Source organism: Methylotenera sp. 1P/1, assembly GCF_000384355.1.
GTDB lineage: Bacteria > Pseudomonadota > Gammaproteobacteria > Burkholderiales > Methylophilaceae > Methylophilus.
Window position 1 is genome coordinate 2,644,029 of record NZ_ARWC01000001.1, and the last position, 55,866, is coordinate 2,699,894.

62 protein-coding genes (2 of these 62 running past the window's edge) are annotated in these 55,866 nt (G+C 46.9%); 22 read left to right on the forward strand and 40 right to left on the reverse strand.

Features of this window, described 5'->3' with window-relative positions:
- The 3 genes in view from A3Q3_RS0112840 to A3Q3_RS0112850 are tightly spaced (at most 36 nt apart) and all read right to left on the reverse strand, a layout consistent with a single transcriptional unit that may run on beyond the window.
- Positions 1-476, reverse strand: the 5' portion of a protein-coding gene (locus A3Q3_RS0112840) for a YggT family protein (RefSeq protein ID WP_020184001.1). Its footprint begins 100 nt before the window's first position; the window shows 476 of its 576 coding nt (coding positions 1-476); the start codon lies at positions 474-476; its stop codon lies beyond the left edge, outside the window.
- 2 nt (positions 477-478) lie between these two features.
- On the reverse strand, positions 479-1,306 hold the full coding sequence (gene proC, locus A3Q3_RS0112845) for a pyrroline-5-carboxylate reductase (RefSeq protein WP_020184002.1): 828 nt from the start codon (positions 1,304-1,306) through the stop codon (positions 479-481).
- Positions 1,307-1,342: 36 nt separating this feature from the next.
- Positions 1,343-2,065 (reverse strand): YggS family pyridoxal phosphate-dependent enzyme, encoded by a 723-nt coding sequence (locus A3Q3_RS0112850; protein ID WP_020184003.1) that lies wholly within the window; start codon positions 2,063-2,065, stop codon positions 1,343-1,345.
- Positions 2,066-2,144: 79 nt separating this feature from the next.
- Between A3Q3_RS0112850 and A3Q3_RS0112855 the strand changes: the two genes are divergently transcribed.
- The gene (locus tag A3Q3_RS0112855; RefSeq protein WP_025223890.1) at positions 2,145-3,188 is read left to right on the forward strand and encodes a type IV pilus twitching motility protein PilT; all 1,044 of its coding nucleotides are present in this window, start codon (positions 2,145-2,147) and stop codon (positions 3,186-3,188) included.
- 46 nt (positions 3,189-3,234) lie between these two features.
- Complete coding sequence (locus A3Q3_RS0112860; protein WP_020184005.1) at positions 3,235-4,371, forward strand: PilT/PilU family type 4a pilus ATPase; 1,137 nt, start codon at positions 3,235-3,237, stop codon at positions 4,369-4,371.
- Positions 4,372-4,500: 129 nt separating this feature from the next.
- Here the strand turns inward: A3Q3_RS0112860 and A3Q3_RS0112865 are convergent, their stop codons facing one another.
- The 9 genes from A3Q3_RS0112865 to A3Q3_RS0112905 all read right to left on the reverse strand — a co-directional run bounded on the left by A3Q3_RS0112865 (position 4,501) and on the right by A3Q3_RS0112905 (position 11,686).
- Positions 4,501-5,259, reverse strand: a complete 759-nt coding sequence (locus A3Q3_RS0112865) for an OmpA family protein (RefSeq protein WP_033424969.1) — start codon at positions 5,257-5,259, stop codon at positions 4,501-4,503.
- Between the two features lie 14 nt (positions 5,260-5,273).
- Positions 5,274-5,861, reverse strand: a complete 588-nt coding sequence (locus tag A3Q3_RS0112870) for a hypothetical protein (protein WP_020184006.1) — start codon at positions 5,859-5,861, stop codon at positions 5,274-5,276.
- A gap of 197 nt (positions 5,862-6,058) precedes the next feature.
- Positions 6,059-7,336, reverse strand: coding sequence for a dihydroorotase (locus tag A3Q3_RS0112875; RefSeq protein ID WP_020184007.1), 1,278 nt, complete (start codon positions 7,334-7,336; stop codon positions 6,059-6,061).
- Positions 7,333-8,289, reverse strand: coding sequence for an aspartate carbamoyltransferase catalytic subunit (locus A3Q3_RS0112880; RefSeq protein WP_020184008.1), 957 nt, complete (start codon positions 8,287-8,289; stop codon positions 7,333-7,335). Before A3Q3_RS0112880 ends, A3Q3_RS0112875 begins: the two co-directional genes overlap by 4 nt.
- The gene (gene pyrR / locus A3Q3_RS0112885; protein WP_020184009.1) at positions 8,282-8,839 is read right to left on the reverse strand and encodes a bifunctional pyr operon transcriptional regulator/uracil phosphoribosyltransferase PyrR; all 558 of its coding nucleotides are present in this window, start codon (positions 8,837-8,839) and stop codon (positions 8,282-8,284) included. Before pyrR ends, A3Q3_RS0112880 begins: the two co-directional genes overlap by 8 nt.
- Positions 8,836-9,330 carry a Holliday junction resolvase RuvX gene (gene ruvX, locus A3Q3_RS0112890; protein WP_020184010.1) on the reverse strand — a complete coding sequence of 165 codons (495 nt, stop codon included), beginning with the start codon at positions 9,328-9,330 and terminating at the stop codon, positions 8,836-8,838. The genes pyrR and ruvX overlap by 4 nt, the downstream gene beginning before the upstream one ends.
- Positions 9,323-9,907 (reverse strand): YqgE/AlgH family protein, encoded by a 585-nt coding sequence (locus tag A3Q3_RS0112895; RefSeq protein ID WP_020184011.1) that lies wholly within the window; start codon positions 9,905-9,907, stop codon positions 9,323-9,325. The genes ruvX and A3Q3_RS0112895 overlap by 8 nt, the downstream gene beginning before the upstream one ends.
- A 52-nt stretch (positions 9,908-9,959) precedes the next feature.
- Positions 9,960-11,078, reverse strand: coding sequence for a bifunctional 3,4-dihydroxy-2-butanone-4-phosphate synthase/GTP cyclohydrolase II (ribBA, locus tag A3Q3_RS0112900; RefSeq protein WP_020184012.1), 1,119 nt, complete (start codon positions 11,076-11,078; stop codon positions 9,960-9,962).
- Complete coding sequence (locus A3Q3_RS0112905) at positions 11,078-11,686, reverse strand: riboflavin synthase (protein WP_020184013.1); 609 nt, start codon at positions 11,684-11,686, stop codon at positions 11,078-11,080. Before A3Q3_RS0112905 ends, ribBA begins: the two co-directional genes overlap by 1 nt.
- A 132-nt stretch (positions 11,687-11,818) precedes the next feature.
- Between A3Q3_RS0112905 and A3Q3_RS0112910 the strand changes: the two genes are divergently transcribed.
- From A3Q3_RS0112910 to A3Q3_RS0112960, 11 genes are all read left to right on the forward strand, one after another.
- Entirely contained in the window at positions 11,819-13,474 is a 1,656-nt protein-coding gene (locus A3Q3_RS0112910; protein ID WP_020184014.1) for a hypothetical protein, read from the forward strand.
- A 55-nt stretch (positions 13,475-13,529) separates the two neighbouring features.
- The gene (locus A3Q3_RS0112915; protein WP_155930865.1) at positions 13,530-14,807 is read left to right on the forward strand and encodes a lipoprotein-releasing ABC transporter permease subunit; all 1,278 of its coding nucleotides are present in this window, start codon (positions 13,530-13,532) and stop codon (positions 14,805-14,807) included.
- Positions 14,800-15,492 (forward strand): lipoprotein-releasing ABC transporter ATP-binding protein LolD, encoded by a 693-nt coding sequence (gene lolD, locus A3Q3_RS0112920; RefSeq protein WP_020184016.1) that lies wholly within the window; start codon positions 14,800-14,802, stop codon positions 15,490-15,492. Before A3Q3_RS0112915 ends, lolD begins: the two co-directional genes overlap by 8 nt.
- 3 nt (positions 15,493-15,495) lie before the next feature.
- Positions 15,496-17,928: a DNA internalization-related competence protein ComEC/Rec2 gene (locus tag A3Q3_RS0112925; RefSeq protein WP_020184017.1), complete on the forward strand. Its 2,433-nt coding sequence runs from the start codon at positions 15,496-15,498 to the stop codon at positions 17,926-17,928.
- A gap of 85 nt (positions 17,929-18,013) precedes the next feature.
- Positions 18,014-18,619 (forward strand): MotA/TolQ/ExbB proton channel family protein, encoded by a 606-nt coding sequence (locus tag A3Q3_RS0112930; protein WP_020184018.1) that lies wholly within the window; start codon positions 18,014-18,016, stop codon positions 18,617-18,619.
- A gap of 128 nt (positions 18,620-18,747) precedes the next feature.
- Positions 18,748-19,170, forward strand: a complete 423-nt coding sequence (locus A3Q3_RS0112935) for a biopolymer transporter ExbD (protein ID WP_020184019.1) — start codon at positions 18,748-18,750, stop codon at positions 19,168-19,170.
- 57 nt (positions 19,171-19,227) lie between these two features.
- Positions 19,228-20,985 (forward strand): lipid A export permease/ATP-binding protein MsbA, encoded by a 1,758-nt coding sequence (msbA, locus tag A3Q3_RS0112940; protein WP_020184020.1) that lies wholly within the window; start codon positions 19,228-19,230, stop codon positions 20,983-20,985.
- 10 nt (positions 20,986-20,995) lie between these two features.
- Positions 20,996-22,012, forward strand: a complete 1,017-nt coding sequence (lpxK, locus tag A3Q3_RS0112945; RefSeq protein WP_051086486.1) for a tetraacyldisaccharide 4'-kinase — start codon at positions 20,996-20,998, stop codon at positions 22,010-22,012.
- Positions 22,012-22,197 carry a Trm112 family protein gene (locus tag A3Q3_RS0112950; RefSeq protein ID WP_020184022.1) on the forward strand — a complete coding sequence of 62 codons (186 nt, stop codon included), beginning with the start codon at positions 22,012-22,014 and terminating at the stop codon, positions 22,195-22,197. Before lpxK ends, A3Q3_RS0112950 begins: the two co-directional genes overlap by 1 nt.
- Before the next feature lie 9 nt (positions 22,198-22,206).
- The gene (gene kdsB / locus A3Q3_RS0112955) at positions 22,207-22,938 is read left to right on the forward strand and encodes a 3-deoxy-manno-octulosonate cytidylyltransferase (protein WP_020184023.1); all 732 of its coding nucleotides are present in this window, start codon (positions 22,207-22,209) and stop codon (positions 22,936-22,938) included.
- The gene (locus A3Q3_RS0112960; protein WP_020184024.1) at positions 22,919-23,554 is read left to right on the forward strand and encodes a uracil-DNA glycosylase; all 636 of its coding nucleotides are present in this window, start codon (positions 22,919-22,921) and stop codon (positions 23,552-23,554) included. Before kdsB ends, A3Q3_RS0112960 begins: the two co-directional genes overlap by 20 nt.
- A 1-nt stretch (position 23,555) precedes the next feature.
- Here the strand turns inward: A3Q3_RS0112960 and A3Q3_RS0112965 are convergent, their stop codons facing one another.
- From A3Q3_RS0112965 to A3Q3_RS0113000, 7 genes are all read right to left on the reverse strand, one after another.
- Positions 23,556-23,900 carry a DMT family protein gene (locus tag A3Q3_RS0112965; protein ID WP_020184025.1) on the reverse strand — a complete coding sequence of 115 codons (345 nt, stop codon included), beginning with the start codon at positions 23,898-23,900 and terminating at the stop codon, positions 23,556-23,558.
- Between the two features lie 132 nt (positions 23,901-24,032).
- Positions 24,033-24,371 (reverse strand): P-II family nitrogen regulator, encoded by a 339-nt coding sequence (locus A3Q3_RS0112970; RefSeq protein WP_020184026.1) that lies wholly within the window; start codon positions 24,369-24,371, stop codon positions 24,033-24,035.
- A gap of 68 nt (positions 24,372-24,439) precedes the next feature.
- Entirely contained in the window at positions 24,440-26,044 is a 1,605-nt protein-coding gene (locus A3Q3_RS0112975; RefSeq protein WP_020184027.1) for an NAD+ synthase, read from the reverse strand.
- Between the two features lie 9 nt (positions 26,045-26,053).
- Entirely contained in the window at positions 26,054-27,013 is a 960-nt protein-coding gene (locus tag A3Q3_RS0112980) for an ankyrin repeat domain-containing protein (protein ID WP_020184028.1), read from the reverse strand.
- Between the two features lie 11 nt (positions 27,014-27,024).
- On the reverse strand, positions 27,025-27,915 hold the full coding sequence (sucD, locus tag A3Q3_RS0112985; protein WP_020184029.1) for a succinate--CoA ligase subunit alpha: 891 nt from the start codon (positions 27,913-27,915) through the stop codon (positions 27,025-27,027).
- A complete protein-coding gene (gene sucC / locus A3Q3_RS0112990; protein ID WP_020184030.1) occupies positions 27,915-29,090 on the reverse strand; it encodes an ADP-forming succinate--CoA ligase subunit beta in 1,176 nt (391 codons plus the stop codon). The genes sucD and sucC overlap by 1 nt, the downstream gene beginning before the upstream one ends.
- A gap of 193 nt (positions 29,091-29,283) precedes the next feature.
- Positions 29,284-30,057, reverse strand: a complete 774-nt coding sequence (locus tag A3Q3_RS0113000) for a cytochrome c (protein WP_020184032.1) — start codon at positions 30,055-30,057, stop codon at positions 29,284-29,286.
- A gap of 185 nt (positions 30,058-30,242) precedes the next feature.
- Here A3Q3_RS0113000 and serB point away from each other — a divergent pair, with 185 nt between their 5' ends.
- On the forward strand, positions 30,243-31,082 hold the full coding sequence (gene serB / locus A3Q3_RS0113005) for a phosphoserine phosphatase SerB (protein WP_020184033.1): 840 nt from the start codon (positions 30,243-30,245) through the stop codon (positions 31,080-31,082).
- 2 nt (positions 31,083-31,084) lie between these two features.
- Here the strand turns inward: serB and A3Q3_RS0113010 are convergent, their stop codons facing one another.
- The 3 genes from A3Q3_RS0113010 to A3Q3_RS0113020 are packed head-to-tail and all read right to left on the reverse strand — an operon-like array spanning position 31,085 to position 33,975.
- Positions 31,085-31,897 carry a ferritin-like domain-containing protein gene (locus tag A3Q3_RS0113010; RefSeq protein WP_020184034.1) on the reverse strand — a complete coding sequence of 271 codons (813 nt, stop codon included), beginning with the start codon at positions 31,895-31,897 and terminating at the stop codon, positions 31,085-31,087.
- The gene (locus tag A3Q3_RS13980; protein WP_020184035.1) at positions 31,887-33,308 is read right to left on the reverse strand and encodes a HAMP domain-containing histidine kinase; all 1,422 of its coding nucleotides are present in this window, start codon (positions 33,306-33,308) and stop codon (positions 31,887-31,889) included. Before A3Q3_RS13980 ends, A3Q3_RS0113010 begins: the two co-directional genes overlap by 11 nt.
- Positions 33,301-33,975 (reverse strand): response regulator, encoded by a 675-nt coding sequence (locus tag A3Q3_RS0113020; RefSeq protein WP_020184036.1) that lies wholly within the window; start codon positions 33,973-33,975, stop codon positions 33,301-33,303. Before A3Q3_RS0113020 ends, A3Q3_RS13980 begins: the two co-directional genes overlap by 8 nt.
- A 143-nt stretch (positions 33,976-34,118) precedes the next feature.
- On the opposite strand from A3Q3_RS0113020, the gene A3Q3_RS0113025 reads away from it, so the two are divergent.
- Entirely contained in the window at positions 34,119-34,307 is a 189-nt protein-coding gene (locus tag A3Q3_RS0113025) for a hypothetical protein (RefSeq protein ID WP_026361931.1), read from the forward strand.
- A gap of 51 nt (positions 34,308-34,358) precedes the next feature.
- Complete coding sequence (locus tag A3Q3_RS14435; RefSeq protein WP_020184038.1) at positions 34,359-34,499, forward strand: hypothetical protein; 141 nt, start codon at positions 34,359-34,361, stop codon at positions 34,497-34,499.
- A 93-nt stretch (positions 34,500-34,592) separates the two neighbouring features.
- Here A3Q3_RS14435 and A3Q3_RS0113035 read toward each other — a convergent pair whose 3' ends face one another.
- From A3Q3_RS0113035 to A3Q3_RS0113095, 14 genes are all read right to left on the reverse strand, one after another.
- A complete protein-coding gene (locus tag A3Q3_RS0113035) occupies positions 34,593-35,465 on the reverse strand; it encodes an SMP-30/gluconolactonase/LRE family protein (protein ID WP_020184039.1) in 873 nt (290 codons plus the stop codon).
- Positions 35,466-35,496: 31 nt separating this feature from the next.
- A complete protein-coding gene (locus tag A3Q3_RS0113040; protein ID WP_020184040.1) occupies positions 35,497-36,081 on the reverse strand; it encodes a hypothetical protein in 585 nt (194 codons plus the stop codon).
- Between the two features lie 39 nt (positions 36,082-36,120).
- The gene (locus A3Q3_RS0113045; RefSeq protein ID WP_020184041.1) at positions 36,121-37,332 is read right to left on the reverse strand and encodes a sorbosone dehydrogenase family protein; all 1,212 of its coding nucleotides are present in this window, start codon (positions 37,330-37,332) and stop codon (positions 36,121-36,123) included.
- 52 nt (positions 37,333-37,384) lie between these two features.
- The gene (locus A3Q3_RS0113050; protein ID WP_020184042.1) at positions 37,385-38,683 is read right to left on the reverse strand and encodes an NAD(P)/FAD-dependent oxidoreductase; all 1,299 of its coding nucleotides are present in this window, start codon (positions 38,681-38,683) and stop codon (positions 37,385-37,387) included.
- Positions 38,673-39,050 (reverse strand): c-type cytochrome, encoded by a 378-nt coding sequence (locus A3Q3_RS0113055; protein WP_232418432.1) that lies wholly within the window; start codon positions 39,048-39,050, stop codon positions 38,673-38,675. Before A3Q3_RS0113055 ends, A3Q3_RS0113050 begins: the two co-directional genes overlap by 11 nt.
- 88 nt (positions 39,051-39,138) lie before the next feature.
- Complete coding sequence (locus A3Q3_RS0113060; RefSeq protein ID WP_025223915.1) at positions 39,139-39,627, reverse strand: ankyrin repeat domain-containing protein; 489 nt, start codon at positions 39,625-39,627, stop codon at positions 39,139-39,141.
- Positions 39,628-39,671: 44 nt separating this feature from the next.
- On the reverse strand, positions 39,672-43,607 hold the full coding sequence (gene purL, locus A3Q3_RS0113065; protein WP_020184045.1) for a phosphoribosylformylglycinamidine synthase: 3,936 nt from the start codon (positions 43,605-43,607) through the stop codon (positions 39,672-39,674).
- A gap of 127 nt (positions 43,608-43,734) precedes the next feature.
- Positions 43,735-44,697, reverse strand: a complete 963-nt coding sequence (locus A3Q3_RS0113070; RefSeq protein WP_020184046.1) for a glycosyltransferase — start codon at positions 44,695-44,697, stop codon at positions 43,735-43,737.
- 122 nt (positions 44,698-44,819) lie between these two features.
- Positions 44,820-46,613, reverse strand: coding sequence for a ferrous iron transport protein B (gene feoB, locus A3Q3_RS0113075; protein WP_020184047.1), 1,794 nt, complete (start codon positions 46,611-46,613; stop codon positions 44,820-44,822).
- Between the two features lie 9 nt (positions 46,614-46,622).
- Positions 46,623-46,850, reverse strand: a complete 228-nt coding sequence (locus A3Q3_RS0113080; RefSeq protein WP_020184048.1) for a FeoA family protein — start codon at positions 46,848-46,850, stop codon at positions 46,623-46,625.
- 121 nt (positions 46,851-46,971) lie between these two features.
- Positions 46,972-47,787, reverse strand: a complete 816-nt coding sequence (locus tag A3Q3_RS0113085; RefSeq protein WP_020184049.1) for a peptidylprolyl isomerase — start codon at positions 47,785-47,787, stop codon at positions 46,972-46,974.
- A gap of 32 nt (positions 47,788-47,819) precedes the next feature.
- Positions 47,820-48,098, reverse strand: coding sequence for a BolA family transcriptional regulator (locus A3Q3_RS14360; protein WP_081623283.1), 279 nt, complete (start codon positions 48,096-48,098; stop codon positions 47,820-47,822).
- A gap of 3 nt (positions 48,099-48,101) precedes the next feature.
- Entirely contained in the window at positions 48,102-48,401 is a 300-nt protein-coding gene (locus tag A3Q3_RS0113090) for a YciI family protein (RefSeq protein ID WP_020184050.1), read from the reverse strand.
- A 1-nt stretch (position 48,402) separates the two neighbouring features.
- The gene (locus A3Q3_RS0113095; protein ID WP_020184051.1) at positions 48,403-48,966 is read right to left on the reverse strand and encodes a septation protein A; all 564 of its coding nucleotides are present in this window, start codon (positions 48,964-48,966) and stop codon (positions 48,403-48,405) included.
- Positions 48,967-49,078: 112 nt separating this feature from the next.
- On the opposite strand from A3Q3_RS0113095, the gene A3Q3_RS0113100 reads away from it, so the two are divergent.
- The 6 genes from A3Q3_RS0113100 to scpB all read left to right on the forward strand — a co-directional run bounded on the left by A3Q3_RS0113100 (position 49,079) and on the right by scpB (position 53,949).
- On the forward strand, positions 49,079-49,933 hold the full coding sequence (locus tag A3Q3_RS0113100) for a 3',5'-nucleoside bisphosphate phosphatase (RefSeq protein ID WP_020184052.1): 855 nt from the start codon (positions 49,079-49,081) through the stop codon (positions 49,931-49,933).
- A gap of 38 nt (positions 49,934-49,971) precedes the next feature.
- Positions 49,972-50,595, forward strand: a complete 624-nt coding sequence (locus A3Q3_RS0113105) for an L-threonylcarbamoyladenylate synthase (RefSeq protein ID WP_020184053.1) — start codon at positions 49,972-49,974, stop codon at positions 50,593-50,595.
- A 38-nt stretch (positions 50,596-50,633) separates the two neighbouring features.
- Positions 50,634-51,272 carry a site-2 protease family protein gene (locus A3Q3_RS0113110; protein ID WP_020184054.1) on the forward strand — a complete coding sequence of 213 codons (639 nt, stop codon included), beginning with the start codon at positions 50,634-50,636 and terminating at the stop codon, positions 51,270-51,272.
- 114 nt (positions 51,273-51,386) lie between these two features.
- Positions 51,387-52,589 (forward strand): tryptophan--tRNA ligase, encoded by a 1,203-nt coding sequence (locus A3Q3_RS0113115; RefSeq protein ID WP_020184055.1) that lies wholly within the window; start codon positions 51,387-51,389, stop codon positions 52,587-52,589.
- Positions 52,590-52,598: 9 nt separating this feature from the next.
- Positions 52,599-53,387 (forward strand): ScpA family protein, encoded by a 789-nt coding sequence (locus tag A3Q3_RS0113120; RefSeq protein ID WP_020184056.1) that lies wholly within the window; start codon positions 52,599-52,601, stop codon positions 53,385-53,387.
- A gap of 10 nt (positions 53,388-53,397) precedes the next feature.
- A complete protein-coding gene (gene scpB, locus A3Q3_RS0113125) occupies positions 53,398-53,949 on the forward strand; it encodes an SMC-Scp complex subunit ScpB (protein WP_020184057.1) in 552 nt (183 codons plus the stop codon).
- 17 nt (positions 53,950-53,966) lie between these two features.
- On the opposite strand, the gene A3Q3_RS0113130 is transcribed toward scpB, so the two are convergent.
- From A3Q3_RS0113130 to nadB, 4 genes are all read right to left on the reverse strand, one after another.
- A complete protein-coding gene (locus A3Q3_RS0113130; RefSeq protein ID WP_152604034.1) occupies positions 53,967-54,416 on the reverse strand; it encodes a hypothetical protein in 450 nt (149 codons plus the stop codon).
- A gap of 112 nt (positions 54,417-54,528) precedes the next feature.
- Entirely contained in the window at positions 54,529-55,008 is a 480-nt protein-coding gene (locus A3Q3_RS0113135; RefSeq protein WP_020184059.1) for a peptidylprolyl isomerase, read from the reverse strand.
- Positions 55,009-55,079: 71 nt separating this feature from the next.
- Positions 55,080-55,559, reverse strand: coding sequence for a thermonuclease family protein (locus A3Q3_RS0113140; RefSeq protein WP_020184060.1), 480 nt, complete (start codon positions 55,557-55,559; stop codon positions 55,080-55,082).
- 5 nt (positions 55,560-55,564) lie between these two features.
- Positions 55,565-55,866, reverse strand: the final stretch of a protein-coding gene (nadB, locus tag A3Q3_RS0113145; protein WP_020184061.1) for an L-aspartate oxidase. 1,339 nt of this gene lie beyond the right edge of the window; only the last 302 of its 1,641 coding nucleotides appear in the window; its start codon lies beyond the right edge, outside the window; its stop codon occupies positions 55,565-55,567.

Below are 55,866 nucleotides of genomic sequence, written 5' to 3' on the forward strand. Positions count from 1 at the left end.
TTCACGGGTGGAATCCATCTACGCAGCGGGGTGAGTATGGGGCGGGTGAGTGCACTTAATACGCCAGAGATAGGGGTGTTTGGGTTCACCCAGCTTAACAACGCTTCAATCAGTATGGCGTAGAAAAATAAATCTAAACTCATGCGAATAATGGCCAACCCTGCGACTAGCAAGACATTTAGCCAGATGGCGCCCCCTGCCACGGCAAATGGAAAACCACGCAGGCTGAGTAAAATGAATTGCAGAATTATTTGCACAAGTAGTGCCAACACCAGCGTAGAGAGGTCTATTTTTTTGTAGCTGGGAATCCAGCGTCTTGCTGGCTTGACGATGAAATCGCTGAGTGCAATGGTCATTTGCGCTAAAGGGTTTTGAAACGGCGCTTTTAACCATTGCATAAAAAAGCGTAGCAATAGTACAAAGGTGAGGATATTCAGTATGGTGCTGATTAAAAAGCTAAATGCGGTATAGAGCATGTTTATGATTTTCCCAATTCATCGCCCATGATTTTAGCGCGTTTCTCTGCTTGTTGGGCGGCTAGAAAAATCGCGTCTTTGACTTTAGAGGTTTCCAAGCTCAGCAAGCCTTGCTCGGTAGTGCCGCCTTTGGAGGTGACTTGCGCGCGTAAGGTCTCTACCGGCGTTGTGCTGGTGGCCGCAAGCTGGCTGGCACCTTGAAAAGTGGCAATACTCAATAGTTTAGCTTGTGCTTCGCTTAGGCCGAGTTTGATGGCGGCATCTTGCAAGGCTTCAATCAGGTAAAACACGTAGGCTGGTCCGCTGCCAGAAATCGCCGTGACGGCATCTAGTTCGGCTTCTTGATTCAACCATACCGTGGCACCTACGGCATCTAAAATGCGTGTGGCCTGCTGTTGCTGTAATGCCGTCACTTGTGGTGTTGCATAAACGCCGGTCACTCCGGCTTGAATTTGCGCTGGTGTATTCGGCATCGCGCGGACAATCATCGTATAGTCACCAAGCCAGCGACTTAAATCAGCAATGCGAATACCCGCTGCAATCGAAATCACCAGTTGTTGTTTGAGCAGCGGCGCCAGTGATTGCGCCAGAGCTTTTAACTGTTGCGGCTTCACGGCCAAAATAATCACATCGTTTTGGGCAATCTCGCTTAATTGATCGGTAGTGTTGACTTGATACGATGTGGTCAGCTGTATGCGCTTGTCAGCATCTAGCTCGACGACTTGTATGTGTTGGCTATCAAACTGTTGATGTTTTAAACCAATAATCATGGCGGTGGCCATATTGCCGCCGCCGATAAATCCTAGTTTGAAATGTGTGTTTGCTTGCATGCGATTGCACTTTCTCTGTATTGTTAACGCTCTGTGTTATTGATGCTCTGTCAGTGAATTTGTTGTGTTTGTCTGATGATAAACCCTTGCGCCAAACAGAGCAGAGCCAATGCGTACTATGGTAGCACCTTCTGCAATGGCGGCTTCAAAGTCATCGGACATGCCTATGGATAACGTATCTAGCGCGAACCCTTGTTGTTGCAATGCAAGGTAGGCTTGATGCACTTGTTTAAATTGTGCACGTTGCTGCGTAATGTCTTTTGTCGGTGCGGGAATCGACATCAGGCCACGTAGCCGGAGTGCTGGCAGTCCGCGAATCACTTCGGCTAAGACAGCGATATCACTCAGCCCAGCGCCACTTTTGCTGGACTCTTCACTGCTATTGATTTGAATGCAAACGTTTAATGGCGGTAATTGTGAGCCGCGCGCATTGGCTAAGCGTTCTGCAATTTTAATACGGTCTACAGAATGCACCCATGCAAAGTGTTGGGCGATGGCTTGTGTTTTATTGCTTTGAATCGGACCAATAAAATGCCATTCAATAGCGCAGTCCTGCAGTTGCGCCTGTTTATCGATGGCTTCTTGTAGATAATTTTCACCAAAAATGGTTTGACCGGCTTCATACGCAATGCGTATTTTTTCTACGGATTGCGCCTTACTGACCGCACATAATTGTACTGTGTCATTACGTCCAACTTGTGCTTTGGCTTGGGCAATTCTTGCATGAATCGCTTGCAAACTGTCGTAAAAAGTGTTCATAATTCAAACATCTTAAAGATTAAACTTTGTGTAAAGTCTTAAGATAAAATTTAATTATAAAATAATGCTGGAGCTGATAGTGGATATTTCTGATTTACTCGCGTTTGCCGTCAAAAATAAAGCGTCCGATTTACATCTATCAGCAGGGTTGCCACCCATGATTCGTGTGCATGGTGATGTGCGCAAAATTAATGTGCCCGCCATGGACCACACCCAAGTGCATGACATGGTATACGACATCATGAACGACGGTCAGCGCAAAGTGTATGAAGAAACGCTGGAGTGCGACTTCTCATTTGAAATTCCCAATTTAGCGCGTTTCCGTGTCAATGCGTTTAATCAAAACCGTGGTTCTGGTGCGGTATTTCGTACCATTCCTTCCAAAATCCTCACCCTAGAGCAATTGAATGCGCCGGCGATTTTTAAAGAAATTGCCAATACACCACGTGGCATTGTGCTGGTAACGGGGCCAACTGGTTCTGGTAAGTCCACCACATTGGCGGCGATGGTCGATTATATTAACGAAAATGAAATGGGGCATATTCTCACGGTGGAAGACCCGATTGAGTTTGTGCATACCTCTAAAAAATGTTTGATTAACCAGCGTGAAGTAGGCCCGCATACTTTATCTTTCCAAAACGCCTTGCGTTCTGCATTGCGTGAAGACCCGGATGTGATTCTGGTGGGTGAGATGCGTGACTTGGAAACCATCCGTTTAGCCTTGAGCGCTGCGGAAACCGGCCACTTGGTATTCGGTACCTTGCATACCAGTTCAGCTGCCAAAACGGTGGATAGGATTGTGGACGTGTTCCCAGCAGCAGAAAAAGAAATGGTGCGCTCCATGTTATCTGAATCTTTACGTGCCGTGATTTCACAAACCTTGTGTAAAACCAAGGATGAGCAAGGGCGTGTGGCGGCACATGAAATTATGATTGGTACGCCAGCGATTCGTAATTTGATTCGTGAAAATAAAGTGGCACAAATGTATTCAGCCATTCAAACAGGCCAAAATATTGGGATGCAAACGTTAGATCAGAACTTACAGGACTTGGTGCGCAGAAACATCATTAGTGCAGCAGAAGCGCGTGGAAAAGCGTCCAATCGCGATTCGATTGTTGGCTAGTTTTGTACATCATATTTAACCATCAAGCATTTAATTAGGATAAGCAATGGAACAAGGTCAGGCAGAAAAATTTGTATTTGATTTACTGAGGCTGATGATGACCAAAAAAGCCTCAGACATGTTTATCACCAGTGGCTTTCCGCCTGCGATGAAGATTGATGGCAAGATGACACCAGTTAGTACGCAAGTGCTCTCACCACAACAAACGCGCGAGATCTCACGCTCTATCATGAACGATAAGCAAACCGCAGAGTTTGACGCATCTAACGAATGTAACTTTGCGATTGGTTTGCCTGGTGTAGCGCGCTTTCGGGTGAACGCGTTTATTCAACGCGGTACGGTGGGGTTAGTGTTCAGAACCATCACGACTAAAATTCCTAAATTTGAAGATTTGGGTTTGCCCGATGTGTTGAAAGACATTGCGATGACCAAACGTGGATTGGTTATTTTTGTTGGCGGCACTGGCTCTGGTAAATCCACCTCGCTTGCAGCCATGGTGGGTTACCGTAACGAAAACAGTTATGGGCATATTATTACGATTGAAGACCCGGTTGAGTTTGTGCATGAGCACAAGAACTGCATTATTACGCAGCGCGAAATTGGTGTAGATACGGATAATTGGCACATCGCTTTGAAAAACACGTTACGCCAAGCACCCGATGTGATTTTGATTGGTGAGATTCGCGACAGGGAAACCATGGATTATGCAATTGCGTTTGCTGAGACAGGTCACTTGTGTATGTCCACGCTGCATGCAAATAGCACCAACCAAGCCTTAGATAGGATTATCAACTTTTTCCCGGAAGAGCGCAGACAGCAATTGCTGATGGACTTGTCTCTTAATTTGAAATCTGTCATTTCTCAGCGTTTGATTCCCAAACGTGATGGCATAGGGCGTACTGCTGCAATTGAAATTTTATTGAACTCACCTTTAATTTCAGATTTGATATTCAAGGGTGATGTGCATGGTATTAAAGATATTGTGGGGCGCTCACGTGAGTTGGGCATGCAAACCTTTGACCAAGCCTTGTTTGATTTACATGAAGCTGGTTTGATTACTTATGATGATGCACTACGTAACGCCGACTCTGTGAATGATTTGCGTTTGAAATTTAAACTGCAAAGTAAAGATGCACATGCACGCGATAACTCTTCTGGCCTGGATCATCTGGGGATTATGTAACGGCATTATGTAACTAAGTCATGGTGACTGTTTCAGTAATAAAAAAGCCAGAGAAACTCTGGCTTTTTTATGGGTGCGATGATGCACGCAATTGAATTAGCTAATTATATTTTTTACAGATATAGCATGTTATTCAACAGCAATCTCCACCCGTCTTGCTTCCCCCTCGTTTCCTGTGCCTTCTGTTTCAATCGGTTTACGCATCTCAATTCTAGTCGATTCAACGCCTGCTGCAAGTAAAGCATCCATGCTCGCTTGTGCGCGTGCTTTAGCCAATTTTTGATTGCTTTCTCGACTGCCACGCGCATCGTGATAGCCAGAAATCACGGCTTTGGTATCTGGGTGTGAAATCAGCCATTCAATCGTTGGCTCCAGTATCGTGGCGCTTTCCGCCGGCAATGTAGACTTACCTGTTTCAAAAAATAATTTGGCAGCAGCAGGGGGCTCAGCACTCACAACTGCTTGCACGGCTGATGCTTGCAACTGATTATCAATAGTCACGCCAGGGCCAAAAAACGTTTGTAACTCTGCTGTTTTTTCTTGTTTGATTGCATCCGAAGCAACCGAACCCGTCAGCGTAACGACTTTGTCATCTCCGCTAAGTTGCCAGTCGCCCCCTGCCGCTAAAAATGTTTTTAAGCTGTCCGCCTCGGCAAACCAACTGACTTTTGAGCCATCGCCTTGATTGGAAAATGTGCTGGCGGTGACCTCAAAATGAAAAGGTTCGTCTATCGCCGTACTTGTTTCGGAAGTCGTGCTTGCACTGCCATCGGTGCAGCAAGCTAGGCTAGGGCCGCGACCCGTCAACAGCATCCAAGACAGCGTAAGCAATAGGATCAGTGTAATGATCCAAGTCCATCTATCATAGCCCGATTGATTGATATGCATGATTGTGCTCCCGTTTATTTTTTGATGCCGCCAGAAAGCTCATCCTGCAATGTTTTGAGTGCTGCCCACTTGTTATCTGCTGCTAATGCGCTCTGTTGCGCCCAAGTGGCTGGGTTGGCCATACGGTAGCGTGCGCCGCCTTTATCTAAGATTGCACGCATTTGTGGAACAGTTTGTTTGGCAAGTTGGGCAAACGTTTGCACGCCGTTTTCTTTGAATAGATCGTTGATTTTTGGACCAATGCCTTCAATCACGGTCAAGTCATCTGCTTTTTTGATGGCAAACCCTGCGGCTTTAGCAGCTGCTAGATCAAAGCTGACTTTAGGCGCAGCTGGTTTAGCTTTTGCGGGTGCTTTGGGTTTAGTCGGTTTTGGTGTTGCTTTTGCAGGAGGCTTAGCTGTAGTTACTGCTGCATTGGTTGCATTAGCCGCTGGTGGGCTATCTAACAATGCACTGGTTTGAGGAGGAGGGGCGCTTACTGATGGTGGAGTGGTGGGTTTGCAGCAACAGCGACATAGCCAACGGTTGAGTAACCAACCAATGAGGACGCCTGCAATTAACCAAAACCAGCAACAAGATAAAGTGCTTAACAAATGACTCATTATTACTCCTCAATAACTGATGAATGACGAATGGTGCTGTTATAAATACAATAATTTTGTTGCGATTAATTGACGAATGCTTCGCATTCTTTCTGCATGCTAACTACTTTGTTATGCGCACTATCGGCTCAAACATTTAAAACGTCAAGTGCTTCCGTTTTTAAGAGGCGCTTTTAGCGTCTAAATACTATCGAAATTTACAATGTTGAGTAGGTGATGAGCCCTTCGACTAGCGTGTAATGCACCTTGCCAGCCAGCTCCATGTTTAAGAAAGGTGTGTTTTTACCTTGGCTTTTCAAGTGCTGCGCTTCTACTTTTCTGTATTCATCGGGGTTAAATATCACCACGTCCGCGCACTGCCCAACCGTTAGGCTGCCGGCAGTGATACCCATGATGGTCGCAGGCATGATGGTGATGCGCGCAATGGCATCGCTGAGCGTTTGCTGCGTATTGCTTGCCCACTTCAGGGTAAGCGGCAGGAGCAATTCAACAGCAGAAGCACCAGTTTCTGCCTCGGCAAATGGTAATAGCTTGGCATCGTCATCCACAGGGCTGTGGTCTGAGCAGATCGCATCAATGGTGCCATCTTTTAGGCCTTCACATAGTGCATATTGGTCACGCTGGGTACGCAGTGGCGGGCGTAGATGTGTCTGTGTGTTAAAAAATCCAATATCAAGTTCGGTTAAATGCAAATGTTGTGTGCTGACATCTGCCGTGACCGCTTGCCCCTGTTGCTTGGCTTGACGTACCAGCGCCACGCCCTCTGCGGTTGATAGACGTTGGATATGAAGCCGTGTGCCGGTTTCACGTGCGATGCGCAGTAAGCTAGCCAGTGCTAAGCTTTCTGCGGCAGCGGGAATGCCTTTTAGTCCTAAACGGCTCGCGACTTCACCATCATGTGCCACGCCGTCTTTGGCTAAGTAGGGGTCTTCCGCCCGTAAAAATAGGGTATAGCCAAAGGTGGCTGCATACTCACATGCGCGCCACAGTACTTGCGTGTCGATAATCGGATGATCGGCTTGGGTAAAGCCTACACAGCCCGCTTCGGTGAGCTCGCACATTTCAGTCAGTGTTTTGCCTTCTAATTGGCGGGTGAGCGCGCCCAATGGATACACATGCGCAAGATTCAGTTTTTTAGCGCGATATTTCAGCATTTCAACCAAGCCGGGTTCGTCCAGCGTAGGTTCGGTATCAGGCGGGCATGCCAAGCTGGTGACACCGCCAGCCGCTGCTGCTTGTAATTCACTATTGAGCGTTGCTTTATATTCAAACCCGGGCTCGCGTAAGCGCACAGATAAATCCACCAAGCCCGGCGCTACAACTAATCCGCTGGCATCAATGGTTTGATTGGCCTTAAACCCAGAGGGGGCCTGATCAATGGCTACAATTTTCCCATCGGCTATATACAGGTCATGCTGGGCATCAATGTGGTTGGCTGGGTCAATCACGCGGCCATGTTGAATCAAGATATTCATGCTTGCCCTCCGCCTGCCAAAATCGCCATGACCGCCATACGCACCGCAATACCATAAGTCACTTGCGGCAGGATGACAGACTGCAATCCATCTGCCACTGCTGAATCAATTTCCACGCCTCGGTTCATCGGGCCGGGATGCATCACAATGGCATCCGGTCTGGCTAAACTGAGTTTTTCTTGGGTGAGGCCATACGTTTTAAAATATTCTTGAGTGCTGGGTAACATTGCCCCCGTCATGCGTTCATTTTGTAGCCTTAACATCATCACAACATCCACATCTTTCAATCCTGCGCGCATATCATGGAACACTTGCACGCCCAGTTTTTCTACATCGGTAGGCAGTAATGTTTTTGGGGCAATCACGCGCACTTCTGGCACGCCTAATGTCGTGAGCGCATGGATTTCACTACGCGCTACGCGTGAGTGCAGCACATCACCCACAATGGCAATTCGCAAGTTGTGCATGTCTGGCTTGTATTTGCGGATGGTAAATACATCTAACAAGCCTTGCGTTGGGTGTGCATGGCGACCATCGCCGGCATTGATGACGCTAATATGGCTAGGCACATGTTGCGCAATCAAATGGGCGGCGCCACTTTGGTTATGACGCACCACAAACATATCGGCATGCATGGCAATCAGATTGTTCACGGTATCTAAAATCGTTTCACCTTTAGATTGAGACGAGGTACTGACGTTGAGATTCAGCACATCGGCCGATAAACGTTTGGCGGCGATTTCAAAGGTAGTGCGTGTACGCGTACTGTTCTCGAAGAAGATATTGCACACGGTTTTACCACGCAATAACGGTACTTTTTTGACTTCGCGCTCGGCAACGCCTACAAAAGATTCTGCGCTGTCTAGAATCTCGTTCAGAATGCGTTTGGGCAAGCCTTCTATACTGAGCAAATGTTTGAGTTTGCCTTCTGAGTTCAGTTGCGGATTATGCATGTGGCGTATCCAATGGCGCAGATTGATTAGATTGCATGTCTTGTGTGTCTTTACTTATATGGTCTTCAAGACTTAAATGGAATTTACCCGAGGTATCCAGCGATAGCTGAAACGCTTGATGTGCTTCTAATGGGATCTGCGCGCCAGTGATTTGGGGGGCAATCGGCAATTGCGCACCGCCACGGTTGATCAGCACTGCCAGTGTAATGCTGGCAGGACGCCCATAGTCAAACAACTCATTCATGGCGGCACGTGTGGTGCGGCCAGTATAGAAAATATCATCGATTAAAATGATATGTTTATCGTTGACGTCGAATGGAATCCAAGAAGGTTGATTTTTAGACTTCAGGCCACGTTTAGCATAGTCGTCGCGGTACATCGCAGCATCTAGTTTGCCAAACGGAATTTCGGTGCCTACGCTTGTACGTATACGCTCTAGCATCCACACACCGCCACTATGAATGCCAACCAGCGCAGTATTGGCTTGAATTAAAGGCTGGATCTGCGCAGTGATGTCTTGGAGGAGTAACTCGGGATCAGGTAAGGTCATACGGCGTTTGTCGGTATTGAGTCAAAATAAGATTGTAATATAGTTTGCGCGGCCACTTGGTCTATCATTGCTTTTTGCTGTTGGCCGTAGATGCCGGAATCTCTGAGTGATTGCGCTGCTTCTGCCGAACTCAGGCGCTCATCTACCATCACCACTGGTAAATTAAAACGCCCCTCAAGGCGTTGTGCAAATTTCTTGGCTAACTGGGTCAGTAAATGCGCTTCGCCATCCAAGTGCATAGGCAAGCCGACAACGAGTAGCTGTGGCCGCCATTCCTGAATAAGAGATTCAATCTGCGCAAACTTAACTGCATTTTCTTCTGCACTGATGGTCGTCAGCGGATGCGCTAATTTGAGCATGGTTTCTCCCACAGCCACACCAATACGTTTTTCGCCAAAGTCAAAACCAATGATCGTACCTTCGATATTTGGGTAAGTGCGCTCTAGTATCGGTAGGTGACTTTGGTTGAGCGGTTTTTCCATATTATGCATGTCCTGCTACCTCGGATAAGGAGGCAAAATCCACACCAATCAGACGCATGGCCATGGGTAATTTTTCGTCGTACGGCAGGTTGAATATCAAATCGTTAAAAGCTTTGGGTTGTGACACGCTGACTGAAAGCCACGCGTTTTTGCTCATTTCTTCTTCCAGTTGACCGGCTGACCAACCGGCATAGCCTAATGCAATGAGTATTTTGTCCGGACCAGCAGATTGTGCGGTGGATTCAAGAATGTCTTTCGATGTGGTGAGTGCAACTGACTCATTAATCTGCATGGTGGAGTTGTATTCTATGCTGGGCGAGTGCAATACAAAGCCTCGCTCCGTTTGCACTGGACCACCAAAAAACACCGGAATATCTGAGATGGTGGGGTACTCGCAAGGAATGTCAATTTGATTAAATAGGTGGTCGAGCGTGATTTGCATGGGGCGATTCAATACTACGCCCATGGCACCGTCTTCGTTATGTGTGCAAATGAAGGTGACGGTTTTGGAAAAGAAAGGGTCTTGCATGGCTGGCATCGCAATCAGAAACTGCCCTGTAAGATTCATGTTTTCCAATGGCTTCATTGTATCACACTATCCCTGTCAAAATAGTCATTTATTCAACCCAATCAACGTGTTATTGCTTAGGTTGTGTGCTGGATGGATCTTCTAGATAGCCTGTAATTTCTAGTCCAAACCCCATCATGCTTGGCATTTTACGTGGCGTGGCCATCAGTTTCATTCTACGTACGCCTAAATCCAGCAAAATCTGTGAGCCTATGCCATAGGTACGTAGCTCTTGGTTGTAACGGATTTTCTGGTCAGCATGCTGAATGCGTTCAATCAGCTGCTGACCGCTTTCATCGTGATGAATGAGTACCATGACGCCGCATTTAGCCAGCGCAATGGTTTGCATAGCATTGAGAATATTCCAACTGTGCGAATGGTTGCTGCTATCGAATAAATCAATCAGAGAGAGCGGCTCATGCACGCGCACCAGCACTTCATCTGCGCTGGCTGGATCACCCTTTACCAGAGTTAAATGCGTCTCTTTGGCAATCTTGTCGCGGTAAGCAATCAATTTCATCGCGCCATAAGGGGTTTGCACCATGCGCTCGGCAGCACGCTCAATCAGTTTTTCATTTTCGGCACGATAGTGAATCAAGTCAGCAATGGTGCCAATTTTAATCTGATGTTGTTTAGCCACCGTCACTAAATCTGGCAAACGGGCCATTTCGCCATCGTCCTTGAGAATCTCGCAAATGACACTGGCAGGCTCACATCCAGCCAACATAGCTAAGTCACATCCTGCTTCGGTATGACCGGCACGCACCAGTACACCACCGTTCATGGCGGCTAATGGAAAAATATGGCCAGGGCTGACTACACTTTTTGCATTGGCGTGTTTGGCTACCGCCGCTTGGATCGTGGTTGCACGATCGGCTGCAGAAATACCGGTCGTGACGCCTTCCGCGGCTTCTATCGAGACCGTAAAGTTAGTACCCAGTTTTGCATCGTTCTTTTGCACCATGGGTGGCAGGTTAAGTTGCTGACATCTGGCTTCGGACAAGGTTAAACAAATTAAACCGCGGCCATGTTTGGCCATAAAGTTAATGTGCTCGGCAGTGACAAATTCAGCGGCAATCACAAAGTCGCCTTCGTTTTCGCGGTTCTCGTCATCCACAAGGATAACCATTTTGCCTTGCTTGATGTCTGCAATGATGTCTTGAATAGGGCTGATGTCGCGCTGTGGCATTACGTATTCTCTGCTGATTGGGTAGACCATTCCGCCATACGCTCTACATAGCGGGCAATTTGGTCGATTTCTAAATTGACGGGGTCGCCAATGGTTAAGTATTGCAAGGTGGTGTGTTCAACCGTATGGGGGATCAGGTTAACACTAAATGTGTCTTGCTCAATCGTATTCACTGTTAGGCTTACACCATTGATACAAATAGAGCCTTTTTGTGCAATATATTTTGAGATGGCATGTGGTGCCTGAACTGCTAGCAACCAGCAATCACCTATGGCTTCAAAGCGTTTCACTTGGCCAATCCCATCTACATGGCCACTGACCAGATGTCCGCCCAGTCGATCCGATAGGCGAAGTGCTTTTTCTAAATTGACGGATTGCGGCTGCGACAGACCTACTGTAACCGTGAGTGTGGCCTTTGAAACATGTGCAAAAAAATAAGGGGCTTGAATGTCCGTGGCCGTCAAACATACGCCGTTGACTGCAATACTGTCGCCAATGGCAACATCTTCTAAGCCTAATTGATTGGCATCAATCTTGAGTTTTACGTCATCCCCGGTTGGGGTGGCTTGCTCAATTTGACCGATGCTTTGAATGATTCCTGTAAACATGTGTGAATTTTAACAGTTGCGCGTGCGATTAAGTAGGCCTCTGTGTAAAAACAATCGCGATCATCTCACTCCTCTGGTTGGTACAAACTTTGCATTTAAACAAACATGAAGTGGTAATAAGTGGAAATGGATATGAACGTGATCGTACCAATTGCAAAAAAAATTCAGGCGATGTTATCGCATGAAAACACACAACTACATGAAACGATATTGCATCAGTTTCAAGGATTGTCTGCTTCTGAACGCATCAAGCTAGCACTGCAAGTGCTGACCGAGCTCAGCACTAATGGAAAAATTTCGGCCGAGACTTTCTTAAAATGCCTGCTTAAATTAGATGAAGGGATGCAAGATAGCTTAGAGCAATTAACGGCTAAGCGATTGAAAGTAAAGCTATATAATCGTGATGTGGGGTTGGCGATTGATGCTGTAGTCTACCCTTATTACCGCCGTTTATTTTTAGAGTATTCTCGGGTCATCAGCTTAAGTCAGTCTACGCGTTTATCTTTATTAGAGCAGGCTGCCATTAAAGCTTTACTCTACTGCCGTACTTACAACGCCGGATTTAGCATGATGATGTGGCGTTATTTTGATGATCAACCGCCACCTGCTGACGCTTGGATGGCCATCCACGACTTATTCAAATATGCCGAGAATTCGTCAATATTGTATGAACGCGTGATGTTATACCCTGATGTTAAAAAGCCGGTAGACATGGCCGTGTTGATGGTGAATGGGTTAATGCTGAGTACTTTACAAAAGGAAAATTATAGTGCTGTGGAGATACATATCGTCTCTAGGCTACTGAACGATTGGGTGCGTCAGGTGATGTTTGAAAAAGCCTATGCGCGAGAAAAGTATCAGTATTTTGTCAATTTGAATCACGATAAAGGCGCGGAACGTATTCGCGCGTTTGACCGTACCGCCGATTATCGCTATTGGCGAACGGAAGCGGTGGTCACCAAGATTGCCGATCACTTGGCAGCGATTGGCGCGAATGCGGTTGGGCAGGACAGTGATATTCGCGGTTATGCGTCGATGCGGACGATGACCAAACTGTTTAAAAAGCTAAGCCAGGATTGGTCCGTGCATGACTATAAACGTCAACGCAGAGCTGTTGCGCGCGAGAAAGCTAACAGCCGCTTACTGGTGACCAGCGGTTTGGAACAGATTTGTAAACAGCTCAGCAAATTTCAGCTGCAAGAGACGGTGCAAGATAAACAGCCGATTTTTGATATTAAAGCCACCACCCTAGATCAAATGCATTTGACACAAACCAAACACTTGCTGATGGGTTTGGACGAATGGGTGTTGATGGATGTGAGTGATACTGGATTTGGTGTAGATTTAGGTAGAGAGCCCAGCCCGTGGGTAGAGGCAGGCAAACTGGTTGGGTTTGCGCATCCACAACAAAAAGCATGTTATGTGGTGGCTGAAATTAAGCATATCAAACGGCAGAAAAATGGTGCCTATCGTGCTGGCTTACAAATCATTAGTCTGCATTCCTTATCGATGCAATTGATTAAGCTGGATCACACGCAAGTGGAGCTATCCAAAGGGTTTTATTTAGAGCACGATGAATCTGATATTGAGATTAACCGTGTGGCCTGTGTGTGGGTACCGCCGCATCATACGCAACCTAAATCATCCGTCATTATTCCCATCAATGAATACCAGCGTCATCGTCAATTTAAAATTGATATCAATGGCGAGGAAAAGACTTTAGTTCTAGGTGTTGCCATCGAAATGCAAACAGAATGGGTGCGTGCCTCGGTGGCGGCTATTCATTAATTAGCACGTTAGCATGGGTGGAAATTGGCAGCACAAAGCTGTTAAGATGCTACCCATGTTAAATTTCAAACAGTCATTGCCATTTGAGTTGTTGGTTGGTCTGCGCTATACCCGCGCAAAACGTAAAAACCATTTTATTTCTTTTATTTCATTTACCAGCATGATAGGCATTGCCCTAGGCGTGTGGGCATTGATTGTGGTGCTGTCGGTGATGAATGGATTTCAGGATGAGCTCAGAAATCGCATTCTGGGCGTTGCCTCGCATATCGAAATCACCGGCTTCAATAATCGCTTGTCTGATTGGCAAACTGTTGCCAAGGAAGTCACGCCAGCCACACCACATGGTGAGTCCCGCGTATTGGCCGCCGCGCCCTACGTAATGGCGCAAGGCATGCTCAGTTACGGGCAAGCGGTGCAGGGCAGTATTGTCAGGGGGATATTGCCAGCGGAAGAGGCGCAAGTCTCTTCATTGTCCACGCACATGAAATCGGGCCAACTGACGGACTTAAAAGCAGGTGAATTTAATATCGTACTTGGGTCAGATCTTGCCATGTTGTTAGGTGTGAGTGTAGGCGAGAAAGTCGTATTGCTGGCTCCGCAAGGCCAGTTTACGCCAACCGGGGTGGTGCCGCGTATTAAACAATTTAAGGTGGTGGGCATCTTTCAAATTGGCATGTATGAATATGATGCCGGCTTGGCACTGATACACATGGCGGATGCCGCAAAACTGTACCGTATGGATGACCAAGTATCAGGCGTACGTTTAAAGCTGAATGATTTATTTGATGCAACCGCGGAAACCGCGCGCCTCAATACGCAACTCAAAGGCGCGTATTACATTACCGATTGGACGCAGCAGCACGCCAATTTCTTTAAAGCGATTCAATTAGAAAAACGGGTGATGTTTATCATTTTGGCGCTGATTGTCGCCGTAGCTGCGTTCAATATTGTCTCTACCTTGGTGATGGCTGTGACAGACAAGCGCGCCGACATTGCGATTATGCGTACCTTTGGCGCCAGCCCTGCCTCTATTATGAAAATATTCATGATTCAAGGCGCGCTGATTGGCATGATTGGTACCGTGGCAGGGGCTTTCTTTGGTGTATTGACCGCGCTGAATATTGACACCATTGTGCCTTTCATCGAACGTACTTTTAAAGTGCAGTTTTTGGCAAAAGATGTCTATTACATCAGCGACTTACCTTCAAAACTATTGTGGACAGATGTCTGGACAATTTTGATTTTATCTTTTGTATTAAGTTTGTTTGCCACGCTGTACCCCAGCTATAAAGCATCCAGAATCAACCCAGCTGAGGCCTTGCGTTATGAGTAATACTAGTCCGCAAAATATTATTCAATGTGAAGCGCTGACCAAAACCTATACAGGGCTCGATGTGGCAGTACTCAATGGTATTGATTTGCAAGTAACGGCTGGTGAACAGATTGCAATCGTCGGTGCTTCCGGTTCTGGTAAAAGCACGCTGTTACACTTATTGGGTGGTTTGGATCAGCCTACTACGGGCAATATCAAACTGATGGGTCAAGCGCTCTCTAGCTTAAATGAAACACAAAAAGGTGTATTGCGTAATCAATCGCTAGGCTTTGTCTATCAGTTCCATCATCTTTTACCCGAGTTTACTGCGCTGGAAAACGTCGCATTACCGCTCCTCATCCGTCGAGAGTCACGTGCGCAGGCAATGGCGCAGGCGGCTGAGATGCTGACCAGTGTCGGTTTGCAACATCGCATGGAGCACATGCCGGGCGAGCTTTCCGGTGGGGAGCGTCAGCGCGCAGCATTGGCACGTGCATTGGTCAGTAAGCCACAGTGTATTTTGGCCGATGAGCCAACAGGCAATCTGGATCGTGTGACTGCGCATCAGGTGTTTGATTTGCTGTTAGAGATTAATCGAGCGCAGAACACAAGCTTGATTGTGGTGACACATGACTTACAATTGGCTGCCAAACTACACCGACAATACCAATTGGTCGATGGCAAGTTACAGGATTTAAACGCTTAGACTATGGTGGTGATTGTGCTGGGTGTCGTATTGGGCGCTTGGGCATTACAACAGCAGGCCAGTTTGCCCCACGCGTTGCCACTTACCTTGGCTTGGTGTGTGTTGTTGGCACTCAATGTTGGGGCTCGCTGGTATCTGCGTCGTCATGGGTTATGGATATCCAAGTATCCACGACTAATCACGGCAAGCAAACGTGGATACTGGTTTGTCATTGCGGCGCTATTTGGCTTTACTTGGGCCAGTGTACTGGCTACTTATCGACTCGCTGATGCGTTGCCCAGTGCTTGGGAGCAGAAAAATATCACGCTGATTGGCGTAGTAGCCTCGCTCCCCGAGTATACGGAACATGGCCAGCGTTTTGTATTTGATGTAGAGCAGGTGTTGACGCCGCAAGCCCAAGTCCCTAAGCGCATTTCTTTAAGTATTTATCCACCTTATCCTTCACGTACAGCCACTACCAAATCAGTAGAGTCTACTCCACAAGCAAGCGTTGGTGAGCGTTGGCAATGGACAGTGCGACTCAAGCGCCCGCATGGCGTCATCAATCCGCACGGGTTTGATTTTGAAGCATGGGCGCTATCCGAGCGTATCCGTGCCACGGGTGCGGTGCGGCTCAAAAGCGATATGCGCAAACTTAGCACTAGGGTAAATCATCCCCGTTATTGGGTGGATTATGCGCGTGCAAAGGTAGCCTCACGCATTACGGATGTGTTGGCAGACAAACCCTATGCTGGTGTCATACGCGCATTGGTGATTGGCGATGACAGTCAAATCTCACGTGCCGACTGGGATATATATATGCGTACCGGTACCAATCATTTGATGAGTATTTCCGGGCTGCATATCACCATGTTGTCCGGATTGGTATTTGCGCTGACCTATTGGCTATGGCGTCGATATACGCGTTTGCTACTGCGTTTGCCAGCCCGCAAAGCTGCTGCTGTGGCGGGGATGATAGCGGCACTGCTATACGCAGCACTCGCAGGTTTTTCGATTCCAACCCAGCGTACACTTTACATGTTGATGACGGTGACTGTGATGCTGTGGTTAGATCGACCGATTAACATGCCAAAAATGCTGGCAATTGCGTTGCTGGTAGTGGTTGTAATGGATCCTTGGGCCGTCAATGCCGCGGGGTTCTGGCTATCATTTGGTGCCGTGGCGGTTATTGCTTATGCCATGGGTGGCAGAATCGGGCGCCCACATTGGTTGATGGAAGCGGTGAAAGTGCAGTGGGTTGTCACCCTTGGTTTATTGCCATTATTGGTGGCGATGTTTGGGCAGTTCTCGCTCATTTCGCCGATTGCCAATGCATTTGCGATTCCCGTGATTAGTTTTCTTGTGGTGCCCGCAGCTATCTTGGGTAGCTTGCTGCCGATAGATTTAAGTTTGCAATTATCGCACGCAATATTAAGTGTGACGATGGCAGGACTCAACTGGTTATCTGCCATGCCATTGGCGACTTGGCAGCAGGCGGCACCAAGCATATGGACATTGTTGCTGGCAATGTTTGGCGTGATATGGTGGCTGCTCCCGCGTGGTGTACCCATGCGCTGGTTAGGCACAGTTTGTATGCTTCCCTTATTTTCTCCGCATGCCAATGGGTTACATGCAGGTGATTTGCGTGTCACCGTGCTCGATGTTGGGCAAGGGCTGAGTGTGTTTGTGCAAACTGCGCAGCACACCATGTTGTACGACGCAGGCACACGTTACGATGCACAGTCTGACGCGGGAATGCGCATTGTTATTCCATTCTTACGCGCAGAGGGGGTGGGTAAGTTGTCGGGGGTAGCGTTATCCCATGATGATTTGGATCACTCTGGGGGCATTGCCTCTGTAGTAGGTCAAGTGCCTACCGCTTGGCTACTGAGTTCTTTATCGCCGCAAGCAAGCTTGCTGCAACAGCCACCGTTTGATACTTGGCCCCAGCAGAAAAAAATCACATGTCATGCGGGCCAGCATTGGCAATGGGATCAGGTACGGTTTGAAGTCTTGTACCCCACTATTGAACAACTACAAAACATCACCCATAAAGATAACGATAAAAGTTGTGTGATTAAAATTACCAGCCGATATGGTGCGGTATTATTGACGGGCGATATTGAACGTGGCGCAGAGTCTGCACTCATAGAAAGTGCAGCAGAACGATTAAATAGTGATGTATTGATTGTGCCGCATCATGGTAGCAAAACATCTTCCACGCCAGCGTTTATTGAAGCCGTTGGCGCGCAGCATGTGGTGATGACCAATGGTTACTTGAATCGGTTTGGGCACCCTAAACCAGTGATTGAGCAACGCTATTTAAATCATGATGCACACATCTATCGATCCGACCATGATGGCGCGGTACAGTTTGCTTTTCAAGCCAATCAGCCCATGACGGTGACACCATGGCGCAAAGTGTTTCCGCGTTATTGGCACGATCGCTATCCGTAATGCGTAGGAAATGCTGACTTAAACTTGCTGAAAGCAACACTTAACGCTAAAGTAGCGTTAGTTTTTATATGAAGGAGTTTTTACTGTGTGGGAAATTATTGTTGCTGCCGGATGGCCAATTTGGCCGCTTATTATCGCTTCAGTCATTGCACTTGCCATTATTGGTGAGCGTGCCTGGGCACTGCGTAGCGAGGTGGTTGCGCCCAGTAATTTGTTGCCAGAGGTGCAAAAATGGTTGGGCCAAGGCGGGGTAACTAGAGAAACCTTAGCCAAATTAGAAGCCCATTCTTTATTGGGTGAGGTGTTTGCCAGTGCTTTGGCTAGTGCAAAAAGCTCACGCGAAATTACTAAAGAGGCGATTGAAGAAACCGGCCGTGCTGTGGCGCATAAGTTGGAGCGTTATTTAGGTACATTAGGCACTATTGCCACGGTAGCCCCGTTGCTAGGTCTATTGGGTACTGTGATCGGTATGGTGGAATTGTTCGGCTCTTTTACTAACAGTGGTCACGATGTGGCGCAGTTTGCACGCGGGATTTCCGTAGCGCTGTATAACACGGCTGCCGGGATTGTGGTGGCGGTGCCAGCCATGATTGCTTACCGCTACTATCGCGGTAAAGTAGACGGCTTGCTGGTGGGTATGGAGCAACAGGCGATTAAGCTAGTGGAAATCATCCACGGTGATCGCAAATAAATGTACCTGTTGTGTTCTAACGTTGTTACTTTCGCAGCCGTACCTAATTGTACTGTCTGCGCTCAAGTGCCTAGTTAACACACAACATCCTGCATTTATTCAATATATAAAGTATTAAGAGGAAAATCATGAATTTTCAACGAGGTAAACGCCACGAAGATTTAGAAATGAATCTGGTGCCACTCATTGATGTGTTGCTGGTGATTATTATTTTCTTGGTAGTGAGTGCAACATTCTCGCGCACCAGTGAGCTGCAAATCAATTTACCAACAGCAGAAGCCAACGCACCGCAAGAAAAACCATTGACGATTACAGTGGAAGTAGATGCCAGCGGGCACTATGTGGTGAATGGCGCCGCTGTAAATGGCGATAGCGTAGAAGTCATTTCTAGTGCGCTGGTCAAAGCAGTAGGCGATGGTAAAGAGCCCACCATTATTATTAATGCGGATGCAAAAGCAACGCATCAATCTGTGATTAATGTCATGGAAGCGTCACGTTTGGCTAACTTCACCCATATCACATTTGCAACACAGGTGAACTCTGGCTCTTAACCTTCCATCTTGTATGGATCGCTTCATTGCGATTGAATTGAAGTATCCCTAATCACCATGTCGCGTCAGAAACGTAAACAAGATTCAATTATTCCAGTCGCAAATGCAAAGCTCTTGTATTTGCGACTGTTTCGTTATGCTTGGCAGTATAAAGTCTATTTTTTAATCACAGTGGTGACTACCGTGATTCTCTCTGGTAGCAATACCGCATTTCTTGCACTGATTAAAAAAGTCACGGATGAAGGCTTTGTAAAGCAGTCGACCGAGCAAGTATGGATGTTGCCTCTCATGTTGTTTGTCCTGATGACTGTCAGAGCCTTGTCGGGTTTTGCATCTGTCTATAGTTTAAAAGTAGTCGCGCGCAATGTAGTCGCGCAGCTTAGAGTACAAGCCTTTGAAAAGCTGATGCAATTGCCCGTTAACTTCTTTGATGCGAGTTCAACTGGACTATTGGTTTCAAAACTGACCTATGATGTGGAGCGCCTATCCAGTGTGACCACACGTTCTGCTCTGAATGTAGTGCGTGATGTGTTGACCGTCATTGGTTTGGTCGGCTATATGCTCTACTTAGATTGGCGCTTAACCTTAGTCTTTGCCACCGTTACCCCGTTGATGGCGCTCTATTTACGCAAAATGACGCCTAAACTGCGTTCCAACGCTAAGAGAGTGCAGCAAGGCGTGGGCGAGATTACCAAAAGTGCAGAAGAGGCGATTGCAGGGCAGCGCATTGTCAAAATATTTGGTGCGGAGCCTTATGAAATCGAGCGGTTCAGCACAGTGGTCAATAAAAATGCACATTTTGAATTACGCTCCACGCGTATTGCCGGCCTCAGTAGCTTTGTCATTGAAATATTATCGGCATTGGCGCTCACGTTGGTGGTGTATTACGCCATGGGACAATTTACGGTAGGGGAGTTTGCCGCATTTGTGGGTGCATTATTGATGATGATTGCGCCGATTAAGCACATTGCAGCGGCCAATGAAGACCTGCAAATTGGCTTGGCTGCAGCGCAAAGTGTATTCGATTTGATTGATAGCCCGCATGAAATCAATGAAGGTGATAAGCAGATTGCGCGTGCACGTGGCGAAATTGAATTTAAACATGTATCGATTCGCTATGAAAACGCAAAACGGCTGGCCATTGATAATTTGAGTTTTAACATTCAACCGGGCGAGAAAGTCGCACTGGTGGGGCGCTCTGGCAGTGGCAAAACCACGCTAGTGAATTTATTGCCGCGCTTTTACGAGCTGCAGCAGGGCATGATATTGCTGGATGGTGTAGATATTCGTGCACTGGAGCTGAAAAACTTACGCACGCAATATTCATTGGTGAGCCAAGATATTGTCTTGTTTAATGACACTATATTTAACAATATTGCTTATGGCGTATTACGTAACGCCACGGAGGCTGATGTGATTGCTGCAGCCAAAGCTGCGCATGCATGGGATTTTATTCAGCAGTTGCCAGATGGCTTGCAAAATGAAGTAGGTGATCGCGGTGTACGTTTGTCTGGTGGTCAAAAACAGCGGATTGCCATTGCACGCGCTATTCTTAAAAACGCACCTATCTTATTGTTAGACGAAGCTACTTCCGCACTTGATGGAGAATCTGAGCAGCACGTACAAGCCGCTTTGGATACCTTGATGCAAGGCCGCACGACGCTGGTGATTGCACACCGTTTAAGTACCATTGAGAACGCAGACAGGATTTTGGTGATGGACCATGGGCGTATCGTAGAGTCTGGCTCGCATCAATCGCTGCTGGCACAGAATGGCTACTATAGTAAGCTCTATCACAAAGAGTTCGATACTTAACGATATGGCTATGCAAGCGTGGTTTCAACAGCAATGGCAAACCAAAAGTCTGGCGCATCTGTTGTTAGTGCCAATGTCTTGGCTGTTTCTAGCCATCACGACGGTTAGACGTTTTTTATACCGTGTACGTATACTTTCTTCTTGTCGCTTAGCGGTGCCAGTCATTGTGGTGGGCAATATCACGGTCGGCGGTACTGGTAAAACGCCGTTTGTTATCTATCTGGCAGAACAGTTGAAACTGGCTGGCTATACGCCGGGGATTATTAGTCGCGGTTATGGTGGCAGTCAAACCGGACAGGTATTTGCAGATAGCGCCCCACACATGACAGGCGATGAGCCGGTATTGATGGCGAAGCGTACTGCTTGTCCAGTCTGGGTAAATCCAGATCGTGTGGCGGCGGGACAGGCCTTGCTACAAGCCTATCCGCAGTGTGATGTCATTATCAGCGATGACGGCTTGCAGCATTTACGCTTGCAGCGAGATATCGAGATTGTGCTGGTAAATGCGCAGGCATTAGGTAATCAATACTTATTGCCGGCCGGCCCATTGCGTGAATGTGTCTCGCGATTAAGCTCAGTGAGCTATATAGTAAATAGTGGTGAGCAGGCGCTGCCAATTGCTGTGATGGACTTGCCTCCGCAATATCATATGCAGGTGTATGGTGATGTGTTTCAGTCGCTCACTGGTGGGCAAACACAGCACGCTACATTGTTTAAAGATAAGCCTATATCTGCGATTGCTGCCATTGGTCACCCTGAACGTTTTTTTAGCGCATTGACCGCGTTGGGACTTAAATTTGAGCGTAAAGTGTTTCCGGATCATCATCCATTTAAACTACAAGACTTTGTGGATGTCTTAACCCATACCATCATCATGACAGAGAAAGACGCGGTAAAATGCCAGTCATTGTCACTGACGGATGCTTGGTATTTACCAGTGACAGCAGAGGTGACTGCCACACATGCACAGTCATTGCCATCCGCAGTCATTGCAACATTAACGCATATGCAACAAAGGAAATCATAATGGATTCTAAACTACTTCAGATTTTGGTATGTCCAGTGACCAAAGGGCCACTGGTGTACGATAAGGCGAAAGGCGAACTGATCTCAAAAGCAGCACGCTTGGCGTATCCGGTGCGCGATGGTATTCCAGTGATGCTGGAAGATGAAGCCCGTAAGCTGGAAGAAAAAGAATATTTAGAAGATTGATGGATCGCAATGTTTAAAGTAGTCATTCCTGCACGTTATGCCAGTACCCGCTTACCAGGTAAACCATTGTTGGATATTGCCGGTAAGCCCATGGTGATTCGCGTGGCCGACCAGGCGAGTAAAAGTCAGGCCGACGAAGTCGTGATTGCCACAGATTTTGAGAAGATCCTTGCTGTAGCCGAGCAATATACTTATGCGGCAGTGATGACGCGTATTGATCATGCTTCTGGCACGGACCGCATTGCAGAGGTAGTCGAGAAAATGGGGTGGCATGATGATGCGATTGTGGTGAACGTGCAGGGCGATGAACCGCTGATTGATCCTAAGCTCATCAATGAGGTAGCGCTCACCTTAGCGCATAATCATGACGCGGTGATGGCGACTGCCTGTCACCCGATTCACGATGAAGCTACTTTTCTAAATCCTAATGTCGTCAAAGTAGTGATGGATGCCAACGGCAATGCGCTCTATTTTAGTCGTGCGCCCATTCCTTACCCACGGGACGATGTGTATAAACAGGCGATTCAAGCGTGCCGCCATATTGGTATTTACGCGTATCGCGTAGGGTTTTTAAAGCAATATGCCGAACTCACTGTGACGGCGCTTGAAAAGATTGAAAGCCTAGAACAGCTACGCGTGTTATACCATGGCTATAAAATTGCAGTCAGCGTGACCGATCATGCGCCAGCCAGTGGGGTAGATACGGAGCAAGATTTGGATTATGTGCGCACACTCTATTAGTTTAGTGGACTCACCAAAATCTTTAAAGTCAGACGAGCAACGCAAGTTGCGCCAGAACATGCTCAATGAGAGCCATGTAAAAAAACTAACAGAATTTGTAGATTTACTCAGAATTCAAAAGGGGAGTGGCTATCTCATCCCATACTTTGATCCATATGATGGAGGCAATCAAGCAGAGGTGCTTTTTTTGTTAGAAGCTGCTGGCCCAAAAGCTATCACGACTGGGTTTATATCAAGGTCAAACCCAGATGAAACTGCAAAGAACTTTTATTTGCTAAATCAAGAAGCTGGAGTCGAGAGAGCACTTAGCATTATTTGGAACATCGTACCTTGGTATATTGGAAGCGGCCAAAAAATCAGGCCTGCAAATAAGCGTGATGTTCTAGAAGGGTGTCAAAGTTTAGGGGCGCTTATTCAGATGCTAAGTAACCTTAAAGTGATTGTTTTGGTTGGGAGGAAAGCGCAATCAGCCCGAAAATTCATAGAAAATCTCAAACCAAATATACCCATTGTTGATATGCCACATACTAGCCCAATGTTCGTGAATCAGAAGCCTAATAATAGAAGCAAAATACTTATAGCCTTAAAAGACGTTAAGCTTTATTTGGATAATTAATTTAACTTCTAAAGATAAAGTACACCGCGCCCATCAGGCAGAGTGCGGCCCACAAAAAATCCAGCTTGATCGGTTGCTGCATGTAATAAATGGCAAACGGGACAAACACTGCCAGCGTGATGACTTCCTGCAGAATCTTTAATTGCGCAAGGTTAAACTGCGTGAAACCAATGCGATTGGCGGGCACTTGAAACAGATACTCAATTAAGGCGATACCCCAACTGATGAGCGCGGCAATAATCCAAGGTTTGCTACTGAGGTTTTTGAGGTGACCGTACCATGCAAATAGCATGAACAGGTTAGAAATGCTAAGCAGTACGATGGTTTTAAGTAGGGTAGCGCTCATGAGTAATGCTTAAGTTTTTTCACACGTAATCTTTCTCAAAAGTGACGTGGTCAAGGTGTCTGAGCGAAGGTAGTACACATGGGTACGACGAGCGAAAGACAACGCAGACCACGGCAACTTTTCAGAAAGTATTTAAACGGCAGCTTCGCCAGTCTCACCAGTCCTAATACGAATCACTTGCTCTACGTTAGTGACAAAAATCTTGCCGTCACCAATTTTGCCTGTATGGGCAGATTTAATGATGGACTCTACCGCTGCATCCACCATATTGTCGGCTACCACTAGCTCAATTTTAATCTTAGGTAAAAAATCTACGACATATTCTGCGCCACGATATAGCTCGGTATGGCCTTTTTGACGACCGAAGCCTTTGACTTCTGTGACGGTTAAACCATTGGCGCCAATTGCAGACAGTGATTCGCGCACTTCATCGAGTTTAAATGGCTTAATAATGGCTTCAATTTTTTTCATGCGGACTCCCTCGGTATTCGTTATTTTGCTTCTAGCAATGATTAATTATTCTACGCATTAACCTTTGACTATTCAAACGTTAACTTGCATGTAATCGGGTAGCGTCTATCTTTGCCAAAGCCTTTTTGTGTAATTCTGACACCTACTGGCGCTTGTCGGCGCTTGTATTCGTTTCTATCAATCAGTTGCGTCACACGCAGCACGTCTTTGGTTTGATAGCCCAATTGCATAATCGCGTGGCGGCTCATGTCTTCTTCAACATAAGCCTGCATAATCGCATCTAGTATTTCGTAAGGCGGTAGGCTATCTTGGTCAGTTTGATTGGCACGGAGCTCAGCACTTGGCGCGCGCGTGATAATACGTTCCGGGATAATTTTGCTACGCGTATTGCGATATTCAGCCAGTCGGTACACCAGCGTTTTGGGCACATCCTTAAGCAAGGAAAATCCACCTGCCATATCGCCATATAGCGTGCTATAACCCACGGCCATTTCAGACTTGTTGCCGGTAGTCAGCACAATGCTGCCAAACTTGTTAGAAAGCGCCATCAGCAACATGCCGCGAATGCGTGCCTGCAGATTTTCTTCAGTGGTATCAAACGGACGGTTGCCAAATTCTGGCGTCAAAGCGGTACGGAAGGTATCGAACAGTGTTTTAATGGGGATGAGGCTATGGTGCACGCCCACGCGATTGGCCATCTCAATTGCATCGTCCACGCTAATGTTCGATGTGAACTCTGATGACATTAGGACCACTTTCACGCGTTTGGCACCTAGCGCATCCACCGCGATCGCCAATGTCAATGCAGAATCAATGCCGCCAGATAACCCCAGTACCACACTAGGAAAACCATTTTTATTGACATAGTCTGCAAGGCCTAAGGTTAGCGCGTGATATACCGTGGCCTCCATGCTTAATAGTGGCACTAGTTCCACAGGTTGCGGTTGACCATTAAGCACCTCTACGTAGCTTAATGTTTCTACAAAAGCTGGCAGTTGCTGAGAGACTTTCCCTTGTTGATTGAGCACAAATGATGCGCCATCAAACACTAACTCATCTTGCCCGCCCACCATATTGGTATAAATGACAGCCAAGCTAGTTTCTTGCACCCGCTCCGCTAAAATCTCATAGCGCGTATTGAGCTTGTCCATATGATAAGGAGAGGCATTGAGTGAGATCAGTAATTCTGCGCCCGCATGCTTGGCACGCATAGCCGGCGCTTTCTCCCAGCCGTCTGCGCAAATGAGCACGCCAATTTGCAGACCATCCAGCGCAAACACAAAAGGGGTGTCTCCGCGCTCAAAATAGCGCTCTTCATCAAACACGCTATAGTTGGGCAATACTTGCTTATGGTAAGTGTTTTGTATTTTACCTTGCTGAATGAGCGACGCTGCGTTGAATAGCTCGCCATTCACTTGATGAGGATGGCCAATAAGCACACTTAACTCAGGTGGAATCGCATCACATAGGTAGGCCAGCGCACGCTGGTTTGCTTCTAAAAAATCATTGCGGTAGAGCAAGTCTTCCGGAGGATATCCGCACAATACCAGCTCTGGGGTGACCATGAGTGTTGCACCTGCCGCATAGGCCTGCTGGGCGTAGGCAATGATTTTTTTGGCATTGCCATGCATGTCACCCACCATGGCATTGATTTGAGCAATCGCAATTTTCATGTAGTTTAGTTAGTAGCGACCGCCAGCATTTTTAATCAATTCAACAATGGTTGGATTTTTAAGTTTCAGCGCGTAGACATAGGCGGTTAGGCCATATTGGTCACGCGCCTTTACATCAGCCTTGTTGTCCAACAACAATTTCACCATCTCTTCAGCGTTGCTATCCACCGCCAATTGCAGTAAGGGCGTACCTTCTGAATCGTGGTGATTCACATTAGCGCCTTTGGCAATTAGCGCCGTGGCCACTTCTACCTGTGATTTTTTGACGGCCCAAGTCAAGGCTGTCCATTTGGAGTGGTCTTGCTCATCCACATCCGCACCTTTTTCTAATAGATAGCTAACTGCTGGGGCATGGCCTTCACGTGCTGCGATCATCAATGCAGTGGTCCCCAGCTTGTCTTGAGTATCTAATTTTGCACCGTTGTTGATTAAGCTGGTAATGGTAGGGATATCACCGCTTTTGGCGGCGTACATGAGTACGGGTTTCCCATCATCACTTTTAGTGTTGGCATCAATACCACTTTTAATAATTAAATCAACGGTTTGGCTGTATCCCGAGGTGGCAGCTAACCCTAGTGCGCTCCAGCCAGCGGGGTCGCGTACTTTGGCGTCAGCGCCTTTATCGAGCAGTACTTTGACTGTTTCGATATTGTTTTTCTTGGCGGCAAACATCAATGCCGTCCAGCCGCCTTTATCTTTGGCGTTCACATCCGCGCCTTTTGCAAGCAGCGCGCTAGCTACATCTGCGCGGTTTTTGCGTGCTGCGTACATCAGGGCGGTAATGCCTTCGTTATCTCGCGTGTTTGGATTTACGCCGCTACTCAGCATGGCATTGACGGTTGCAATATCACCCTTGGATGCAGCTGTGAACAAATAGGCAACGTCAGCGTTGGCAGCGTTCGCCGTCATATTGGCACTGAAGGTCAAATAGCCTACCAGTAAGCATTGCACCAGCACATAAAAACGCATAAATAATAGCCTTAAGAATGAACCACTTGTTTGAGTTGCATAGCTTTGACAACAGCTTCGCCCAATTGTGCCGGTGAGTTAGCCACAACACATCCTGCAGACTCTAGCGCTAGGATTTTATCTTCCGCGCGTCCGCTGCCGCCAGAGATAATCGCACCAGCATGTCCCATGCGCTTGCCTTTGGGGGCGGTTAAGCCTGCAATATAAGCAGCTACAGGCTTGGTCACGTGGTGTTTAATAAAGTCGGCTGTGGCCTCTTCATCGCTACCGCCAATTTCACCTACCATGATAATCGCTTCGGTTTCTGGGTCTGCCTCAAACATGGTCAAGCACTCAATAAAGTTGAGGCCTTTGATGGGGTCGCCACCAATGCCTACACATGTGGTTTGACCTAAGCCTAGCGCAGTTGTTTGGTGTACTGCTTCGTAAGTGAGTGTGCCGGAGCGTGATACCACGCCGACTTTGCCGCGTAAGTGAATGCTACCCGGCATAATGCCAATCTTACATTCATCCGGCGTAATCACACCCGGGCAGTTAGGGCCAATCAGTTTGGTGCCATTGGCTTTGAGTGCCGCTTTCACATTGAGCATATCCAATACAGGGATGCCTTCTGTAATGCAAACCACCAACTCAATACCTGCATCAGATGCTTCTAAAATAGAGTCTGCGGCGTAAGGAGGCGGTACGTAAATCACGCTGGCATTGGCTTGTGTTTCACGTACGGCTTCACGCATGGTATTAAATACCGGTAGGTTCAGGTGCAGCTGTCCGCCTTTGCCTGGCGTCACGCCACCCACCATCTTGGTGCCATAGGCCAATGCTTGCTCAGAGTGAAATGTGCCTTGTTTGCCGGTAAAGCCCTGGCATAGCACGCGTGTATTTTTATTGACTAAAATGGCCATTATTTCACCGCCAGACTGTTTACTGATTTCACGGCTTGTTGTGCGGCATCGGTTAAGTTTTCTGCAGAGATAATATTTAAACCACTTTCACGTAACATTTGTTTACCTAATTCAACGTTGGTGCCTTCCAAACGGACGACAACAGGGATGGTCATGCCGACTTCTTTGACAGCAGTGATAATGCCTGAGGCAATAATGTCGCAGCGCATAATGCCGCCAAAAATATTGACCAAAATGGCTTTGACTTGCTTGTCTGCCAAAATGATTTTAAATGCCTTGGCTACTGTTTCAGCGGTTGCACCGCCACCTACATCCAAAAAGTTGGCTGGCATGCCACCGTGTAATTTAATTAAATCCATGGTGGCCATGGCTAGACCAGCGCCATTCACCATACAGCCGATATTGCCATTGAGCGCAATATAGTTCAGCCCGGCATGATGCGCTTCGGCTTCTTTTGCATCGTCTTGCGACCAATCACGCATTTCCGCCAATGGTTTTTGGCGATACAGTGCATTGTCATCCACTGTCATTTTGCAATCTAAGGCCACCAACTTGCCATCGGTGGTGACGATCAGCGGGTTAATCTCTAACAGCGCTAAGTCATTCTCTTTAAATAACTTGTATAGCCCTTTGGTCAGTTTGGTAAACGCGGTAATTTGGTCGCCGACTAAGTCCAACGCAAACGCCAAATTACGTGCCTGATAATCGACCAAGCCATTCAGCGGATCACAGATTTCCTGTAGGATTTTTTCAGGCTGTGTAGTTGCGATTTCTTCAATGTCCATGCCGCCCGCGCTTGAAGCAACGATCACGACACGCTCCAATGTTCTATCGACTAACATCGAAAGATAGAGTTCACGTGCGATAGGTAAGGTTTGCTCTACCAATACTTGATGTACTGGCTGGCCATCTGGTGCATTTTGATAGGTGACTAAATGTTTACCTAGCAGCGCATTGGCAACGGTTTGGGCTTCTTGCCCGGATTTCACCAGCTTAACGCCACCTGCTTTACCACGACCACCGGCATGCACTTGCGCTTTGACTACCCAAGCACTTCCAGCAATTTCTTTGGTGGCTGCTGCGGCTGCCTCCTCTGATTGCACGACTTGTCCGATGGGGGTAGTGAGACCGTAACGTTGTAGGAGTTGCTTCGCTTGATATTCGTGTAAATTCATTTTAAAAGTGGATTTTTGATTAATTTATTTTCAATCGCTATTTTCGCGCAAAAGCTGGATGGACGCTAGTAAAAAAGCCATTGCCGCTGCGTTGTTACGCATTGCTTACAGTAGTGGATGGCGAAGATGGTATGTGCATAAAAAAAGCCACGCAAACTGCATGGCTTTTTTGTGGGCAAACATTTAAAACATTCTATAAATCTTGTTCCCAAGCATTGCCGTACACTTTGCCATTGCGGGACAAAATATACATCTGATACATGCTGATAAACCACATATAGCTAGACGCCAAACTATAGCCGATACCACCAATAATGGTAAGCCAAGCAAAATTAGGTGAAAGCTTAGTGAGCCACCAGGACAAGATGTCGATAATTAAGAAGGCAAACGGGAACGCAATGGCCGTGACTTTGAGTGCTTTAGGCACATTCACTGCAAAGCTAAAAATAAAGCCAATAAAAAAGAAAATAAAGCTAATACCAAATAAGTGAATATGTGAAACGCGCGTTAAGCTTTGAATGGTCGCCCCTTCGCTGGTGGCCGCTACTTTTTGTACTTCTTCAAAGTTTTTAAAGTTAGGAATGCCCGGCAACGCGCTGTGGCAGACCACACAGTTTTGTGCAAATACATCTTTGTAATGTGCATCCCAAGCTTCTTTAGGGGCACCTTTTCTCACCCATTGAATAATGTCTGCACGTACAGCATCCGGGGCATTGGCTTTCATGGAGCCGTTTAATTTACTCTCTAACTTGCTGTGGGTGCGGTCACCGTAGTAGCTATACACAATGTCATTTTTAGATAAGCCGACTTTGCCATCGGCCATACCATGGGTGAGCATGATTTGTAGCCCCGCCATACACAAGCCAACACCAATCACTAACAAATAACCGGTGAATAGCGCTTTTAAAGGCCATGGTAAATTGGGTAAGTTGAGCCATGCGAGATTGGCGGGGGGGGTTGTTTTCATTTTAATTCCCATAAAAGGTCAAACACAATAACGTATTTACAGCATAAACGTATTCACAGCATATCATTCAAGGCTTAAAAAATAAATTCGTAAACACCATTAAAAAGTAGGGTTAATTCTGTGCATTAAAACGAATCCCAATACGAACTGCTATAATTTTGTTTTTAAAATCATTCGAGTTGCTCATGCGTTTAGTTGTTCAAGGGCGTGCGATTTCCTTGTCGCACCTCACCCATATTCATCGCATCATCGGCGGTCATACACAGTTTATTCAAGTGGGTGAGTTTGCCTATTACTTACCTATCCAGCAACAAGATACCGCTGAGGTAGCACGCTTTTGTGCAGAGCAATTGTTAGATTGCGCAGTGGTGCCAGACCAGCAGCGCTTAAATCAGTTTGGCTTATGTGTGATGGACATGGATTCCACGCTGATCAGCATTGAGTGTATTGATGAGATTGCTGACATGATGGGCATTAAGCCGCAGATTGCGGAGATTACTGAAGCCGCAATGCGCGGTGAACTAGATTTTGCGGCAAGCCTTAAAAAGCGTGTTGCATTGCTCAAAGGCTTACCAGAAAGCGCGCTGCATCGTGTGATTGAAGAACGATTACAGCTGAATCCAGGTGCACAAGCGTGGATTACAGCTTGCAAAGCGCATCGCATTAGCACCATGGTGGTGTCGGGTGGATTCACTTTTTTTGCTAACCACGTTAAACAGCTACTTGGCTTGGATTACGCTGTGTCGAATACATTGGAAATTGTAGACGGTAAGCTCACTGGCAATATTCTGGGCGATATTGTTGATGCACAACGTAAGGCGGATGAGCTGGTGAAGTTACGTGACCAGTTAGGCTTGAAACCCGAGCAAACCATTGCGATAGGCGATGGGGCGAACGACCTGAAAATGATGGCTGCGGCAGCCATTGGCATTGCTTATCACGCCAAACCGGTGGTACAGCAACAAGCAACATATGCCTTAAATCATACTGGGCTAGATGGCGTGATTAATTTATTGAGCGCTTAACCTCAAAGCAGCGCTAATTCATCTTCACTAAAACCAGCAAGGCGTCTGGCTTCTATATTGAAGGGTGGGCGTAATTTGGGGGCTTGGTATTGTTGGCATAGCCTCTCAAATGTTTCGATTGGTGCTAAGTCACGTTGCACACATAGCCAGTTGTACCAATGATTGCCAATGGCCACATGGCCAATCTCATCGCGTAGGATAATATCCAATATTTCTGCAGCCGCCATATCACCGGCCTGCGCCAATTTATTGCGTAATGCCGGGCTGGCATCTAAGCCGCGTGCTTCCATGGTTCTGGGCACGAGTGCCATGCGTGCCAGCACATCGTCTTGTGTGCGTTCTACCATCTCCCACAGGCTGTTATGGCCGAGAAAATCGCCATATTGATAGCCCATACTCTGCAAGTGCTGATTGAGCAGGCTAAAATGATAAGCCTCTTCTGCTGCGACTTTAAGCCAGTCCGTGTAGTATTGTTCTGGCATCTGTGCAAATCGCCAAATCGCATCCAGTGCAAGGTTAATGGCGTTGAACTCAATGTGGGCAAGTGCGTGAATCAATGCGGCACGGCCTTCTACTGTGCGCATGGAGCGCTTTTGTACCGATAGCGGTGATACCAGTTCCGGTTTGTCAGGACGACCTGGAATCGGCTCGCGATTGATGATCGATTGATCGATATCTAAGCTCAGCCCATCTGCAATAAACGTTTTTTGTAAAAGCAGTACGCCGTTTGCTTTGCGGGATGCATCGCGTGCAGTTAGCCAATTCAATGCAGTTTGGCGTAACTCGATTGGGTCTAATGTGCAATTATTCTTCATAGGCTAAAAAAGTGACGGTGACACAAGTGCCTGTTTGTGACGACTGCGTGCGCGTAAGTCCGTCTTTAATTTCAATGGTGGCATGATGCGCTTGTACAATTTCATTAACGATGGCCAAGCCCAGCCCGCAGCCTTGGCCCTGATTATCGTGCAAACGGTGAAATCGTTCAAATACCCGTTCACGCTCATGCTCCGGAATGCCAATGCCGTCATCCATTACGCTTAGTTGTATCGAGTGTGCATCCCCCTGAATCACTACGGTAATCACGCCCGGGGCAGGGGTATAGCATATTGCGTTATCAATCAGGTTTGACAGCATCTCCCGTAGCATCAAATCATCGCCCCATAGTGTGGCATGTGCTAGCTGGATATCCAGCCCCAAATCTAAACCTTGATGTCGTGCCGTATTCACAAACTGGCTGGTGACTTCGGTCGCGAGTGTAGCCAAGTGCACAACACGCATTTTGGGCTCGCGTCCAGAAGCAGAATCGACCGAGGCCATGGATAGCATGCGGTGGAGCAGGTGGGATAAACGTGCTGAGCTACTCAGAATCATCGTTAGCGTTTCATGCACCTTACCGGAAGTTTTTTCGCGTAAGGCCAGTTCTGCTTGTGTTTGCAAGCCCGCAATAGGGGTGCGTAGCTGATGTGAGGCATCGGCAATAAATTGCTGCTGCAATTCCACCACGGCACGTACGCGCAGAATCAAATTATTCATGGCTTGTAGCAAAGGCTGAATCTCGGTAGGGGCATCTGCGGTATTGAGCTCACTGAGATCGGTATGCGAGCGCTGGTTGATGGCCGCCTGAATGCGCTGCAATGGCAATAGCCCGCGTTTGATACCAATAAAGATCAACCCTGCGGCCAGTAGCAGAATCAAGAGCTGTGGAATAATCATTTCTTCCACAATTTCTGTCACCATGATTTCTCTTTTGGTACGCGTTTCCGCCACTTGTACCATGATATTGCCTTGAATCTGCGCATCCACAATGGGTAGCGCAAAGGCAACGACGCGTACCGATTGGTCGTTAAATTGGTCATCGTAATACGCATGTGCGGAGGCCGGTGGTAGTATTTTTGGTAAGGGCAGTGCGTCCTCGCCCAGTACTAAGGTGCCATTGGGGGCAGAAACACGATAATAAATCACATCATCTTTATCGTAATTTAATAAATCCTTTGCCACTTGCGGCAAGTTAATCAATATCTGTGACTCATGCACCTCAACCTGATCGGCCAGTGCCAATGCGGCACGGAACAACGAGCGGTCATAGGCTAAGTTGGCATAATGCAGGGCACGGTAATACGAAAAGATAGCGCTGACAATCAGTAGTACAAATAAAGGGATCAGCACCCATACCAGTAGCTGTTGCTTGAGCGATCTTGCTGTGTGCGAGTGAATGGGTTCAGTCACTGGATTCTGCCTCTAACAAATAGCCCAGACCGCGAATGGTACGAACACGCGCACCTGCGGGCTCGATTTTTTTACGTAGACGATGAATGTAAACCTCAATGGCATTGTCACCAATCTCTGTATCCCAATTACATAAAGCTTCTAATAGCTGCTCTTTGTTGACCACTTTGTTCATGCGTAACATTAACGCCTCGAGCAGTGCAAACTCTCTGGCCGAGAGCCCAAGTGGGTGCTCCAGATACATCGCTAACTTTCCGGCGACATCCAATGTCAGATTGGCGCATTTCAACGGCAAGTTACTGCCAAGCTGTCCACGCCGGATAAGCGCACGTACACGCGCCTCAAACTCATCTAGGTGAAACGGTTTGGTCATATAGTCGTCCGCCCCCAAGTCCAAACCCTTTACGCGGCTTTCAATGGCATCACGTGCAGTCAGTATCAACACAGACACTTTGTTGCCGGCTTGTCTTAACTTGCCAAGCACCTCCAGGCCATCCATTTTGGGTAGGCCCAAATCCAAAATCACCAAGTCATATACGGATTCTTGCAGCATTAAATGGGCTTGTGCACCATTGCTCACATGGTCTATCGCATGGTTTGCCTGCTCCAGTATGCGCACGATTCCGTTGGCCAATACGGCATCATCCTCGGCAATTAATATTCTCATAATTTAAATTTAGCTTTGTAAGTTTGGTGTAAGTATGTCTGCGTATATTGGCTATTGTGGGTTCGGCGAACAAGTTAATTGAGCAGAACGTGTCCGTGATGAGACCACATTAACATCATTTAATTTTATAGAGGATTATGACGATGAACAAAATTTTATTAGCCATGTTAGCAGGTTTATTTGCGGTGGGCGCTTATGCGGCAGATGCGCCTAAAGCTGAGAGCGTTAGCAATAAAGCGGAATCCGTGAAACACACAGCTGCGCCTGCCAAGAAAGCAAAACTTTTGAAGCAAGAAGCCAAAAAGGAAGCCGCAAGCGTAACCACCAAATAAACCATTAAAACAATATTGAATGATTAGTATTGAATTACATAGGAGATAGCCATGAAAAAGATTTCTTTAGTCATATTAACGGTGATGGTGGCGTTGTCAGCCAATGCATTTGCCGCTGGCAAGCACCACACTAAACACCCTCATGCAACTAAGAGCACTGTGGCACCAGCCCCTGCTCCTGCAGCCAAGTAACTTTACTTTTTTATTTCCCCTCAAAAAAGTAGAGCCAAAGAAAAAAGCCATGCAATCTGCATGGCTTTTTTTGTGTGAGAAACTTGTAAATACTTATTTGGTTTCTGCCGGTTTAGTCTCTTCTAGTTTAGGTTCACCTAATGGAATAAACACTAGCTCGCCCACTTTCATCAACGGCACTAGTAAATATTCCCCATTAGCACTTAACACCATATCGGCAGAGCTGGTGAGGCCGTTCTTGAATAGTCTGGCTTTGCCACCACTCAGTTGATTAATCACACCATTTTTCCAATCGCTGATGAATATCTTGCCTGATTTGGTTTTAATCAAGCCATCTCCACCGCCAAAACCATCGGCCACTTTGGAAATCGCACCGTTCCCTAAGTTGATGCGGTACAAAATGCCGGATTCAAAATCGACAGAAAGTAACTGATTGCGACCTTCGAATAGCAAGCCATTTGGGGCGAGTATTTCGGGACTTTTGCTATCGGCGATCACAGTCACCACGCCCCCTTTAGCAATTTTAAATATCTGACCGCCATCTTTGAGTGTACCGCTATCGCTCACATACAGGTTGCCTAGTTTGTCAGCTTCGATATCGTTGAGGAACACCGGCGTACTAGGGAATGCGGCTTTGGCTGCATATACCTGCCATGTGCCATCCATATTTACTTCTAACACTCTTGTGTTGTCAGCCACATAAAGCGTTTTGCCTACCAGCACGATCCCTTTGGGGTCATCCATGCCTTTGGCAAACACCGTGATATTGCCTTTTTTATCAACCTTGGTGATTTGTCCGTCACCGTCTTTACCAAACTCGCCGATTTCTGAGATGTAAATGGTGCCATCTTTATCTTGTACGACAGATTCTGGTGTTTTGAGTCCAGTGATTTTGGTAGGGATAGGCTCTTTTGCTTGAACATTGAATGCAGCCAATAGTGCAACAATGAGTGTTATATTTTTCATAGATTTCCTGCCAGTGTGTTGAAAAAGAGTGTTAGTAGTATAGTTTGCTGATTGGGAGCTCATCTAGCGCAGGGCAAATGGTTTCCACATTCTTGGCCATTTTTACATTTAGTGCATTGATAAACAGCTGATTTTTTTTCAGTTCTGCAATCACTTTTTCCATGGCTTTGACGTAAGCTTTTTCCATGTAAAAATCAGGTTTCACAGTCAGGCTGCCATTTTGTTCTGCCTGTTTTTTGATGCGCACAATTGCCGGCTCTATATTGCCGATACCACCAGTTTGCGTGAATACTTTGGCAATGATTTCGCCATGAAACACTTGCATCTGCGGGTTGTAGAACATATGTGGCTCTAACAACAATACGACAGACGCATCATGGGCTTTGTCACACCACTGTGCGTTAGAAAAATATTTGTTGAGCGTACTGGTGGCCGCTTTTTGTGCCAACGGGCCTTTCATATGCCATACATCCAAATAAGGGTGCAGGATACGTACAGGATGCTCGTAATGCACTTGGGCGATATGCACTGCAATATTCCCCGGAATCAGGGTGGTATCTGCCAACGCCCAAGAGGATGCGAGCAGGGTAGAGAACAACGTCAATAATAGTTTCATGTTAAAGCTTTCTGAGTAAATGCCCCTAGTAAGAGCCTGTTATTTTTTCTTATCTGCTTGATAGCTGATTTTATAAATATATCCCGTACGATCATCAGACACATACAGTGCGCCATCCGTTCCCACAGCCACATCTACCGGCCTGCCCCAAGCATTCTGCCCATTTAGCCAGCCAGATACAAAGTCCTCTACGCCTATGGGTTGATTGTCTTTAAATTTTACACGTACCAGCGCATAACCACTGGGCTGTTTACGATTCCATGAACCATGTAATGCAACAATCGCATCGGATTGGTATTCAACTGGAAATTGGCTTTTGTTTAAAAAGGTAATGCCAATCGGTGTTGAGTGAGAAACAAAAGTTGCTACGGGCGGGGTCGCTTCTGTGCAAAATTGACTAGGCGCAGTAAAGTTAGGGTCTTCTACCATCTGCGTTAAATTGCCAGGATTGCCCCAGCAATGTGGCCATCCATAATGTTTTCCGCCCACAATGATGTTTAAGTGTTCAGGGGGTATCTCATCATTCACGCGTCCACGTGCGGTATCGGAGCGGTTATCGGCACCTTCATTGGTGGCATAAAATGCACCCGTCACCGGGTGCCACGCAAAACCTTGGCTGTTTCTTAATCCGCTTGCCCAAATGGCGCTGGGTGCATGTTTACCAACTGTGATGAGGTGACCCGCCGGTTTTCCCTCTGTGGTATAGCGCAGAATCGTTGCGCGTGTAGCCTCTTGTTCATTACAGACATTACAAGTGGAGCCTACGTTGAGATATAAAAAGCCATCAGGACCGAGTCGTACCGTTTTGAGTGTATGCCCGCCATCTGCTAGCCCAGAGATAAAAGGCTGTGGCGCAGACCAGCCGTTACTGGTTTTTGTGAGTTTCACAATCCCGTCTTGATTAGAAACCAACATGGCATCTTGTACAAATGTCAGGCTGTTTGGTGCGTTAAGCTGACGGGCAATAATGATGGGTGGTTCGGCGAGGCCATCACCATTGCTATCATGCAGCATCAAAATTTGACCGCTAGTAGGCGAAGCTACATAAAGATTGCCTTGGGCATCAAAGGTCATCATGCGTGGTTGGCCATACTGACCGCCAAGTTTGCTGTAAATCTGGATAGAGAAACCAGCGGGCAATTTAAGCGCACTCATATCTGGTTTAGGCGCAGTATCGCGCGCATAGCAAGCCCAATACATGCCGATAAACAGCCCGAATAACACAAAACTGGTCCATTTAATGGCTTTCATTGCTCACCTTTATTTAGTGAAATGATTTAGTGGCATACATGCGACAACCCAATCAAGTCAGCACGTCGGACCAAATATTATTGGCCCAAGCAAACGCATACTGGCCTTCTTGATCAGATGGGGCCGTAGACACGCCACCACCTTCTGCCGGTACCATGATTTTTTTCGCAGCATCGTATCGATACACATGCGCAACGTGGACTGCCTGACGGTCATCAATAAAGCTATAGCACGTGTTGGCAAACACTGGCGTTGGGTCCGGCTGATCTCCGCTCATCAGCGCAACAACGGCTGCAGCGCATACCCGTGCCTGAGAGGTAGCCATATGTGCGGATTTGGGTAATCCGGCAGACACGCTATCGCCAATGACATGGATATCTGAATGTAGTGTAGATGCATAACTTAAAAAGTCCACTTCGCACCAACGCTGATCTACATTATTCAGCCCGATACTTTGTGCTACTTTGCCCGCGCGCTGCGGCGGAATCACATTCAGTACATCGGCTTTGACTTGCTCAAACTCGGTGGTCACTGTTTTATGCGCTACATCCACAGATACAATGTCATTGTTAGGTCTGTAATCGACTATGCCCGCATAAGTTTGCATAAATGCTTGATTAAACAACCCTTTTTTAGAGGTGATTTCAGGATTGGCATCCAGCACAATCACTTTGCTTTTGGGTTTATGGGCTTTAAAGTAACTGGCGACTTGGCATGCGCGTTCATAAGGACCAGGTGGGCAGCGGTAGGGTGCTTTTGGGATGGTCATCACAAATACACCGCCATCCGGCATGGCTTCTAACTGCGCGCGTAAGTTGACTGTTTGCCAGCCTGCTTTCCAAGCATGCGGGATAAGCGCTTGCGCTTCCGCACTGGCTAAATTGGGGATTTTTTCATAATTGACATCAACACCGGGAGCAATCACCAGTCTGTCATAGCTCAGTTCATCTCGCGCCATGCGTACACGTTTTTTGTCAGCATCAATACTGGTGACTGTGTCATTGACCCACTGAATGCCGTGATTTTTTTTGACCAAATCATAACCAAAAGTTAAATCATGAATGGATTTGCTGCCACCTAGTACCAAGTTGCTGAGCGGGCAAGACACAAATTGACTAGATTGTTCGATCACGACAGTTTCAATATTGCCCATGCTCCACATACGAATGTATTTTGCCGCAGTCGTCCCTGCATAGCCACCACCAATAATCACGACTCGACCCAACGGTGGCTTGCTGGCACGCGCGAAACTGGTATTGGAAACAATTAGTGCACTGGTGTAAGCAGCTGCTTTTATTAAGCGGCGACGTGGGCGATTGATGGTTGTATTTTCCATTGAATTATCGTCCATGCGTATCTTTCAGTTGCTGCGGGATTGGAGAGATGCTGGTATGACGTTTTTGCTCGGAAAAGTAAGTGGCGAGTGCATTAATTTCATCTACATTGAGGCCTTTTGCGTGATGGTGCATCACAGTAGAGCTACGTTCACCTTGTTTAAATGCCAGCATTTGCGCAACAAAGTAACCAGCATCCAGCCCGGCTAGACTGGGGGTGATGCCTACGCTGTTACCTTGTGTGCCGTGGCAGGCTGCACAGGATGCTGCTAGTACCCGAATATGCGATTGTTGGACTGTATTGGGTGTTGGTTGCACAGTCTCTGCAGACATTGCCCCTGTGGGGATTAATAAACAAAGGGCAATAAAAAAGGCTTTAATCATGGCAACATCAATTATTGAAAATACCATCATAAAGCCTTTTACAGATTTGTATAGTGACCAATGTCACTATAGTCATCACAAGATTAGACTAGAAACATTTGTCTTGGCAGCCTTCTTCGCTCACGCCTAATGAGGTGAGTAACTTCACCATGTTTTCAGCGCGTGGACCTTCATCTTTCATTACGCGAATGAGTGATACGTCACCCTTCATTTTAATGTTCACGTCGGCACCTTTTGCAGCCAAGTATTTCACCACATCTTCGTAACCATCAAATGCAGCTAAGTGAAAAGCTGTCATTTTGCTGGCTGGATGTGCATAATTTAAGTCCGCGCCTTTTTCAACTAGGTATTTCACAGTTTCTAATTTGCCCTTAGTTGCTGCCATTTGTAATGGCTCCCAAGCAAAGAACTTTTCGTTCACCAGTTTTGGATCCGCTTCCACATATTTTTTAACGACCTTGGTATTGCCATCGCCCAGTGCTTGCGTAAATTCCATGTACTCTTCATCGGTCAGTGCAAAGCTATTGAGAGAAAAAGCAATAGCTACCACTGCAAATAACGCTTTAATCATGTTCATACTTATTATCTCCAAACCTTCTTTTTTTATGGCGCTTGATTGCATCAAGCAATAAATTTTCTTGCATTCCGGAACATACGCATCCAAGGACCGTCTTCTTGCCAATCATCTGGTCGCCATGAATGCTGCACCGCCCTAAACACCCTTTCAGGATGAGGCATCATAATACTAAAACGCCCATCTGTGGTGGTAAACCCTGTTAAACCCTGAGGCGATCCATTTGGGTTAAACGGATACACTTCAGTTGGCGTTGACGCATGGTCGATAAACCGCATCGTCGCTAACTTTTCATTAAGCACTGTTGTGACAGCGCTTTTGTCAGAAAATTCCGTAAAGCCTTCGCCATGTGCTACTGCAATTGGCATGCGGCTGCCGGCCATGCCATTAAAAAACATAGATGGTGATTCCAGCACTTCCACCATGGCAAAGCGTGCTTCAAATTGTTCGGATTTGTTGCGCACAAAATGCGGCCAGTGCGCGCTACCCGGAATAATGCTGTGCAAATTACTCATCATTTGGCAGCCGTTACATACGCCCAGTGCAAATGAATCTTGGCGGCTAAAAAACGCGCTGAACTCATCGCGTGCACGTGCATTGAATAGAATGGATTTTGCCCAGCCTTCGCCAGCCCCTAATACATCACCATAACTAAACCCGCCACAAGCGACTAGGCCCGCAAAGTCTTTGAGTGAGACACGCCCTGCAATCACGTCACTCATGTGGACATCAATGCTGTTAAAGCCAGCACGATCAAACGCAGCAGCCATTTCGGTCTGGCCATTAACGCCTTGCTCACGTAATACTGCCATGTTAGGGCGAGCACCCGTATTGATATAAGGCGCGGCAATATCTTCTTGCATATTAAAGGTCAGGTGTGCGTGCATGCCAGCATCCGCTTCATTCAGAATGCGGTCATACTCTTGCTGAGCACAAGCAGGATTATCACGCAGGCTTTGCATGTGGTACGTGGTTTCTGACCATGCGCGATGCAGGTTTACACGGCTATCTGCAAACTGTACTTGGTCTTTACTGATGTGAATTTGATGTCCATTGTTCACAGTGCCAATCAGGTGCGCGCAATGGCCAAGTGCATTGTTCAATTGCGCCAGAATCGCAGATGCATCACTGGCACGCACTTGCAACACAGCACCCAACTCCTCGTTAAACAATGCGCTGATGGCATCGCCTTGTAGCGTATTTAAATCCACATCAATACCACAGTGACCAGCAAAGGCCATTTCAGTGAGTGTAGCAAACAAGCCGCCATCACTACGGTCATGATAAGCCAGCAGTTTGTTGTCCGTATTGAGTGCTTGGATTTGTGTAAAGAACTGTTTGAGTTGCGCTGGGTTGTCTACATCAGGTGCTTGGTCGCCCAATTGGCTGTATACCTGCGCAAGTGAAGAGCCACCCATGCGGTTTTTACCATTGCCTAAATCAATTAAGATCAGTGATGTGTCACCTAGCTGTTTATTATCAACGCTTGTACGCAATTGCGGCGTCAATGTCTTGCGCACATCTTGCGTATTGGCAAAGGCAGAAATCACAAGCGAGATAGGCGAGGTGACTGCTTTCTTAGCGCCATCTTCTTCCCAAACCGTTTTCATACTCATCGAGTCTTTGCCAACTGGGATGCTGATGCCCAAGGCTGGACACAATTCCATGCCCACTGCTTTCACTGTGTTAAACAAGGCTGCATCTTCGCCGGCATGACCTGCAGGCGCCATCCAATTGGCAGACAGTTTTAAATTGCCGATATCGCTGATCCAGCTGGCAGCAATATTGGTGATGGCCTCACCAATCGCCATGCGGCCAGAGGCTGGTGCGTCGATCAGTGCAATCGGTGCTTTTTCACCAATGGCAAACGCTTCACCCACATTGGTTTGATAGCCAGCCAAGGTGACTGCCACATCGGCTACTGGCACTTGCCAAGGTCCGACCATTTGGTCACGTGCAATCAGACCTGTCACAGAGCGGTCACCGATGGTAATCAGGAATGTTTTATCTGCCACGCCGGGTAAGCGTAGCACGCGTGCGGCTGCCTCTTTCAAATCAATCTTGCTAGTATCGAATGCTGTTAATTGTTTGGGGGCGCTCTTGACATCACGTGTCATTTTAGGTGGCTTGCCCAGCAGTACAGAGAGTTCCATGTCCACCGGCTTATTGGCAAAGTGGCTGTCTTCCACCGTCAAGTGACGTGCTTCGGTCGCAATGCCGACAATCGCAAATGGGCAACGCTCACGGGCGCAAATGTCTTCAAACAACGCCAAGTTTTCTTTGGCTACGGCCATGACATAACGCTCTTGCGCTTCATTGCTCCACAGTTCGCGTGGGCTCATACCGGGTTCTTCGTTATTGACATTGCGTAGTTGGAATACAGCACCCACTTTGGCGTCGTTGACTAACTCCGGAAATGCATTTGAGATACCGCCTGCCCCCACGTCATGAATACTCACAATAGGGTTTTGATTGCCCAGTTGCCAGCAACGGTCGATGACTTCTTGCGCACGGCGTTGTAATTCCGGATTACCACGCTGTACCGAATCGAAATCCAGATTTTCAGTATTTGCACCGGTATCCATGCTAGATGCTGCGCCGCCGCCTAAGCCAATCAGCATGGCCGGGCCGCCCAGTTGAATCAGTGCCGCACCAGGTGGAATAGCATCTTTGAATGCGTGCTGGTCAGAAATATTGCCTACACCACCTGCTAACATAATGGGCTTGTGATAACCACGCACTTCGGCATTACCTTGTGCATCTTGTGCTTCAAGCTCAAAGGTGCGGAAATAGCCGGCAATATTGGGGCGGCCAAATTCATTGTTGTAAGCGGCGCCACCCAATGGGCCGTCTATCATGATTTGTAGCGGGGTAGCAATGCGGCTGGGTTTGCCGTAAGGTTTTTCCCAAGGCTGTTTGAGATCAGGCAAGTTGAGGTTAGACACAGAGAATCCGGTCAGTCCGGCTTTTGGTTTGGAGCCGATGCCTGTCGCACCTTCATCTCGAATCTCGCCACCTGCACCAGTGGCAGCGCCAGCAAATGGAGAAATGGCAGTAGGGTGGTTATGCGTTTCTACTTTCATCAAGTAGTGCATATCATCTTCTACAAAACGGTATTCGCCAGATTGGCTTGGGTAGAAACGTTGAGTTTTTTGGCCAGCCACAATAGATGAGTTGTCTGAGTAGGCAACCACCGTACTGCCCGGATTGAGCTTGTGCGTGTTGCGGATCATGCCAAACAGTGAGATTTCTTGCTGTACACCGTCAATCACCCAGTCTGCATTGAATATTTTGTGACGGCAGTGCTCAGAGTTCGCCTGTGCAAACATCATCAGCTCGACATCTGTCGGGTTGCGCCCCATTTTTTGATAATTTTCTAAGAGATAATCTACCTCATCTGGCGATAGCGCTAAACCCATCTCGTTATTGGCTGCCTCTAGCGCAGGTTTGCCGCCATGTAAAATATCAATCGTATTTAATGGTTTTGGTGCTGCGTGGTGATATAGCTTTTCTGCGTCTTGTAACTGGCTTACCACAGTTTCTGTCATGCGGTCATGAATCGCTGCTTTGAATGCGGCTTTTTCAGCATCGCTTAATGGTTGACCGTTTTGGGTGGTCACATAATACGCAATGCCGCGTTCAAGCCGTAAAATATTGTCCAGTCCACAATTGTTAGCAATGTCTGTAGCACGTGATGCCCAAGGCGAAATAGTGCCGATACGCGGGATGACCAAAAATAATTCACCGGCAGGTGTTTCGGTGGTGGTCGCCGGGCCGTAGGTTAAAATTTCTTTCAGTGTACTTTGGTCGCTGGCCGATAATGCATTGTCACTAAAGGCAAAGTGCACAAATTCGGTATAGAGATGTTGAATGCTTGGGACAGATTGCTTAAGGGTTGCGTAAAGTTTTTCGAGGCGAAATTGTGATAGCGCAGCGCTGCCACGCAGACTTAAACAGGAGGTGCTTGATTGGGTGCTGGACATGAATGTAAGTATTTAACTGGATTGATGATTTACAACCATTATTTTAGCAGAAAGCAGCACCACACACACTGCTGAAAATCATCGATAAGCATGCCAGCGCAACAACCGTTGGCTGAAGCGCCGCTAGCTAGTTGTTACCGACAAAGCCAAGTAGATTTTTGTGCTTGAGTATCAATACAATCAAACTGAGTAAGTCTTTACGCCGATAAAATGCGTATCTATTTTTGAACAGAATATATAGTTTTTTGAGCTTGCTGTTACCTTCAAACAGGTAAAGATATTCCGCGACCTGTTTCTTTGCAATACTTGTCCAATCAAGCGCACTAAAGTCTTTTTTAACATGGCGATAGTTGTTTAAACTCACCTGTAAAGTTGGGCTGATATCAGAAGATTCACTATCCTGTAATTTGGCGTCGTTACGTGCAATTGAGCTGGAGTTATGTTGACGGTAATACAGTAGATTGTCAGAGATAAATCCGCGTGCGCCGGTCAGTTCCGCAATCATCCCCAAATGGTAGTCGTAAGGTAGTTTTGCGCTAATTTTTCTGGATTCGTTATTCAATGCGCGATTGAATAGCGTGGAGCCACCTTGCACACTGTTGGCGATGATGATGCCGTTTAGCCCGGTTTTGAGGCCGCGTCTTCCAATGAATTGATCGCGTATGCTATTAAGTTGGCTATCCACAAAAGCAGAATCGGTGTGGACGAGTGCTGGTATTTTTTTTACGGTTTCGATGGATTGCAATAAGCGTAAGCTGCGTTCCAATTTCTTTGGAAACCATACGTCATCTTGATCGCACGCAGCAATATAGGGCTCATCGACTTTGTTGAATAAGTGAAAATAGGCTTGCACCACGCCCAAATTACCTAGCTGATCTTCCAGAAAAATAAAACGAGGATCTTGGGCAACATAGCGTTTGACGATGGTGGTGGATTCATCTTTTGAGCCGTCATCCCGAATATAACAGCGCCAGTTTTGATACGTCTGCGCAATCAGCGAATCCAGCTGTGCGGCAATATAGGCTTCACCGTTATAGGTCGATAATACAATGGCAATACGTTGAGATGCGTCATCTGAAGCAGCGGACATGAGCAGTCATTTCTAATTGTTAATTTTGAATTTACATACTAGCAAAAAATCGATGTCCTGCTAAGCGCTTTTGGTCTATGGCAGTAGCCCCATATGGGTAGTGCTAACCTTGCTGTTGCTTGCTATAGCCCGAGTGCGCGGGCGCCTTGGTAAAAGATAAAGCTGATGAGCCATGCGAGTGCCAGCGACCACACAATGGATAACCACATGAATCCACTACTTTTTGATTCACTTTTCATGGTGGCGATAGTCGATAAACAAGGGGTGTAGATCAGGGTGAACAGCATAAAGCTCATGCCTTGCACCCAGTCAATGTTCATCGCAATTTGCTGGCTGAGCGCGTCGCCTTGCAAGCCATAAATCACGGCAAGCGAGCCCACCACAATCTCTTTGGCTACGAAGCCAAAAATAAGCGCAATCGCTAGCTGTGTATCAATGCCAATCGGATTAAGCACAGGGGCGAATAGTTGTCCGATTTGGCCTGCCCAAGTAGCACTGCTGGCAGGAGCGACATTGGTTGGATAGTGCGTGAGCAACCAAACCAATACCACGCCAATAATAATAAATTTGGTGGCGCGACTTAAAAAGTGCTTCACTTCTTGCCAGCCACGTAGCCAGATTTGGCGCGGGGTTGGAAAGCGATAAGGCGGCAGCTCTAAGATAAATGGCTCGGTACTTTTGTATTGGTGTTTAAACAAGATGGCGGTTAAGAATATGGTAAAGAAGCTCACCATATACAGTGCAAACATGATGTAAGCGGCTTGGCTTGCGGCAAATAATGTCGCAATCATAAACAAGAATACTTGTAAGCGTGCAGAACACAATGAGAGCGGGATCACCAACATGGTGAGTAGGCGCATCGGGCGGCTACGCATCACGCGCGTGCCCATTAGTGCAGGAACGTTACAACCAAAACCCATCAGCACCATGACAAAACCGCGGCCATCCAAACCCATTTTGGCCATTAAAGTGTCCATTAAAAATGCGGCGCGAGATAAGTAGCCGCTATCTTCCACCATGCTCATTACTAAAAAGAACAGCACAATGATGGGCACAAATGCGGCTACGGTGCCGATGCCGTTATAAATGCCATCCAGCAGCAATCCATTGAGCCAAGCAGGTAAGCTGGCGAATACAGGTTCTAAGGCTGTCGTTCTGAATAATTCCAGCAACCAAGCCATGCCATCTTGTAACGGTTTGCCTGCGGTAAAAATAAATTGAAACAACAAAAACATAGCCAGAAAAAATAGCGGTAAGCCCAACCATGGGTGTAGCAATACACGGTCAATACGGTCAGTGGTTTCATCGTTCAGCTGGGTGGGCATTTGCACGGCATGTTTGACGATGTTATGCATGGTTTGCTCAATCTGAGTATCGACTTCGAGCAATTGCGCCACATGTGCGGGTGATGGCATGGTGCTGACCGGGGTGTTCAGCACCAGTGCGGCAGCCTGTAGGGCTTGTGGGCAGCCATCACCGTATTTAGCGCTAATGGTTTGGACGGGAAACCCTAATTGTGCCGCCATCGTTACTGTATCAATGGTAATGCCGGCGCGCTTGGCCTCATCTTGCATGTTAAGCAAGAGTAATGTGGGTAGGCCAAGCTGCTTAATTTGTAATGCCAGCGATAGTTGTCGGTCAATCTGCGAGCTGTTGAGCACAATCATGACCAGATCTACAGTGTGATTGCTTAAAAAATGGCGGACCACTTGCTCATCATCTGAGAAGCCATGTAAATCGTATAAGCCGGGCAAATCAATCAGCTCAGCAATGTGTCCGCCTAGCAAGATTTTTGCACTCATTAAATCAACAGTAATGCCAGGCCAGTTGCCCACGCGTGCTGATGCGCCACTTAAGCGATTAAATAATGTGGATTTCCCAGTATTGGGCATGCCCAGTAGTGCAATACGTTTCATGAGGTGTGCTTAAGCTAGATCAAGTTGGATACGTTGTGCTTCGGACTCACGCAAGATGATATCTGTTGCACCAATACGCACATGGAGCGGACCGTTAAAGCTTGCGCGACGAATCAGCGCAATCTGTTTGCCAATACGAAATCCTAACGCGTTAAGCCGTTGGTATAGCGCTTGCTCGGCATGAATCGCATGGATGGTGCCTTGTTGGCCCGGGATTAATTGGCTTAAAACGGTCATACGGATTATGAATAATCTAAATGATAATAGTTCTTAATTATGGCATAAATTCATGGGATACGGAAAATAAAAAAGCCTGCAGGTGCAGGCTTTTTTGATGGTAAGTGCCGTAGTACGGGTTTTATTTTTTCGCACCAGTGCTAGCGCCAGCCACTTCAATTTTTGCTTTGTCTTTCAGGCCCAGCATCATTTTTTCCAGCTTACGTTGTTGCAAAGTACGCTCTAAACCTTCTTTTACTTTGTCGTACGGTGGCACTTGTGTTGCGCGGGTGTCTACCATTTTAATTACGTGCCAGCCAAATTGTGTTTGTACTGGCGCTGTTGTCAACTCACCTTTTTTAAGTGCAATCACTGCATCGCTGAATGGTTTCACCATGCCTGCTGGAGAGAACCAACCTAAATCGCCACCTTTTTCTTTAGAGCCAGGGTCCAGTGATTTCTCTTTGGCTAATTTGGCAAAATCCGTACCTTTTTTAAGTTGTGCTAACACATCATTGGCTTCGGCTTCTGTTTTCACCAAGATATGACGTGCGTTATATTCTTTATCACCCAACTCTTTTTTGTATTGCTCGTAGGCTTCTTTTTTCTCGGCTTCAGACACAGGATTTTTCTTCATAAAGTCAGCAAGAAAAGCATTTACCAGCAATTTACGACGTGCCAGTTCTTCGTTAGCAATAAAGTCAGCTTGTTTATCAATGCCTAGTTTTTGCGCTTCTTGGTAAGCCAACTCAGAACCTACTAGCTCGTTAATGACTGCATTCTTCATGTTGTCATTTGGTTTTTGGCCACGTGCTTCCGCATCTTTTAATATGTAATCTACCCATACTTGTTTGATGGGTTTGCCGTTGACCGTTGCAGGGTCCGCAGCCAGTGTTGGTAGTGCCAGTGCTAGCGTGGAAAGTGCGGCAGTGGTAACTAAAATGTGTTTGATGTTCATGAGAGGTCCTCAGGGTAAAAGTAAAGTCTTGATTAGTTAGACATTGTTGTTATGGGGTCGCTTGGTGAAATTGCAAGTATGCTAATTGCATGAATTTTATGCGGAATTAAATCATTGATTGCTTGATACACCATTCTGTGACGCACGATCTGTGATTGATTCGAAAAGTGGGAGCTTACGATTTTTAGTTGAAAGTGTCCACCCCCCGTATTTCCAGCATGTCCTTTGTGCAAATCGCTTTGGTCAGTAAGTTCGAGTAGGCTGGGTTCCAAATTGTTCAATCTGGATTTGATTTCTTCTATCAGGTGCATGGTTTATGGTAGCGTTTTTCTAAAAGGTGATACTTTAACACTGGCATAGACCTGTTCTGTGACAAAAGGATCCGCATCAGCCCATGCTTGTGCTGCTTCTATATCATCGAACTCTGCAATGATTAAGCTGCCGGTGTAACCCGCGGGTCCCGGGTCAATGCTATCAATAGCGGGAAAAGGGCCGGCCAATAGCAGACGACCGGTGTTTTGTAATTCGGTGAGCCGTGCTAAATGCGCTGGCCTGGCTTTTAAGCGTTTATCCAGGCTGTTGGGGGTGTCCTCAGCCACAATTGCGTACCACATATTACTCTCCATCTTTCTGATTCGGGTCTTCATGATTCGGGTTAACCAAATAGGCTTTCAGCACCAAGGTTTGACCAATCATAAAAGCAAACATCAGTGAGGTGACGCCGAAGAGTTTGAAATTGACCCAAGCATTTTCGGTAAAGTGAAACGCAACATATAAATTAAGTATGCCTAATACCACCAAAAACAGAATCCACACCCAATTGAGTTTGTGCCAAACAGTGGCTGGTGGGTTTAATACTTTGTGCATCATTTGTTGAATCAAGTTTTTGTTAAAAAACTGATTCGAAACAAACAAGACTAAAGCGCCTATCCAATAAAGCGCGGTGGGTTTCCACATAATATAGGTCTTGTCATGCAGCAATAAAGTGATGCCGCCGAGTATGGAAATGATCGCGCCGTTGATGAGAAGCGCTTTATCTACGGTTTTGAATACTAGTTTGCTCCACAAAATAAGCGCGATGGTGGTGCCGATGGCGACTGCGGTGGCGACATAGATATCAAACAGCTTATAAGCCACAAAAAACAAAATGACGGGGAGTAAATCAAAAAAAATTTTCATGAATACACTTCAAAATACGTTGATATTGGATGGGGCTCAACTTTGGTTGCGCTATCGGTAATCCCTGTATTTTGCTATGATTTCTGCTTGATTGCAAAATACTTATGAGATTATGGCCGCATTAATTGATTTGCATTGCCATTCAACCATTTCGGATGGCTTGCTTCCACCAGAAGAGTTGGTAGCGCACGCCGCTGCGCGCGGGGTTAAAGTGCTTGGCTTGACTGACCATGATGATTTAGGTGGATTGGCCATTGCCAGAGAAGCGGCCAAACGTCATGGCATTGCCTTTGTGAATGGGGTGGAAATCTCCGTGACTTGGAAGCGCCGTACCTTGCATATCGTTGGTTTAAAGGTGGATGCGGATAATCAGGCCCTTAAAAATGCGCTGGCAGGCGTGCGTGATGCACGCGATGGGCGTGCCCGAGAAATTGCGGCAGGGTTGGCAAAAGTGGGGATTGCCGATGCTTACGAAGGCGCAAAATCCTTTGCCAAACAAAGCATTATGACGCGCAGCCATTTTGCACAGTTTTTGGTGCAAGCGGGTCACGCAAAAAATGTAAAAACTGTATTTAAAAAATATCTAGTCAAAGGTAAGCCCGGCTTTGTAGAACACCAATGGATGAGTTTAGAAGAGGCTGTCACGCTCATCAAACAAAGTGGAGGCTTTGCTGTGATTGCACACCCAGGCCGCTATGACTTAGGGTTTGTGAACATGCACTTGCTTATGCATGAGTTCAGAGGATATGGCGGCGACGCGATTGAAGTCGTCACAGGCAGCCACACGCCGCCGCAATATGATCAGTTTGCAAAAATTGCCCATCGTTTTAGTTTAAAAGCCTCGCAAGGTTCGGATTATCATGGTCCGGGCTTGTCTTATATGGAAATGGGCTACCTGCCTGATTTGCCGCATGGTTGTGTGCCGGTTTGGCAAGATTGGGAAGAGGCGCGGTTACTTAACGCTTAGCGGCAAGTGCTTGGCGGATATTCTTACACGCAATCCTTATGGCCCAGTATTTTGTGATTCATGCAGAAAATCCACAAACACGCTTGGTGAAACAAGCGGTGGATATTTTGCAAAACGGCGGTGTGATTGCTTATCCCACCGATTCAAGCTATGCCTTGGGTTGCGCGCTTGGCTTTAAAGAGGCGCAAACCAAGATTCGTAGTATTCGTGGCGTGGATGATAGCCATTTGTTTACATTAATGTGCCGCAATTTAAGTGAGTTGAGCACTTACGCCAAAGTGGATAATGCGCAATTCAGATTGCTCAAAGCCAATACGCCGGGCCCTTATACCTTTATTTTAGAGGCCAGCCGTGAAGTGCCGCGCCGTCTTTTGCATGCTAAACGCAGTACGATTGGACTACGTGTGCCGGAGCATGCTGTGACACAAGCGCTGCTTGAAGCATTGGATGCGCCCTTACTCAGCATGACCTTGCAGTTACCTGGCGATGATGCGCCGTTGAATATTGCCTGGGAAATCCGTGAGCAATTGGAACATCAATTGGATTTGGTGATTGACTCAAGCCTGGCGCAGGCGGGTGAGACTACTGTGGTGGATTTAACAGGTGCATCGCCGGAAGTGATCAGGCAAGGTATAGGCACCATCGACGTACTGGGGATATGAGTACGCTTGGTTTATAGATTAATTAGGGATATCAACACTTGGAACTGACCGTTGTACAAAAAATAGCCGTATACGCGCTACCTATCTTATTTGCCATTACGGTGCATGAGGCGGCACATGGTTACGCTGCCAAATATTTTGGCGATCTAACAGCCGAAAGAATGGGCAGGATCAGCCTGAATCCACTTAAACATATCGATCCATTTGGCACGATTATCTTGCCTGCATTAACGGTGATGCTTGGCGGTATATTATTTGGCTGGGCCAAGCCGGTACCTGTTAACTTTGCTAATTTACGCAATCCAAAAAAAGACATGTTTTGGGTGGCAGCAGCAGGCCCGGCCTCAAATTTCGTCATGGCGATTTTTTGGGCATTACTACTGAGTTATGCTAATTATGCGCCCAATACGGCCATCAATTTTTTAGCGGAAATGAGCTTGGCGGGTATCTCGATTAACTTAGTGCTGATGGTGTTGAATTTGCTGCCGATGCCGCCTTTAGACGGCGGACGTATTGCAGTGAGCTTGCTGCCTACGCCGATGGCGATTCAATTGGCACGTCTAGAACAATACGGTTTTATTATTTTGATTGTGCTGATGTTCACCGGCATTTTAGGCAAAATTATTTCGCCCATCATTCACTTATTTGAACGACTTATTTATATGATATTTATGTAGTCGCATAGGTGTGGTTGTCGCTGTAATCATGTATAAAAGCATGTGTAATTGAATAAGCATAATTTATAATTGGCTTTATTTTCAGAATTTAATTTTCTTTGGGTTTGAATCACTATGGCGGTCGAACGCGTTTTATCTGGCATGCGCCCTACAGGGCAGTTGCATTTGGGGCATTATCATGGCGTACTTAAAAATTGGTTACGTCTGCAACACGAGCATGAATGTTTATTTTTTGTAGCCGATTGGCATGCGCTCACCACGCATTACGACACACCGGAAGTGATTGAAGAAAGCGTTTGGGACATGGTGATTGATTGGTTGGCGGCAGGGGTCGATCCGGCCAATGCCACCATTTTTATTCAGTCGCGTGTGCCTGAGCATGCAGAGCTATATACCTTGCTCTCTATGATGACGCCGCTCAGCTGGCTGGAACGCGTACCCACCTATAAAGATCAGCAAGAAAAACTGAGTAACAAAGACTTATCGACCTATGGTTTTTTAGGGTACCCCTTGCTGCAAAGCGCAGATATTTTGATTTACAAAGCCACGCAAGTGCCGGTAGGTGAAGACCAAGTGCCGCATATTGAACTGACGCGCGAAATTGCCAGACGGTTTAACCATATTTATGGGCGTGAAAAAGGCTTTGAAGAAAAAGCAGAAGCGGCTATTAAGAAATTAGGCTCCAAGCGTGCCGCCTTGTATGAAGAAATGCGTGCCGCCTATCAAGAAAGCGGCGATGAGGAAGCGTTGGAATCGGCGCGCGCCATGATTGAAGAGCAACAAGGCATGAGCATGGGCGATAAAGAGCGCTTGCTGGGCTACTTAGAGGGCGGCGGCAAGATTATCTTGGTGGAGCCTGATTACAAGCTAACCCCGGCTTCTAAAATGTTTGGTTTGGATGGTCAAAAAATGTCCAAGTCTTACAACAACACCATTTCACTGCGCGAGCCGATTGATGTGGTTGCCAAGAAAATCAAAACCATGCCGACAGACCCGGCCCGTATTCGCCGCACAGATCCGGGTGATCCTGCCAAATGCCCAGTATGGCAATTGCATGAAGTCTATTCAGATGACAAAGTGAAAGAGTGGGTACAACAAGGCTGTAAATCGGCATCTATTGGCTGTATTGAATGTAAGCAACCTGTGATTGATGGTGTGGTCCATGAGTTGAAGCCAATTCAAGAGCGTGCAGCTGAATATGCCGAAGACCCAACATTGGTCAAAAATATCGTCGCTGAAGGCTGCGAAAAAGCACGTAAATTAGCACGCGAAACCATGCGTGAAGTACGCGACGTCATGGGTTTGAATTACAGCTAGATTGCACGCATGATAGAAGCGCCGATTCATGCCAAAATCAACGGAGAAACGCTGAATGCGTTGCCTCAGGATTTATATATCCCGCCGGATGCACTGGAAGTCTATTTGGAGACTTTTGAAGGCCCGCTGGATTTATTGCTGTACCTGATTCGCAAGCATAATCTAGATATTCTGGATATCCCGATGGCACAATTGACCGTGCAATATATGGGCTATGTAGACAAAATGAAAGTCATCAAGCTAGAGTTGGCAGCAGACTATTTATTGATGTCGGCCATGTTGATTGAGATTAAGTCACGCATGCTCTTGCCTAAACCTACAGAAGTGGCAGAAGAAGACGATCCGCGTGCAGAGTTGGTGCGTAGATTGATGGAATACGAAGCGATTAAACTGGCAGCGCAGCGTTTAGATGCTATGCCGATGGTGGGCGCGGAGATTCAGGTGGCTTCAGCTTACTATCAGCACATTAGCCAAGTAAAGCCGCCGGAAGTTAGTTTAGATGACCTATTGGATGCTTGGAAAAACGTATTGAAGCGCGCAAAGCTGAATCAGCATCATAAATTGGGGCGTGCCGAGCTTTCCGTGCGCGAGCATATGAGCCAGATTTTGCGCCGTTTGAATGCTGAGAAAATGGTAGAGTTTTCGGCGCTGTTTGTGATGGATGATGCCGCATTGCCTAAATTGGTCGTGCATTTTCTGGCTATATTAGAGCTAGCCAAAGAAGGGTTGATACGCATTACGCAACAAGCCGCATTTAGCCCCATTTATTTACAATTGCACTCAATAACAGTTGAATAGGCGCACTTGAATGAAAGAGCTGAATAATATTCAAGAAATGAAGCAAGTGCTAGAAGCTGCCTTGCTGACAGCGGGTTTGCCATTAAGTCTGGACGACTTACTGAAATTGTTTGCAGGCAAAATGGAGCGCACTACGCTGCGTATGTTGCTGGATGAGCTCAAGCAAGATTGGGCAGATAAAACCTTAGATTTAGTCCAGGTTGCAAGTGGATATCGCTTTCAAGCCAAAGCACAATACAGTGAATACATTGCACGCTTGAATCCTGATCGGCAGCCTAAATACTCACGCGCGGTGATGGAAACATTGGCCATTATTGCGTATCGTCAGCCGGTAACACGCGGTGACATTGAGCAGATTCGCGGTGTTGCGGTCAACCCAAACGTGATTCGTCAACTACAAGAGCGCGAATGGATTGATGTCGTTGGACAGCGTGAGGTGCCTGGGCGTCCATCGCTGTATGCCACAACGAAATTCTTTTTGGATGATTTAAACCTGAGATCGTTGGCAGAGTTGCCACCGTTTGAAGAGTTTACGCAGGCTGAAATTCCATTAGCCGAGTAGTGCTGTGGAGTACGGCGCTATTTCCACTTAAAAAACAAGGCAAATGCAATCAAGCCGGCCGTAAGTAAAATCAGGGCTAATGCCAGTAAATAGTTGTTCTCTTGTTTGTAGATTTTTTCCGCTTTAGCATCTTCCGCTTTTACCTCCGCAAGCACCTCCTCTTTGCTGTTGTTTGCATTGGCTGCACCTAAGTCCGAACGGTTTTGAGAAGGTTGTGCGCGTGCGACGATATGTAATTCGTCACGTTCCGCTACAGGAGCAGTAACAGGCGCCTCAGGCAACGTGCTGCTCGACATATGCGTCGATAAGCTCAGTTTTGGGTTTGCAATATGGGGAGCCGCGATTTGGATGTTTTTTTCGGTCGCGGTGTTGCTGAGCGGGGCGCTGATATGCTCTTTGGAGAGCGCCGGTGTACCTAAATGATTTTTGACTGGTTCTAGGCTGGCATGGCTCAGTTGTATGCACAATATGAAGGTTGCACATAAGAAAAAACCATGACAGCAACACGTGGCAATCAAATTGCGCAGCGTGTGCTGTAATAGCTGGTGAAAGCGATTCAAGGTTAAAAAACCCTAGCGATTAATGGTGATGTCCACCTGCGCCATGTACGTGTTGATGTGATACTTCTTCTTGGTTGGCTGCCCTGACTGCAGTGATTTTAGCCGTAAATAACAAGCGCTCACCTGCCCATGGATGATTGCCATCTACCACTACTTTGCCGTCAGCAATTTCAGTGATTGTATATAAAATCACATCACCGGTTTCGTCTTCGCCTTCAAACTGCATCCCAACTTTTAAATCTTTGCTTGGGAAAGCAGCGGCAGGTTCAATTTGTACTAGTGCTTCATCATATTCGCCAAATGCATCCACTGGCTCTAGGCTTACTTCAACTGTGTCACCAATGTTTTTACCATGCATGGCTTCTTCCACTTTTGGGAAAATGTTGTCGTAGCCACCATGTAAATAAGCAACAGGATCGGTACTAGATTCGAGCACTTGGCCATCGCTGTTTTTAAGTTCATAGGTCATGGTAACAACTGTATTCATGGCAACTTGCATGGATTTTCCTAACTGATAATAAATGATATTGAAATATAAAAGGATTTTAATCTATTTGCGCTAAAAGTGCTTTAGTTGCGCGTATGTTTTTGTCGCCACACCCAAGGAGGTATAGGTCGTTTTTGCTTCCAAAGCCCGCGCCGCGCATGGCGCGCATCTTCTTCGGTGGTTTGTAAATAGAGGTTGCTGGAGTAACGCGCATTAAACCAAGCATGTCCTTCCGTAATCATAAATTCACTTACCGGGATATTGTTACAGGATAAATAACCAAGGTCACGCTGGTATTTATCTATGCCGATAAGCTGCACCGAAATGTCTGCATGTTTGCATAGCTTGATGAGCGCGCGTCTGGCTTGCTTGCCATATTTCTGGTTGCGCTCTGGCGCGTCGATATCGGTAATTCTGAGTTTGTATAGACGATCACCGTCTTGGATTTTGACCGTATCGCCATCGTACACCTGCTTAATGACTGGCGTTGCCCAAGCGGCTACGCTGAAACTAAATAGCCATCCAATAGCTAGGAGAATCGTAAACCGAATAAATGCCGCCATGCTAGTTAATGTAAATGAGCCGCCGTGGTTGGATGGCCGTGCGTGCTATCCAGCAAGCTATAATCTGCTGCCGGTTCGAGCACGGTGGGGACTGCCTCAGCGAGTAACTCTGGATAATCTTTGCTGTAATGCAGACCGCGGCTTTCGTGGCGCTCAATTGCGCTCAATACAATGAGTTCGGCAACTTGTAACAAGTTGCGTAGCTCAATTAAATCGTTGCTGATTCTAAAGTTACTATAGAACTCATGCACTTCGTCTCGTAGCATATAAATACGGTGCAAGGCACGGCTTAGGCGTTTGTTGGTGC

Excerpts from the sequence above, each read along its gene's own strand:
- lpxK (WP_051086486.1), top strand. The coding sequence starts at position 20,996 with ATGCAAGCGTGGTTTCAACAGCAATGGCAAACCAAAAGTCTGGCGCAT.
- A3Q3_RS0113100 (WP_020184052.1), top strand. The coding sequence starts at position 49,079 with ATGGCCGCATTAATTGATTTGCATTGCCATTCAACCATTTCGGATGGC.
- A3Q3_RS0112850 (WP_020184003.1), bottom strand. The coding sequence starts at position 2,065 with ATGAACACTTTTTACGACAGTTTGCAAGCGATTCATGCAAGAATTGCC.
- A3Q3_RS0112875 (WP_020184007.1), bottom strand. The coding sequence starts at position 7,336 with ATGAATATCTTGATTCAACATGGCCGCGTGATTGACCCAGCCAACCAC.
- A3Q3_RS0113140 (WP_020184060.1), bottom strand. The coding sequence starts at position 55,559 with ATGGCGGCATTTATTCGGTTTACGATTCTCCTAGCTATTGGATGGCTA.
- msbA (WP_020184020.1), top strand. The coding sequence starts at position 19,228 with ATGTCGCGTCAGAAACGTAAACAAGATTCAATTATTCCAGTCGCAAAT.
- A3Q3_RS0112960 (WP_020184024.1), top strand. The coding sequence starts at position 22,919 with ATGTGCGCACACTCTATTAGTTTAGTGGACTCACCAAAATCTTTAAAG.
- feoB (WP_020184047.1), bottom strand. The coding sequence starts at position 46,613 with ATGAAACGTATTGCACTACTGGGCATGCCCAATACTGGGAAATCCACA.
- A3Q3_RS0112860 (WP_020184005.1), top strand. The coding sequence starts at position 3,235 with ATGGAACAAGGTCAGGCAGAAAAATTTGTATTTGATTTACTGAGGCTG.
- A3Q3_RS0113135 (WP_020184059.1), bottom strand. The coding sequence starts at position 55,008 with ATGCAAGTTGCCATGAATACAGTTGTTACCATGACCTATGAACTTAAA.
- A3Q3_RS0113095 (WP_020184051.1), bottom strand. The coding sequence starts at position 48,966 with ATGAAAATTTTTTTTGATTTACTCCCCGTCATTTTGTTTTTTGTGGCT.
- A3Q3_RS0113040 (WP_020184040.1), bottom strand. The coding sequence starts at position 36,081 with ATGAAACTATTATTGACGTTGTTCTCTACCCTGCTCGCATCCTCTTGG.
- A3Q3_RS0112980 (WP_020184028.1), bottom strand. The coding sequence starts at position 27,013 with ATGCGTTTTTATGTGCTGGTGCAATGCTTACTGGTAGGCTATTTGACC.
- A3Q3_RS0113115 (WP_020184055.1), top strand. The coding sequence starts at position 51,387 with ATGGCGGTCGAACGCGTTTTATCTGGCATGCGCCCTACAGGGCAGTTG.
- proC (WP_020184002.1), bottom strand. The coding sequence starts at position 1,306 with ATGCAAGCAAACACACATTTCAAACTAGGATTTATCGGCGGCGGCAAT.
- A3Q3_RS0112925 (WP_020184017.1), top strand. The coding sequence starts at position 15,496 with ATGGTGGTGATTGTGCTGGGTGTCGTATTGGGCGCTTGGGCATTACAA.
- A3Q3_RS14360 (WP_081623283.1), bottom strand. The coding sequence starts at position 48,098 with ATGCACCTGATAGAAGAAATCAAATCCAGATTGAACAATTTGGAACCC.
- A3Q3_RS0112975 (WP_020184027.1), bottom strand. The coding sequence starts at position 26,044 with ATGAAAATTGCGATTGCTCAAATCAATGCCATGGTGGGTGACATGCAT.
- A3Q3_RS0113020 (WP_020184036.1), bottom strand. The coding sequence starts at position 33,975 with ATGAGAATATTAATTGCCGAGGATGATGCCGTATTGGCCAACGGAATC.
- serB (WP_020184033.1), top strand. The coding sequence starts at position 30,243 with ATGCGTTTAGTTGTTCAAGGGCGTGCGATTTCCTTGTCGCACCTCACC.
- scpB (WP_020184057.1), top strand. The coding sequence starts at position 53,398 with ATGAAAGAGCTGAATAATATTCAAGAAATGAAGCAAGTGCTAGAAGCT.
- A3Q3_RS0112970 (WP_020184026.1), bottom strand. The coding sequence starts at position 24,371 with ATGAAAAAAATTGAAGCCATTATTAAGCCATTTAAACTCGATGAAGTG.
- purL (WP_020184045.1), bottom strand. The coding sequence starts at position 43,607 with ATGTCCAGCACCCAATCAAGCACCTCCTGTTTAAGTCTGCGTGGCAGC.
- A3Q3_RS0112965 (WP_020184025.1), bottom strand. The coding sequence starts at position 23,900 with ATGAGCGCTACCCTACTTAAAACCATCGTACTGCTTAGCATTTCTAAC.
- A3Q3_RS0113045 (WP_020184041.1), bottom strand. The coding sequence starts at position 37,332 with ATGAAAGCCATTAAATGGACCAGTTTTGTGTTATTCGGGCTGTTTATC.
- A3Q3_RS0113120 (WP_020184056.1), top strand. The coding sequence starts at position 52,599 with ATGATAGAAGCGCCGATTCATGCCAAAATCAACGGAGAAACGCTGAAT.
- A3Q3_RS0112865 (WP_033424969.1), bottom strand. The coding sequence starts at position 5,259 with ATGCATATCAATCAATCGGGCTATGATAGATGGACTTGGATCATTACA.
- A3Q3_RS0113000 (WP_020184032.1), bottom strand. The coding sequence starts at position 30,057 with ATGAAAACAACCCCCCCCGCCAATCTCGCATGGCTCAACTTACCCAAT.
- A3Q3_RS0113025 (WP_026361931.1), top strand. The coding sequence starts at position 34,119 with ATGAACAAAATTTTATTAGCCATGTTAGCAGGTTTATTTGCGGTGGGC.
- A3Q3_RS0112895 (WP_020184011.1), bottom strand. The coding sequence starts at position 9,907 with ATGAAGCCATTGGAAAACATGAATCTTACAGGGCAGTTTCTGATTGCG.
- A3Q3_RS0113085 (WP_020184049.1), bottom strand. The coding sequence starts at position 47,787 with ATGAACATCAAACACATTTTAGTTACCACTGCCGCACTTTCCACGCTA.
- A3Q3_RS0113060 (WP_025223915.1), bottom strand. The coding sequence starts at position 39,627 with ATGAACATGATTAAAGCGTTATTTGCAGTGGTAGCTATTGCTTTTTCT.
- A3Q3_RS0113070 (WP_020184046.1), bottom strand. The coding sequence starts at position 44,697 with ATGTCCGCTGCTTCAGATGACGCATCTCAACGTATTGCCATTGTATTA.
- A3Q3_RS0113080 (WP_020184048.1), bottom strand. The coding sequence starts at position 46,850 with ATGACCGTTTTAAGCCAATTAATCCCGGGCCAACAAGGCACCATCCAT.
- A3Q3_RS0112915 (WP_155930865.1), top strand. The coding sequence starts at position 13,530 with ATGTTAAATTTCAAACAGTCATTGCCATTTGAGTTGTTGGTTGGTCTG.
- A3Q3_RS0112950 (WP_020184022.1), top strand. The coding sequence starts at position 22,012 with ATGGATTCTAAACTACTTCAGATTTTGGTATGTCCAGTGACCAAAGGG.
- pyrR (WP_020184009.1), bottom strand. The coding sequence starts at position 8,839 with ATGACCTTACCTGATCCCGAGTTACTCCTCCAAGACATCACTGCGCAG.
- A3Q3_RS0113105 (WP_020184053.1), top strand. The coding sequence starts at position 49,972 with ATGGCCCAGTATTTTGTGATTCATGCAGAAAATCCACAAACACGCTTG.
- kdsB (WP_020184023.1), top strand. The coding sequence starts at position 22,207 with ATGTTTAAAGTAGTCATTCCTGCACGTTATGCCAGTACCCGCTTACCA.
- sucC (WP_020184030.1), bottom strand. The coding sequence starts at position 29,090 with ATGAATTTACACGAATATCAAGCGAAGCAACTCCTACAACGTTACGGT.
- A3Q3_RS0112935 (WP_020184019.1), top strand. The coding sequence starts at position 18,748 with ATGAATTTTCAACGAGGTAAACGCCACGAAGATTTAGAAATGAATCTG.
- A3Q3_RS0113050 (WP_020184042.1), bottom strand. The coding sequence starts at position 38,683 with ATGGACGATAATTCAATGGAAAATACAACCATCAATCGCCCACGTCGC.
- A3Q3_RS0113010 (WP_020184034.1), bottom strand. The coding sequence starts at position 31,897 with ATGAAGAATAATTGCACATTAGACCCAATCGAGTTACGCCAAACTGCA.
- A3Q3_RS0113090 (WP_020184050.1), bottom strand. The coding sequence starts at position 48,401 with ATGTGGTACGCAATTGTGGCTGAGGACACCCCCAACAGCCTGGATAAA.
- A3Q3_RS0113035 (WP_020184039.1), bottom strand. The coding sequence starts at position 35,465 with ATGAAAAATATAACACTCATTGTTGCACTATTGGCTGCATTCAATGTT.
- A3Q3_RS0112910 (WP_020184014.1), top strand. The coding sequence starts at position 11,819 with ATGAACGTGATCGTACCAATTGCAAAAAAAATTCAGGCGATGTTATCG.
- ruvX (WP_020184010.1), bottom strand. The coding sequence starts at position 9,330 with ATGCATAATATGGAAAAACCGCTCAACCAAAGTCACCTACCGATACTA.
- ribBA (WP_020184012.1), bottom strand. The coding sequence starts at position 11,078 with ATGCCACAGCGCGACATCAGCCCTATTCAAGACATCATTGCAGACATC.
- sucD (WP_020184029.1), bottom strand. The coding sequence starts at position 27,915 with ATGGCCATTTTAGTCAATAAAAATACACGCGTGCTATGCCAGGGCTTT.
- lolD (WP_020184016.1), top strand. The coding sequence starts at position 14,800 with ATGAGTAATACTAGTCCGCAAAATATTATTCAATGTGAAGCGCTGACC.
- A3Q3_RS0113055 (WP_232418432.1), bottom strand. The coding sequence starts at position 39,050 with ATGATTAAAGCCTTTTTTATTGCCCTTTGTTTATTAATCCCCACAGGG.
- A3Q3_RS0112880 (WP_020184008.1), bottom strand. The coding sequence starts at position 8,289 with ATGCATAATCCGCAACTGAACTCAGAAGGCAAACTCAAACATTTGCTC.
- A3Q3_RS0112870 (WP_020184006.1), bottom strand. The coding sequence starts at position 5,861 with ATGAGTCATTTGTTAAGCACTTTATCTTGTTGCTGGTTTTGGTTAATT.
- A3Q3_RS14435 (WP_020184038.1), top strand. The coding sequence starts at position 34,359 with ATGAAAAAGATTTCTTTAGTCATATTAACGGTGATGGTGGCGTTGTCA.
- A3Q3_RS0112905 (WP_020184013.1), bottom strand. The coding sequence starts at position 11,686 with ATGTTTACAGGAATCATTCAAAGCATCGGTCAAATTGAGCAAGCCACC.